The sequence below is a fragment of the Leisingera sp. ANG-M6 genome, from assembly GCF_000813905.1.
GTDB lineage: Bacteria > Pseudomonadota > Alphaproteobacteria > Rhodobacterales > Rhodobacteraceae > Leisingera.
Genome location: NZ_JWLG01000011.1, coordinates 112,849 through 166,927 on the forward strand (window position 1 = coordinate 112,849; position 54,079 = coordinate 166,927).

Here is a 54,079-nt window from a genome sequence, read left to right on the forward strand (position 1 = left end):
CCGAGATGTGCGGGCCGATCCTGCCGGGCGGGGCGCTGCATTCAATCGGCATCACCACCACCTCGGCACTGGGCGCGGCAGCGATTTCGCTGATCGGGGCGGCCAATGTGGGCGGCACGCTGCTGGCGGGGTATCTGGGCAAGCGCTATTCCAAGAAATACCTGCTGGCGGCGATTTACACCGGGCGGACGATTGCGGCGGCGGCGTTTATCATGTTCCCGATCACGCCGCTGAGCGTCATCATCTTCTCGGTCGCGATGGGGTCGTTGTGGCTGGCGACGGTGCCGCTGACCTCGGGTCTGGTCGCGCATATCTATGGTTTGCGCTACATGGGCACGCTTTACGGCATCGTGTTCTTCAGCCACCAGCTGGGCAGCTTCCTGGGCGTGTGGCTGGGCGGTCGGATGTATGACGCCTATGGCGATTACACCTTTGTCTGGTGGATCGGCGTGGCGGTCGGTGCGTTCAGCGCGATTGTGCATTTGCCGGTCAAGGAACGCCCGCTGAATGCGGTAGTCCCCGCGGCGGCGTAACAAAAGCGGCCCGCCTAAGGCGGGCCGTTTCTATGGGTATTTGTGACCAGAAAGAAGCGGGGCCGGGGATGTTTTGTCAGGCCCTGGCCTTCCACTTTTGCAGGATGTGATGGCTGGTCATCAGGTCCAGATGGGCGCCGCCGCCGTTCTTGAACAGGGTGATCCGGGCGGGGTCATAGGCCGGGAACTGGCCGAGGCTGTAGTAATCCGCCAGCACATCGCTGCGCTGGATGGTGCCGGCGGCCAGCGGGATCTTGAACTCGCCGATGTGGTCCAGGGTGGTGTCAAAACTGTCGCAATAGATCTGCGCGCGCTTGAGCGCCTCGTCATCGGCCTCGCGCATGTCGGGGCGGTAGGCGCCGATCAGGTTGAGGTGCTGGCCGGGGCTGAGCCAGTCGCCTTTGATCACTGGGTTTGACGACATGGTGCAGGTGACGATGATATCGGCAGCGCGCACCGCCGGTTCCAGATCGGGGGCAGGGAGGGTGCCGGGGTATTGGGCGCAGAGTTCTTCGGCCTTGGAACCGGTGCGGTTCCAGACGTGGATCTGCGCCTGCGGGAAGCCTGCGCCGAAGGCCTCGATCAAAGAGCCGCCAACTGTGCCAGCGCCGACGATCAGCACCTCCCGTGCGTCCGGGTTGGCCAGCCGCAGGGCACCCAGCAGGCTGTCGCCTGCGGTCTTCCATTTGGTGACCAGGTGGAAGTCGACAAGGGCTTCAAGGGTGCCGTCGGCATCGGAGTAGAGGCAGACAGAGCCGTTGATCATCGGTTTTCCGGCGTCGGGGTTGCGGGGGAAGATGTTGGCGGTTTTCACCGCCAGCCCCAGCCCGTCGATCCAGGCGGAGCGGCTCAGGAGCGTGTCGGACCCGCGGTAGAGGAAAGTGTCGCCGATCTCTGCCTTAGGCAGCTCGTGGCTGGCGGCCAGCGCCTCGGCAAAACTGACCCAGTCGAGCAGGGCTTCGCCCTCTTCAAAGCTGATGAACGGGATGGTCATGGGCCTGTTGTCCTTCTTTTTGCGGGCCGTTTCAGGCGGCGTCCTGGTCTGTCAGCAGCCCTGCCTGCACCAGCCGCGCCGCGAATGGGGCGGGGGCGGTGAACAGATGGGTCTGCCAGCCGCGTGCTTTGGCGGCTTCGATGTTTTCCGGGCGGTCGTCGGTGAACAGCAGCCGGTCCGGCGCCACCCCGGTTTCGCGTTCCAGGATGGCATAGATTTCCGGTTCCGGCTTGATCGTTTTCAGATGCGCAGAGACAAATGTGCGGTCAAAGCCGCGCAGGAACGGGTAGGCGGCGCAGGCGGTCTCAAACGTCTCGGCGCCGAAGTTGCTGAGGGCGAAAACCGGCGTGCCTTTGGCCTGCAGCATCTGCATCAGGCGGACGGAATGGGGGATCTCTCGGGGCACCATCTGCAACCAGTAATCGTGCCACCAGCGGATTTCCTCAGACCAGTCCGGGTGCTGCTCTGCCAGCGCATAGACGCTGCCGCGGAAGGGGTGGCCGCGGTCGACGTTCAGGTTCATTTCGTGCAGCGGCACCTGATCGAACAGCTGCTGGCGGCGGGCCGCGCCGATGCGGCCGTCGTAGAAGCGTTCCGGCTCCCACTCGATCAGCACGCGGCCAATGTCAAAGACGACGGCGTCAATGGGCATCGCGGTCATCCTTCTGCGCGCGGGCGGGGCCGCGGGGCGGGGCGGTTGCGGCGGGTCTCGCGCCAGACGGAGACAAGGCCGGAGGCGATGATCAGCGCGCTGCCAAGCCAGACCTGCAAGTCGGGCCATTCGTTGAAGATCAGCACGCCCCAGAGGACCGACATCGGCATCGCGATGTACTCAAACGGGGCGGCCAGTGCGGCTTCGTTCATGCGGTAGGCCTGGCTGACCAGATAGCCGCCGGCGGAGCCTGCGATGCCGACGCCGATCAGATAGGGCCAGTCTTCCGGCGCGGGCCAGATCCAGGCGCGCAGGATGAAATCGAAGGCGGGGCTGTCGCCGGTGGCAAAACGCCCGTCGCCAAAGATAAGCCCGGCCAGGGCGCTGAGCACCAGAAATCCCAGCATCGGGTAGAAGGCGAGCGTCGCCCCGGCCTCGGACCCGCCGGCGCGGCGGGTCAGCACGTGCAGGGTGGCATAGCCGCAGGCGCCCAGCAGCGGCAGGATGGCGGCGGGCTGGAAGGTGTCCGCACCGGGGCGCATGATGATCAGCACGCCGAGAAAACCCGCAAACACCGCGCCCCAGCGCCAGGGGCCGGGGCGTTCACCGAGGAACAGGGCTGATAGGGCGGTGACGATGAGGGGCGTGGCAAAGGCGATGGCGACGGCTTCGGCCAGCGGCAGCAGGGTGAGGCCGGTGAAGAAGCAGATGTTGGCGAAGAACACCACCAGGCAGCGCAGCAGGTGCAGTTTTGGCTGATGGGTGCGCAGCAGGTGATAGCCGCCCTCCAGCGGCATGATGAGGGCGAGCATGACGGCCACCGCGATGACGGAGCGGAACAGCACCATTTCATAGAGCGGGTAGTCGCCCGACAGGAACTTGAAGATCATGTCGATGACGGAGAAGGCAATCCCTGCCCCGGCCGCGGCAAACAGGCCGGGGACGCTGACCTTCATCTCTGCGCTCATGCCGTTGCTCTCCCGTCTCCTGCCCTTGATCAGTGGCGGATTTGATCTGGCCGGGCAATGGGCGGGGGCGGAAAAATGCAATTTTTCCGGGCAAAATTCCGGGGCGAAATTTTTGCGGCAGAACGCTGGGGTTTGGAGATTGGGGAGGGGGTGGATTTCTTGCTGAGAAGCGGTTCAGGGTCAGGTCTGCCCCTGAACGCGCCTGATCCAGTGTGTCGGCTTGATCCCGCGTCAAGGCCAAGCCGTGCTAAAGCACGGTTCGCTGGCGCGGAGCCTTGACCCGGGAGCTGGCCTGCGGGCGCGTGTATTTGCGTTTGCGAACAGAGGGATCACGCAATGTCATTGGGCACGGCGGGCAGCGGCGCCTAGGTTTGGCTGCAAACCAGCACATGAGGCGGCCATGATCACCTGCTACATCACTTATGAAATTCATCCCGATAGGATTGAGGCCTTTGAGGTCTACGCCAAGGCCTGGATCCCGCTGGTGGAACGCTTTGGCGGCACCCATCACGGCTATTTCCTGCCGCACGAAAGCGCCAATGATCTGGCGGTGGCGCTGTTTTCCTTCCCGTCGCTGGCGGCCTATGAGGACTATCGCGCCAGGAGCTTTGAGGATGAGGATTGCCTGGCGGCGTTCCGGTTCGCCCGGGAGAACGGCATTGTCCGGCGCTATGACCGGACCTTTCTGCGCCCTGTTCTGGAAGGGGATCTGGCGCCGCTGAAGGCCGCGATGGCTTAGCGGTCTGCTTTGGCGGCGCGCAGTTCGCGCTCCAGTGCATCCAGAAACCGCGAGCGGTCGGCCTTGGTGAAGCCCTTGCCGCTGCCGCCGGCGCCCAGCGGGTTGGCGGCGCGCAGGTCGGCCATCAGGTCGCGCATCGCCAGCTGTTGGCCGATGTTGGCTTCCGTGAACCGCTCTCCGTTGTGGCGCAGCACGCGGGCGCCAGCCTCGATGCATTTGGCGGCAAGGGGGATGTCACCCGTCACCACCACATCACCCGGCCCGCAGCGGTCTGCGATCCACATGTCGGCCACATCAGCGCCTTCTGCCACGATCACGGTTTCCACCAGCGGGTTCTGCGAAGGCCGCAGCCCGCCGTTGGAGACCACAAACATGCGCAACCCGTGGCGGGTGGCGACCCGCTCGGCCTCCTGCTTCACGGGGCAGGCGTCAGCGTCGATGTAAAGCGCGGTCACTCCGCGGCCTTCTTCTCGGCCGCGGGGGCCTTCTCCGCCTTGGGCTCAGGCTTGGCCTTTGCCTTGCGGGCAGGTTTCTTCACCTTGAACTCCTCCGGGATCGGCATCCGGTTGAAGGCGTCGAGACCCGCGATCTTATACGCCTCGGCCAGGGTCGGGTAGTTGAAGGTGTTCTGCACGAAGTAGTCCACCGTGCCCTTGAGGTTCAGCACCGCCTGGGCAATGTGGATTAGTTCCGTCGCGCCTTCGCCGACGATCTGCACGCCCAGCACCCGGCGGGTTTTCAGGGAAAACAGCATCTTGAGCATGCCGTGCTCCAGCCCCATGATGTGGCCGCGGGAGGTTTCGCGGAAGCGGGCGACGCCGACCTCGTAAGGGATGCCGCGCTCTTTCAGCTCTTCCTCGGACATGCCGCAGGTGGACATTTCCGGCACCGAGTAGATGCCATAGGGGTACCAGGGGCTTTCTGGCAGCGTCGGGGTTTCCAGCGCGTGGCAGGCGGCGACGCGGCCCTGCTGCAGCGAAGTGGAGGCGAGCGACGGGTGGCCGATCACATCGCCCGCGGCATAGATATGCGGCACCTCGGTCTGGTAGGTCTTGCGGTCCACGCTGAGGCGGCCGCGGTGGTCGGTCTTGAGGCCAACAGCCTCGAGGTTCAGGGCGGAGGTGGCGCCCATCCGTCCGGCCGCAAAGAGCAGCATTTCAGAACGCACATGGCGGCCGTTTTCGAGGATCACCTCAACATGCTCGCCACGGTCCTCGATGCTTTCGACCGCGGAGCCAAGCCGCAGGTCGACGCCGTTTTCGCGGATCTGGTGGGTGAAGTCCTGGATCAGAGTCTTGTCGATGAAGTCGAGGAAGGTCTCGCGCGGTTCAATCAGGGTGACGCGCACGTCCAGAGCCGAGAACATGGTGGCATATTCCACCCCGATCACGCCGGCGCCGATCACGGTGAGGGAGCGCGGGATCTCGGCCATCTCCAGGAATTCGTCGCCGTCGACCACGGTCTTGCCGTTGAAGGGCACATACTCCGGGCGGTAGGTCTTGGTGCCGGTGGAGATCAGGAATTTCTCTGCCGTCAGCCGGGTGGTCTCGCCCGCCTCGGTGGCGACCTCGACCTCGTTCGGGCCGATGAATTTCGCCAGTCCCAGCAGCGTGTCCACGTGGTTGCGGTTGAACTGGTGCTCCAGCACGTCGACCTCGTAATCGAGGGTCATGTGCAGGCGCGCCTTCAGGTCGTTTGCTTCGATCTGGTCCTTGACCCGGTAGGAGCGGCCGTAGAATGAGCGTTCGCGCCAGCCGGAGAGGTTCAGCACGGTTTCGCGCAGGGTCTTTGACGGGATGGTGCCGGTGTGCACCGACACGCCGCCCAGCCGGTCCTTGCGGTCGATCACCAGCACCCGGCGGTGCAGTTTGCCCGCCTGGATGGCGGCGGCGCGGCCCGAGGGGCCGGAGCCGATGATGATCAGGTCATAATCAAAGTCTTCACTCATGGCCGCGTCCTTTGTGTCTTAGTTCTGGTACAGCGCGTCGGCGTGGAAGGAGACATGCTCCTCCATGAAGGTCGACACGAAGAAATAGCTGTGGTCATAGCCCGGCTGCATCCGCAGGGTGGCCTGCTGGCGGCGTTCGGCAACGGCGTGGGCCAGCGCCTCGGGCTTCAGGAGGTCGATGAACTGGTCGGAGGTGCCGGTGTCGATCAGGACCGGGCCGTCAAAGCCCTTTTCCCGCATCAAGAGGGTGGCGTCATGCTTGGCCCAGGCGGCTTCATCGTCGCCCAGGTAGGCGCTCAGCTGCTTGCGGCCCCAGTCCGATGCGGTCGGGTTGGAAATCGGCGCAAAGGCGGAGACCGACTTGTAGCGGCCAGGCAGGTTCATCGCCAGCGTCAGCGCGCCGTGGCCGCCCATGGAGTGGCCGGTGATCGCCTGGCGGTCCAGGTCGATGGCGAATTTTTCACCCAAGAGTGCTGGCAGCTCCTCGGCCACATAGTCCCACATGCGGAAATGCGGCGCCCAGGGGTTCTGGGTGGCGTTCACATAGAAGCCCGCGCCCTGGCCCAGGTCATAGGCGTCATCATCGGCCACGCCTTCGCCGCGGGGGCTGGTGTCGGGGAAGACAATGGCGATGCCCTGCTCGGCACACCAGGCCTGGGCGCCTGCCTTGGTCATGGCGTTTTCATGGGTGCAGGTGAGGCCCGAGAGGTACCACAGCACCGGCACCGGGCCGTCCTTGGCCTCCTCCGGCAGGAACAGGCCGAATGTCATGTCGCCGCCGGTGGCGCTGCTGGCGTGTTTGTAGACGCCCTGGGTGCCGCCAAAGGCGCGGTTCTCGGAAACGGTTTCCATGGGTGAGGCTCCTCAAAATCTGTTAGCCCTACCGCTACCTGCTGATGGCCTCAGGGTCCAGCGGATGGGCGGCAGCAATGCCGGTTTTTGCGGCACAAGGATTGCGAATTCGCAAACAATCGGGGCTTTGGCCGCCGGGAGGATGCCGCAGTTGCGCAAGGGGGTGCTGGACAGCCGGTGCGAAAACCGGGACAGTCCGCCGCCAAGGCAAGAGGGAGGCACAGCGCCATGAGCGATTTTCTGAGACTGACACCGGAGGCCGCGGAGGCGGAGGTGGAGCGTCCGGCGCCAGAGAAGGTGCTGGCGGGTGATCCGGTGTTCACCACCTGGAACGCGGAGGAGCGCGACGGTTTGTACTGCGGCATCTGGCAGTCGACACCGGGCAAGTGGCGGATCACTTACGACGAGTGGGAATACTGCCGGATCCTGGAGGGCCGGTCGGTGATCACCAGCGATGACGGCACCGCGTATCCGCTGGCGGCAGGCGACAGCTTCATCCTGCGCCCCGGTTTCTGCGGCACCTGGGAGGTGATCGAGACCACCCGCAAGGATTACGTGATCCGGCTCTGAGGCCGGGCTCTGGCCCTCAAGAGCCGGAGACCCAGGCGATCACCGCCGGCACGGTGACGATTGACACCACGGTGGAGATGAAAATGGCGGCGGAGGCCCGGTGCGGGGCCACGCCGTAGTGCTGCGCCAGCATGTAGACATTGCCCGCCACCGGCAGGGAGGCGGCAGCGATGGCGACCGCGGCGGAGAACGGCGCCGCCGGGATCAGCCACAGCACGGCGATTGCGACACAGGCCGGGTGCAGCACCAGCTTGGCAAAGCTGAGCCAGCCGGAGATGTGCACTCGCTCCGCCGATTTCGAGGCCAGCGAGGCACCGATGGCAAAGAGGGCTCCGGGGGTGGCGGCGCCGCCGAGGATGGTGAGGAAATTGTTTGCGGGTTCCGGGATCGGCAGCGCCGATGCCGACCAGGCAAGGCCCGCAACGATGGACAGGATCATCGGGTTTTTCATGAGGCCCAGCCCGACCAGCCGGAGCGTGGCAAGACCAAGCCCCTGGCCGCGGCCCGCGTTGATCAGGATCACGATCAGCGAGGAGAACACCACCAGATCGACGCTGAGCACCACCATCATCGGCGCCGCGGAGGCCGGGCCGAACAGGATCGCCATCATCGGCAGGCCGAGGAAGCCCACATTGCCGATCGCCGCGCATTGCGCCTCCACCGCGGCGGTGGGCACGTCCAGGCCGCGGGCCATGGCGACAGCTGTCACCAGCAGGTAGACCGCCAGCGTGCCCGCCAAATAGCCGAGGATCAGTGTGGGATCGAAGACCTCGGCAAAGGAGAGGTTGGCGGCAAAGCCGAAGATCATCGCCGACAGCGGGAAGTAGAACACGAAGCGGGTGAGATAGGCGGTGGCTTCCTCGGTGAAAAACCGGCTGCGCCCGGCCCAGTAGCCGAGGCCGATGATTGCAAAGAAGGGCAGGGTGCGGAAGAAGATCTCGGCCATGGTTGGATTGGTAACAAGAGCTGACCAATTGGCAAAGGCTGTTTTTTGGGCAGGCTTGGGACGAGCAGATCTTGATAGGGCAGGGGCGTGCTCCCGCCTGTTCAGCGGCAATCTGAAGAATGCCCTTCACAGTTGGGCGTGGCCCTGTGCTGCGCTCAGGGCAGGGGTTGTGCTGAGATGCGCTCTAAGGGCAGGTGTGCCCTGAGAGAGCCTGGTCAATTGTGATATCGTCCAAGACAGCCTCAAGGGTAAACCGCGCTGGCGCGCGGCGGCTGTGCCGCCCTTGACCCTGTCTTGGCCAAGCGGAGCAGCTCGCAGCGCTTCTAACCGCTGCCGATCAGCGCGCCGGCGCCCAGCACCAGCGCACCGCCCAGCACCACCTGCATAGTGGCGCGCCAGAACGGGGTTTCCATGAACTTGTTCTGGATCCAGGCGATGGCCCAGAGCTCCACAAAGACGATCAGCAGCGCCAGGGTGGTGGCGGTCCAGAATTCCGGGATCAGATAGGGCAGGGCGTGGCCGAGGCCGCCGACGGTGGTCATGATGCCGGAGGCCAGCCCGCGTTTGACAGGGGAGCCGCGGCCAGAGAGCTCGCCGTCGTCGGAGGCCGCTTCGGTGAAGCCCATTGAGATGCCCGCCCCGACCGAGGCCGCCATGCCAACCAGGAAGGTGGTCCAGGTGTCCTGGGTGGCAAAGGCGGTGGCGAAGATCGGCGCCAGGGTGGAGACCGAGCCGTCCATCAGCCCGGCCAGTCCCGGCTGCACCCAGGTCAGCACGAACTGGCGGTGGGCGGCGCGGTCCTCGTCCGCGCGGGTGTCTTCGTCCAGATGCGCCTCCTGCAACTCGCCCGCACGGGCCTGGTGCCCTGCCTCCGCCGCGGCGAGGTCGCCCAGAAGCCTGCGGGTGGCGGCATCCTGCGTGCGGGCGGTGGCGGCGGTGTAGAAGCGTTCGGCGTCGCGCTCCATCGCGCGGGCCTCGTCGCGGATGCGGTCGAGGCTCAGGTTCTCCATCAGCCAGATGGGGCGGCGGGCGTAGTATCCCGCCACATGCTCGCGCCGGATCAGCGGGATTGCGGGGCCGAACCGGCTTTCGTGCAGGGCAATCAGTTGGGCGCGGTGCTCGTCTTCCTCCGCCGCCATCCCGTCAAACAGTGCCGCAGAGGCGGGGTATTCGCTGCGCAGCCGCTCGGCATAGCCGCGGTAGATGCGCGCATCGTCCTCCTCGGAGGAAATTGCCAGGGCCAGGATCTCTTGCCCGGTCAGGTCCGTAAACCGTTTGCGCTGAGTGAAAAAACGCATCTGCCGCCCTTCAATTTAGAATAATTCTAAACATAACGGTTCCGCGAGGGAGCGCAAGATGATGCGGGTTCTGCTGTTGCAATGGGGCGGCGCAGGCTACATTAGGCCCAGAGCCCTACGCAGCCATTGGAGCCCGCATGAACCAGCAAGCCAGCGTCCTGCGCACCGGCCGCAAATTCGATCAGGTCCTGGACGGCGCGCGCGAGGTGTTCCTGGCGGACGGGTTCGAAGGCGCCAGCGTCGACAAGATTGCCAAGGCGGCGGGGGTCTCCAAGGCGACGCTCTACAGCTATTTCCCCGACAAGCGGGTCTTGTTCATGGAAGTGGTGCGGTCAGCCTGCGTGCAGCAGGCGGACGCATCGCTGGATCTGGCGCCGGGCAGCTGCGGGCCGCGGGACGTGCTGCGGGCGGCGGCTGAGCGGGTGCACGGGGTGCTGCTGGGCGGCTTCAGCCTGCAGCTGTTCCGCATCTTCGTGGCTGAGGCCGACCGGTTCCCGGAGCTGGGGCCGATGTTCTACGAAAGCGGTCCGATGGTGCTGCATGGCGAGATCCAGGCCTATATGGAGGCTGCGGCGGTGCGGGGCGAGCTAAAGATCGAAGACGCCGATCTTGCCGCGGCGCAGTTCATCGAGCTGTGTAAGGCGGATGTGTTCCTGCGGTTCCTGTTCAAGATCGACACCGAATTCTCTGAGGCCGAGCGCGAGCGGGTGATCAGCGGCGCGATTGACACCTTCATGGCGCGTTTCGGGGCCTGACTTGCCGCCCCGTGGCAGGGGCTGCTGTCCTGTTAGTGTGTGGTGAAGCTGTTGGGGGTGCTGCGGTAGGTCTCGTGGCAGCTGAGACAGCTTTGCATCAGGCCGGGCAGGGTGCGGCGCAGGGCGGGCAGCGAGCGGGTGCTGAGGTTGCGGGCCGCGGCCTCTGCGGTTCCGGCGCGGGTCTTGAAATCCTTCCAGCTGTGCCAGATCAGCGGCCGCGCGTTGGAGCGCGCATCCAGCCGCGGTTTCTTGAAATGCTTGCGAATGCTGCCGGTGGATTTGATCAGCTGGCGCCGGGCGCTGCGCGCCTTGTCCCGGTCGAAGACGATGCGTCCGGCCATCATCCCGGTGAGCACATCCATCGCCGCTTTCTGCCCTGTCATCAGGGCCATCCGCCGGGTCACATGTTTGCTGAGACCGCTGTCTGCCGTGACCGGGGCGGTCACGCCTGCGGCCAGAGCGGCGAGGATCACGAGGAAGGCGAGCCCCTTGAGACGGCGCAGGGTCATTGCGCAGCGCCCCTGCGGATTGACCGAATCGCATTTTGAGAACAAAATAAGAACATCTGCCAAAAAACTCCTGTAACCTGCCGCCTGCCGGCCCTTGCTGCCCGATTTGCCCATGCCCCATCGCCGCATTCTGTCGCTGTGGTTTCCGCGCCTTGGCGCCGAACGCATTTTGCGGGCGGAGCGCGGCGGTATTGCCGGGCCGCTGGCCGTCGTTGAGGAAGTCTCCAACACTCAGGTTATTTCCGCGTTAAACCTGGCCGCCTCGGCAGAGGGGCTGCAGGCCGGCCAGCCCTTGCGCGATGCCCATGCGATGTGCGCGGGCCTGGTGGTGCGGCCGCGCAACCGGGCGGCGGAGATGGCGTTCCTGGCCGCACTCCGGCGCTGGGCGGGCAAGTTCAGCCCCTGGGTGGCGGAGGCGGGGGAGGACGGGCTTACCATCGACCTCACCGGCTGCGCGCATCTGTTCGGCAGCGAGGCGGCGCTGATGGAGACGGCGGGGCAGGATTGCGCGGAGATGGGGCTAAGCGTGCGGATGGGGCTGGCGGACACCCTGGGCGCGGCCTGGGCGCTGGCGCGCTATGCGGGGGAGGAGGCGGCGCCGGAGCGGTCGGGCGACGCCATCGACCAGGAGGCGCGGGCAACCCGTGCCCGGGCGCAGAAACGCCAGAGCGTCAAGCGGCGCCACTGGACCCGCGGCGGCGCGGCGCCGCAGCTGCAGGCGGCGGTGCCGCAGCTGGGGCGGATTGCCGAAGCCGGCCAGGCCTATGGCGCGCTGGCGCCCTTGCCGGTGGCGGCGTTGCGGCTGGACAGCGCCACCGTGGCGCAGCTGAACCGGCTGGGGCTGCGGCGGATCGGCGATCTCTTGGGCCAGCCGCGGGCCAGCCTGGCGCGCCGGTTCGGCCAGGGGCTGGTGCTGCGGCTGGACCAGGCAATGGGCAGCGCGCCGGAGCCGGTCTCGCCCGCGCGCAGCCCGGACCGTTTTGCGGTGCGGCTGACCCTGCCGGAGCCGATCGGGCTGATGGAGGATCTGCTGGCAGGCATCGACCGGATGCTGCCGCGGCTGTGTGCCCGGCTGGAGGCGCGCGGCAAGGGCGCCCGCGTGCTGCGGCTGGAGGCGCACCGCTGCGATCAGGAAATGGAGGCCGTGACCCTGGGCCTGGCCCGTGCCAGCCGCCAGCCTGCCCGCATCCGGCCGCTCTTGGAGATGAAGCTGGAGCAGATCGACGCGGGTTATGGCATCGACATGCTGCGGCTGGAGGTCTTGCAGGCCGAAGCCATTCACGCCGGCACCCCGGCGGGCCATCTGCAGGCAAGTGCCGCGGCGCGGGCGCGGCAGGAGGATGGCGCCGCGCTGGAGGATCTGATCGGCCGGCTGGGCGCGCGGCTGGGGATGGAGGCAATCACCCGCTGCCATCCGGCGGAGAGCCACATTCCGGAAAAAACCTTCACCGTGCAGGCGGCGGCCTGGTCGGAGCCTGCCTCCGGCGATTGGCCCTTGCCGCCGCGCCCGCGGCCGCTGCTGTTGTGGCGGCCTGAGCTGGTCCATGCGCCGGATGTGCCGCAGGTGCCGGAGCAGTTCAGGTGGCGCGGCCGGGACTGGGCGCTGGCAGCGGCGGAAGGCCCGGAGCGGATTGCGCCCGAGTGGTGGCTGGAAGACTCCGAGTGGCGCAGTGGGGTGCGCGATTACTGGGTGGTGGCGACGGGGTGCGGGACGCGGCTGTGGCTGTTCTTTGCCCATGGCGGGGCGCTGTCGCCGGGCTGGTTCTGCCACGGGTCGTTTGCGTGACCGGGCACGCGGAAACGGAGGGATACTTCGGCGCGGGGCGAAGGGTTTTGCTTGGGTGTCCCTGCGCAAACCGCGTAGGGTAGGAGCATGATCACACCGCGTTTCGATATTCTGGGCCAGGCCATCAGCGACGCCAGCCGCACGCAAATGCTGTGCGAGCTGATGGAGGGGCGCGCCTATACCAACAAGGAGCTGGCGGCGGCTGCGGGGGTGACGCCGCAGACCGCCTCGGCGCATTTGCGGCTGCTGCAGGACGCTGGCCTGGTGGTGGCGGAAAAGCGCGGCCGCTGCGTCTATCACCGGCTGGCAGGCGCCGAGGTGGCGCACGCGCTGGAGCAGCTGGCGGCAATTGCGCCTGCCGACAGCCTGCACCGCGCCCAGCAGCGCAAGGCCGGCGGCCTGGCACAGCTGCGCAGCTGTTACGACCACCTGGCAGGCCCGCTGGCGGTGGCGATGACCCGCGCCTTTCTGGACCGCGGCATGCTGGTGGAGGAGCAAGGTGCCTTTCGCGCAGAACCCGCCGGAGAATGGCTGAAACTAGGGGTGGTGCTGCCGGAAAATACCGGCCGCCAGCCCTTCGTTCGACCCTGCCTGGACTGGACCGAGCGCAAGCTGCATGTGGCGGGACCAATGGGGCGGCAGATCCTGGAACACGCCTTGGACAGCGGCTGGGTCAAACGGCACCGGCACAAGCGCGGGCTGATGCTGACGGCGCCCGGACGGGTGGCGCTGGAGCAGATTCTGGGTGTGCAGTGCGGGGCACTGGCGGCGGCCTGAGAGGGTCTGAAAAAGGCTCTGATACAGCCGGAAACGCGCTACTTTCGCCTGTGCGCATCCTGCACCACACGAAAAATCGAACGTTAAAACCCTTGATTTGCCGGGGAAACGGCGCAACCTGTTATCTATGAGCTTTGATCAGGTGCAGCCTTTTCCCGGATCTCCCATACCTCAGCAAGTCGCCTTTGACCGCCGGGAACTGTCGGTCATTATGACTCTCTATGGCCGTATGGTGGCCGCCGGGGAGTGGCGCGATTACGGGATTTCTTCCTTGCGTGATCTGGCAGTTTTCTCCGTCTTCCGGCGCACGGCAGAGCATCCGCTCTACCGGATCGAAAAGCGCCCCAAGCTGCGGCTGCGGCAGGGGCAGTATTCGGTGGTCGGCATGGACGGGCATATCCTGAAGCGCGGGGCGGATCTGAAGACCGTGCTGAGGGTGCTGGAGCGCAAGCTGATCCGCTCCGTGGAGTAGCCGCAAGCTTTGCGGCAGGGCGGGGACCGGAAAATTCGAATTTTCCGGCTAAAAATCTTCGCAAGATTTTTGCCGCCGCTGGCGGGCGCAGGGGCCTACGCCAGCCGTTTATGCGAGGTAAGCGGGCCGTCGCCTTGGGCCTGGATACGCTTTATTGCAGCACCGATGGGTTCGATGGCCACCGCCATGTCATGGGCATTGGCATGGATCAGCGTCTCTGCGTCCCGCACCAGGGCGACATGACCCTTCCAGAACAGGAGATCGCCGCGGCGGTAGTCTGCGTCCGGAACGGGCTCGCCCAGTTCCTCCTCCTGCATGTCGCTGTCACCAGGGCAGGGGGTGCCGCATGCCAGCAGCGCGGCCTGCACAAGGCCGGAACAGTCGATGCCAAACCGGCTGTTGCCGCCCCAAAGGTAGGGGGTGCCGAGGAACAGCTCTGCCACCATCACCGGATCATCGGCATGGGCACCCAAGGGCGACAGGTGGCGGGCGGGGATGAAGCCAAGGCTGGTTTCCACGAACCGCCCAGTGAACTGCCCGGTGCCGCCCATCACCTCCACCCGGCTGCCGTGGCTGAGGGCGCTGGTTTCCGGCGATTTGAAATCATCCGCGGAATAGGCGTGGGTGGCCGGGGCGCTGACCCAGTGGGTGGCCTCGAACGGTGTGGTCAAGGCGGAACTGGGAACATAGCCCACGTAGGAATCCTTGGCGGCCTGCAGGAAGGCCCAGCCGCCACAGTCCTCGTAGACCGTGACCGGTTCGCCGTAGACCAGCTGGCGGTCGCGGGCGCCGTCCGGTGTGCGCAGCAGGTCTGCGACGGGCACGCCGATGCGGGCGGCAATGCCGTCAACTCGTTCCAACCCTTCGGGCGCGTGTGTCAGATGGGCGGCGGCGATGCGATCATTCGCTGGGGTACGGCGGCGGTCAGCCATGGGATCAGAGCTCCAGCATGTCCGGCAGCGCTGTAAACAGCGCGCGGGCGCCCTGCAGGGCGCCGCCCTTGGGGCGGCCGGGTGCTGCGCTGGGGGTCCAGCCGTAGATGTCGAAATGCATGTAGCGGGTGTCCCCGGCAAAGCGGCGCAGGAACAGGGCCGCGGTAATGGAGCCTGCGAACCCGCCTGAGGGTGCGTTGTCGAGATCGGCAATACCGGGTTCGATCATCGTCTCGTAAGGATCGTGGAAGGGCATCCGCCAGACCGGGTCGGCGGTGCGCGCCGCACTGGCCGCAAGCGCCGCGGCATCATTTTCGTGATCCGTATAGTAGGGCGACAGGTCCGGGCCGACCGCAACGCGGGCCGCGCCGGTGAGTGTGGCCATGGAGACCAAGAGGTCCGGCGAGCCCTCTGCCGCCAGCGCCAAGGCGTCGGCCAGAACCAAACGGCCCTCTGCGTCGGTGTTGTTGTTTTCAACCGTCAGCCCCTTGCGCGACATCAGCACATCGCCGGGACGGAAGGCTGAGCCGGAGACGGCGTTTTCCACTGCCGGGATCAGCACCCTGAGCTGCAGGTTCAGCCCGGCGGCCATGATCATGCGGGCCAGCCCCAGCACGTTGGCCGCGCCGCCCATGTCCTTTTTCATCAGCGCCATGCTGTTTCCGGGCTTGAGGTTCAGCCCGCCGGTGTCGAAACAGACGCCCTTGCCCACCAGGGTGAGCTTGGGGCCGGTGCCGCCCCAGCGCACATCGATCAGCCGCGGCGCGCGGGTCGAGGCGCGGCCGACGGTGTGGATCAGCGGGAAGTTCCGAGCCAAGAGGTCCTCGCCCAGGGTGACGGAGATTTCTGCGCCGAATTCCTGCGCGAGGGATTCGGCTGCGGCTTGAAGCTCTGCCGGGCCCATGTCGGAGGCGGGTGTGTTGATCAGGTCGCGGGTCAGGCATTCCGCCGCGGCCAGCGACTCCACGGCGGCGGAATCCACGGCCTCCGGTGTCTGCAGGGCCGCAGTTTCGCCCTTGGCCTCCTTGTAGCGGTCGAAGCGATAGGCCGTGAGCAGCCAGCCCAGCGACTCGCTGGCGGCATCTTCCGCGGGCAGGCCTGAGGCGATGCGGTAGGTTCCGGCGGGCAGTTTCTGCACGGCTTCGGCCAGCACGAAGCGGCGGCGCGCGCGCTGGGCGGCGCTGCCGTAGCCCGCAAGGGCCATTTCGATCCCGCCATCGGCATCCGGCACTGTCAGCGCCTGGCCGCAGGCGCCGGTGAAGCCCTGCGCCGATGCCCAGGCCTGAACGCGCTGCGGCTGGCCTGAGAGCCAGCTGTCCAATTCATCGCTTGCAATAACATGCACAGGGCAGGCGTCAGGGCCGGGCGCGGCAAAGACTGGCGGCATCGAAAAAACTCCGGTTGCAATCACTTCTGATGCGCCAGAGTAGCCGCCGCCGCGCGGCCTGCAAGCCCTGCGGGCTGCACAATTGTCAGATCGTCATGTCCTGCTGGTCCCAGACCGCGGTCAGCGAACGCTCGCCCACCCGCATCAGCCGGAACAGGATGGCGGCGACCGCCGGCCCGTCCTCGGCATCAATCGCCTCGGTCACGTCCTTGGCAATTGTTGCCAGCGCGGTCATGCCGATCTGTTCGGCCATTGCAATCAGCGACCGGGCGCTCTTGCGCAGGTTCATCAAATCGTTCTGCCGCCACAGACGCTCGCAATGCGTCAGGCGGACCGCCATTTCCTCAATCGCCCGGCACACGACGTCCTCAGCACCGGCCTCGCCGAGCTGTTCATAGAGCGCGGAAAGTTTGTCTGGATCTAATCGCACTGTCTCGGAGTGCATCACTGTCAGTATATTGGCCACCACATTCACCCAATTCTTCATGCCCCCACGGCACGCTGCCCAATGTGGAAGCCAGAAGTTTTCAAAAGGTTTCCGCGAGCGGATCAAATCCCTCGAATTTTGAGACAATGCAGGGTAATAGGGCCGTCAACGCGCAACGAACGGAGGATTCGACAATGGAATTTGCCAAACCTCTCCCCAGTTATCTGGTGACCCGCTATCATGGCTGGAAGGCCACATCTTATGAGGAAAACCAGGGCTGGTACCGCCGCCTGGCGACCGAGGGCCAGCGGCCGCGGGCGATGGTGATCTCCTGCTGCGACAGCCGGGTGCATGTGACCTCGATCTTTGGCGCTGACCAGGGCGAGTTTTTCATTCACCGCAATATCGCCAATCTGGTGCCTCCGTTTGCGCCCGATGGCGACCACCACGGCACCTCGGCGGCGGTGGAATATGCGGTCACCGCGCTGAAGGTCTCGCATCTGATCGTGCTGGGCCATTCGCAGTGCGGCGGCGTGCAGGGCTGCATCGACATGTGCAAGGGCCATGCGCCGCAGCTGGAGGAAAAGACCAGCTTTGTCGGGCGCTGGATGGACATTCTGAAGCCGAAATTCGGCGGGGTTGCGGATATTGACGACCCGGTAGAGCAGGCGCGCCAGTTCGAACGGCAGGCGGTTGTCGCCTCGCTGGAGAACCTGATGACCTTCCCGTTCATCGAATCGGCCGTGAAGGCCGGAGAGCTGAGCCTGCACGGTCTGTGGACCGACATCGGCGAGGGCGGGCTGGAATGCTATGACCCCAAGGCGGGTACCTTCGCCCCGGTCTGAGGTCAGGCCGTTTCCTTGCTGATCCCGAATGCAGCCGCCAGATTGGCGGCTGCTTGCGTATAGCCCCCTGCCGCGCCGTCGATAAAGTGGATGTGATCGTCCTCCACCGGAGAGGGCACGATGCAGGTGACCATGGCAGCGTCCTGTTCGTGCAGTCCGAACTGTACCAGACCGGCCGAGGCGGCCTGTTGCAGTTTCTGGCGAATGCGGCGGCTGATCCCGGGCGTGCAGTCCAGTGTCATCTTGAGCCCGTCGTCGAATTTGCGGAAGTCGGAATGCGCCCGCAGCATCGACAGGTAATGCAGCGTGTCAAATGCGCCCACGCGCCGTTTTCCGGTGAAAACCCAGGCGGCAAAGGCGCAATGGCCTAGCAGATAGAGCTTGCGGAGGAACAATGGCAGCCGGCCGCGGGAGGCCTTGGCCTCAAGCGTCAGACCGGCAGGCGGAAACTGCAGCCGGGGGCCTGCCTCGGGAACGGGGTGGCCGCTGTCCTCGAGCTCTGCCGCCAGATCCAGCACATCAGCGGCGAGCCGGGCAAAGTCCTGCGGGCTGGCGCCGGGGGCGGGCTGGGCCACCACAGACAGGATGATGCCGTGTCGGGCGGGGGTGTTGCTCCAGCGGCAGGAGAGGCCTGCGAGGTCGGGCGGGTCCGCCTGCGGGGCAGGGGCAACCGCAAAGGCGCCGGCCTTCATCTGCGCTTCCGCCCAGGCCAGGCCACCGCCGCTGAACATGGCGAAATCGGCGTGGTCCGACACCGCGTAGCGGGCCACCTGCACATCCAGCCCCTCGTCGCGGATCGCAGAGGCCGGAAGGACCGCGGCGCGCAGGGAGATGCCGTATTCATCTTCGGTCCAGCTGCGCAAGGATCCCAGAACGCGCTGTGTTGTGGCCTGATGGCGGGGCGGCACCGCGAAAGAAGCGCCGTCGCCACCGAAGACATAGGGAAACGCCTCGCCCTTAAGCGCGTTACGCATGGCGGCAATCACTGCGGCGCCGACCATGTTCACGGTCTTGTAGCGGCCTGCCTTCACCAGTCCGGTGGAATTCACGATATCGGTGCAGCAAAGCAGCCAATCGCCGGGCAGCGGCGCAAAGACCGAGGGGTCGGAGAGATCGCTGAAATCGCGGACCTTGGGGAGGCTGGCATAGAAAGTGTCCGTCGTCATATGCGTCTTCCCTCTGTGGCACGGTCCCGCGGCCTGCCGTTTCTGTGTAAACAAATTGTGCGCCCGCGCCAAACATGCAAGCTGTACGGCAGTCACGAAAAACTGTGCAGGACTTGGGGGAGAGAAAATGCAGGCAGGATTGATCTTATTGTGCCTGGCCTATGTGCTGAGTCAGTTTTTTCGCGCCTTCCTGGCCGTTTTGTCCGGGGTGCTGGGGCTGGATATCGGTGCTGCGCCGGATGATTTGGCCTTTGCCTCCGGGCTTTGGTTTCTGTCCTTTGCGGCAATGCAGCTGCCGGTAGGCTGGGCGCTGGACCACGTAGGACCCCGCAAAACGGCGTCGCTGCTGCTGCTGCTGGGCGGCGGCGGCGGTGCGGCGCTGTTTGCCGCTGCTACAGCCCCCTGGCATGTCGGTGCCGCCATGTTCCTGATCGGCATCGGCTGTTCGCCGGTGCTGATGGCGTCCTACTATATCTTCGCCCGCCAGTACCCGCCCGCGCGTTTCGCCACATTGGCGGCGCTGATGCTGGGGGTGGGGTCGGCCGGCAACCTGGTGGCGTCTTACCCGACTGCACTGGCGGTTGATCTGTTCGGCTGGCGCGGCACGCTGGCGGGGCTGGCGGTTGTTTCGGGTATCGTCGCGGCGGGGATTTTCATGACCGTCAGTGATCCGGACAAGCCTGAAGGGGAGCACACGGGATCGGTGCTGGACCTGCTGAAGATGCCGGCGATGTGGGCGATCTTCCCGCTGATGCTGGTGGCCTATGCGCCGTCGGGAGCGCTGCGGGGGCTTTGGATCGGGCCTTACTTAAGCGATGTCTACGGACTCAGCACCCAGGCTGTGGGGCTGGCGACGCTGGTGATGGGGGCAGCGATGATTGCCGGCACCTTTGCCTATGGGCCGCTGGACCGGGTGCTGGGCACCCGCAAGTGGCTGATCCTGGGCGGCAACCTGTTGGGCTGCGCGGCCCTGGGCGGGCTGATCCTGGCCACCGGCGCGCCGGTCTGGATGCCGGTGGTCATGATGGCGGCCGTTGGCTTCTTTGGCGCGTCCTTCCCTGTGATCATGGCGCACGGGCGTGCCTTTGTGCCGCCGCATCTGGCCGGGCGGGGGGTGACGCTGCTGAACCTGTTTGGCATCGGCGGGGTGGGAATCATGCAGTTTGCAACGGGCCGTCTCCACGCAAATCTGGCCGGAGCGGACCCATCCTTGCCCTACACGGGTATTTTCACCTTCTTTTTGGTGCTTCTGGGGCTCGGCTGCGCAATTTATCTGCTCAGCCGCGACAGCATGGACTGATCGGCCCCTTTAAACTTGTCCCCATAGGCAGTATCACTCCCGCGCCGGCCATGGGGCCGGGCAATACTGGAGAAACAGACAAATGGGTTACCGCATCGTCGTCGTTGGCGCCACTGGCAACGTGGGCCGCGAAATGCTGAACATCCTGGCCGAGCGCCAGTTTCCTGTGGATGAGATCGCTGCGCTGGCAAGCCGCAAATCTCTCGGCACTGAAGTCAGCTTTGGCGATAAGACACTCACTACCCAGGATCTGGACACCTTCGATTTCACCGGCTGGGACATGGCGCTGTTTGCCGTCGGCTCCGCCGCGACCAAGGATTACGCGCCCAAGGCCGCTGCGGCGGGCTGCACCGTGATCGACAACTCGTCGCTCTACCGTTACGACCCGGACATCCCGCTGATCGTGCCGGAAGTGAACCCGCAGGCGATCCACGGCTATGCCAAGAAAAACATCATCGCCAACCCCAACTGCTCCACCGCGCAGATGGTGGTGGCGCTGAAGCCGCTGCATGACCGCGCCAAGATCAAGCGCGTTGTGGTCTCGACCTACCAGTCGGTGTCCGGCTCCGGCAAGGACGCGATTGATGAGCTGTGGAACCAGACCAAGGGCGTTTACGTCCCTGGGCAGGAAGTGCAGCCCAAGGTCTACCCCAAGCAGATCGCCTTCAACGTCATTCCGCATATCGACGTCTTCATGGAAGACGGCTCGACCAAGGAAGAATGGAAGATGGTTGCCGAGACCAAGAAGATCGTCGATCCGTCGATCAAGGTCACCGCGACCTGCGTCCGGGTGCCGGTGTTTGTCGGCCACTCCGAATCCGTGAACATCGAGTTCGAGGACTTTCTGGACGAGGACGAGGCCCGCGACATCCTGCGCGAGGCGCCCGGCATCATGGTGATCGACAAGCGTGAGGCCGGCGGCTACGTGACCCCGGTGGAATGCGTTGGCGATTTTGCCACCTTCATCAGCCGCATCCGCCAGGATTCGACCATCGAGAACGGCCTGAACCTGTGGTGTGTCAGCGACAACTTGCGTAAGGGCGCGGCGCTGAACGCGGTGCAGATTGCCGAACTGCTGGGCCGCGAGGTCCTGAAGAAGGGCTGAGGCATATATCCTTTTGGTGAGGGGGGTGCTTCGAAAGAGGCGCCCCCTTTGCTTTTGCGCCCCTGCCGGAGGGCGGCGGCCGGGCCTAACCTGATCCTGAACAAAGAAGTGAAGGAGGACAGGCCATGCTGGCGCATAAGGAAATTCCCCCAGTTTTCGTGAACCGGAACGCTGCCCCGGCCCAGACCGCCTGGGCCAGCGCGCGCATCCACAAGCGGCTGGATTCGGAGATGGCGGCGCAGCTGCGGATGCTGCTGGCGGGGATCTTTCATTCCGCCCAAAGCTGGTTGGAGCTGCGCAAGGGGCTGAAGCTGCACGGGTTTTACCTGCGCCGGAAAGGGCTGCGCCTGCTGCTCTGCGATATTCACAGCCATGTGGAGATCTGCTCTTGCCGGTTTCTGGGGTTTCCTGCGGCAGTGCTGGAACAGCGTTTGGGCAGACTTCTGCCGCGGGCCTGAGGCAGGCAACGGCCGGGCTGGCCGGACCTTCTTGGCGGGGGTAGCATGGCATCAGGCGGGACCACCGCCGTGATTTTTGATTGAGAGATGCCAATGCGATTTTCCTTGATGGCTTTTGCCTTTTCTTCAATTGCCGCGGCGGCGGCTGCGGACACTATCCCCGTCAGCAGCACGGTGTCGGAGGTGACGCTGTACCCTGGTCTGGCGGAAATTACCCGCAGCGCAGCGCTGACCCTGCCGGAGGGGCGCCACCGGCTGATCCTGCAGAACGTGCCCAGAACGGCTGCGCTGGAGACACTGCAGGTGGAGATCGCCGGCGCCCGCCGCGTCGCCACCCTGCTGCGTGAGAATTACGTGCCGCCGCGCGATGCGGATGACCCTGAGGTCGAGGCCGCCGAGGCGCGGGTGAGCGAAGTCGAGGCGCGGATTGCCGCGGTGCGGGACGAGGCCGCGCAGGCACGCGCCGGGGTGCGGGCGGCGGAGGCCTCAATCGGGTTCCTGCAGCAGCTGGGCGCAAACGAAGGGCTGGCGGAGGCGGATGCCGCTGCGCTGAGTGAAATTGCCCGGATGATCTCTGCGGAGGCGGCGGGGGCCAGCCAGGCGGCGGTGGAGGCAGAAGCCGAGGCGCGCCGGATAGAACTGCAGCTGGAGGACTTGAAGGAGGAGCTGGCACAGGCGCAGGCGGCACTGGCGGCGATCACGCTCGAGGATGACGACCGGCTGTACATCGCGGTGGATATCGAGGCAGAGCAGGCGGGTGAGGGCGCCGTCAAGGTGAGCTACTATACCGCGGGCGCGGGAAATATCGGCTGGCAGCCGTCTTATGAGATGCACTTGAATACCGTGACGGAGCAGCAGGTGATCCTGAAGCGGGCGGTGATGCTTGTGCAGGACACCGGCGAGAACTGGCAGGATGTGGCACTGACCCTGTCGACCGCGGTGCCCGGTGAGCAGGGCAGCCCGTCTGCGTTGCGCCCCTGGCTGCGCCGGATTGAGGAGCCGCAGCCGCCGCGGGCGCTGAAATCCATGGGGCAGGATGTGGCGGAACTGTCTGCGCTGGCAGAGCCGGTGCTGGAAGCGCCCATTGTTGAGGAATACAGAAGTCCCGGCTGGGGTGCGGATCTGAGCGGTGCGGCGGCGACCTACCGCTTCGGGTTGCCGGTCTCGATTGCCTCCGGCGCCGATTTGCTGCGGCTGGAAATGGACAGCCTGACGGCGGAGGCAAAAGTGCAGGCGGTGGCGGTGCCGTCACGGGATGACACGGCTTATCGGGTCGCGACCTTCACCAACACATTTGCCGAGCAGCTGCTGGCCTCGGATGAGGTGCCGCGGTTTGTCGATGGCAAGCTGGTCACAGTGGAGGACTTCGCCGGGCTGGCGCCGGGGGCGGAGATGGACGCAGGGTTCGGCCCCATCGAAGGGCTTCAGTTGCGCCGCGACGTGCTGGGGCAGAGCGAGGGTGAGCAGGGGCTGATCTCACGCAGCAACGCGCAGGTGCAGAAGGTGGAGATCACGGTGGAGAACCTGACAGCGCAGGACTGGAACGTGCGGGTTCTGGACCAGGTGCCTTATTCGCAGCAGGACGATCTGGAGATCACTTGGAGCGCCACGCCGCGGCCCACGAAGGAAAACGTCGAGAAGCAGCGCGGCATTCTGGCCTGGGATCTGGAGCTGGCGGCTGGTGTGAGCGAGACCATCCAATTGGACACCACGCTCAGCTGGCCCGAGGGTATGCTGCTGCGCTGATGCTGGTTTGGTGTCAGGCAACGGACAGGTGGCTCCCGCCCGTCGTCAGGCATTGAAAATACCTTCCTCCCGTTGGGCGTGGCACCGCGCTTGGCGCGGTGCCACGCCCAAGACAGCTGCCGCTGCGCTGGCAAAGCCGGAGCAGCGGGCAGGCGCGGGAGTGCTTCCTTTGCGATGTACGGCAGGCGGTTAGTCTGCCTTCCACTTGGCCGCTAAATCACGGGCGTTGCGGGCAAGCACCATGACGTCGATGCCGACCGCCAGGAACTGCGCGCCCATGTCCGCATAGGCCTGAGTAGCCTCATCCGTGGTGCCGAGGATGCCGGGGGCGATACCAGCCGCCTTGATGCGGGTGATGGCATCAGCAATTGCGGCGCGCACCTCCGGGTGGGCGGAGTTGCCTTGGTGGCCCATGTCGGTGGACAAATCCGCCGGGCCGATGAAGACGCCGTCGATGCCCTCGACCTGCAGAATTTCGTCCAACGCAGCCATCCCGGCGCGGTTTTCCACTTGCACCAGCAGGCAGACCTCCTGATCGGCGGTCTGGATATACTCGGAGACCGTGCCGAACATGGTGGCGCGGGCCGCCGTGGCACCGACGCCGCGCAGGCCCTTGGGCGGGTAGTGGCAGGCGCGGACCAGCTCGCGGGCCTGTTCGGCGCTTTCGACGATCGGCACCAGCACCGTCTGGGCGCCTGCATCCAGCACTTGCTTGATCATCCAAGTCTCCCCCACCGGCACCCGCACCACCGGGTGGCTGGGCGAGGCCGCCAGCGCCATCAGTTGGTCGCGGATCGAGCGGATGTCGTTGGGGGCATGCTCGCCGTCGATCACCAGCCAGTCGAAGCCGCAGGTGCCCATGATCTCGGCGAGCTGACCGTCGGCAAAGCTCATCCAGCAGCCGATCTGGCGTTTGCCCTGTGTTAGAGCCTGTTTAAAGGGGTTCTTGGGCGCGGGCATGGGGGCCTCCTGTCAGGCGAAATTGATGGATACGGAACCGAAGGGGCCGAAATCTGCGGCGGTCTCCGTGCCCGGCGGGCATTCGATGGGGCGGATGAAAGAGCCCGAGAGCACGATATCCCCGGCCTCGATCTGTTGTCCATATTCCGCCATCCGCCGCGCCAGCCACAGGACCGAAGTCACGGGATCGTTCAAAACACCCGCGCCGAGGCCGGTTTCCTCGACTGTGCCGTTGCGGGAGGCGATGGCGCCGACCCAGCGCAGGTCATGCGCGTCCACCGCGTGGCGCTCCGCCCCCAGAACCACGCCGGCATTGGCGGCGTTGTCGCTGATGGTGTCGGTGATGATGCGGGCCTGGCCGGTGGCGGGGTCGGCGCGCAGGATGCGGGTGTCGAGGATCTCCAGCGACGGGGCCAAAGAACCCGTTGCGGACAGCACGTCCTCGCGGGTGCACTCGGCACCTGCGAGAGGGGATTTCATAATGAACGCAATCTCCGCCTCCACCCGCGGCTGGATGAAGCGGCCAGCAGGAACGGTGGCGCCGTTTTCAAATGCCATGTCGTCCAAGAGCACGCCGCTGTCGGGAGTGGTGATGTTCAGCGCCTGCTGCATGGCGCGGCTGGTGAGGCCGATTTTCCAGCCGATTTTCTTGGCGCCAGAAGCCAGTTTTTGCCTTATCAGAGCCTGTTGTACCGCGTAAGCATCGTCCAGCGTCATGCCGGGATAGGCCAGGGAAAGCAGGCCGCATTGCTGGCCGGTTTGCTCGGCTTTGAACAGACGGTCAGCGGCTTCCTGATGCTGTTTCGGGGTCATGCCTCTCCCCCGCTGAACTCATCTTCAACCGTGTTGCGTAAGGTTCCGATGCCTTCGACCTCAACCTCGACCACGTCACCGGGTTTCAGGTACTTCGGCGGATCAAACCGCGCGCCTGCGCCTGTCGGGGTGCCGGTGATGATCACGTCGCCGGGCTGCAGGGTCGTGAAGGTGGAGATATAGGCGATTTCTTCGCGGATCGGGAACATCATGCGGGCCAGGTTGTCATCCTGGCGGATCTCTCCGTTCACACGGGTGACAATGCGGGCCTCATCCAGCTGCGCGGCGTCGGTGAAAGGCACAAGCCAGGGGCCGATGGCGCCGGAATTGTCCCAGTTCTTGCCTTGTGTCACGTTGAATTTGGCGTGGCGCACCCAGTCTCGGATGGTGCCCTCGTTTGCCAGCGTCAGGGCCGCGATGTGACCATAGGCGTCTTCGGGCTTGATCCGGCGGCCCGGCTTGCCGATCACCACGGCGACCTCGCCCTCGTAGTCCAGGGTGTGGTTTTCCGGCGGGCGGATCAGCGGGCGCCCAGCACCGGTGAAGGAGCGCGGGAAGCGGGGAAACAGGGACATGTGCTTGGGCTGGGCTGAGCCGTCCTTGTACTCCGCATTGCGGTCCGGGAAGTTGACGCCGACGCAGAGGATCTTTTCCGGGTTGGGGATGGGGATCTCATAAGTGAAATCCGTGTGGGTCACGGGTTGGCCTTCGGCGGCCTGAGCCAGCGCGGCCAGGCCGTCCGCGGCAATCACCTCGCGCAGGGTGGGCCAGTCCGGGAACTGTGGTGACAGGGCTATCATGCCCGCATCTGTGACTGCGCCATAGAAGGTTTCGCCGTCGGCGGTGTAGGTGGCAAAGCGCGTCATTACAGGTTCCTTGCGATTTCGGTGATGACGTCGAAGGCCGTCATCACGTCTGCTTCCGTGGTCTCGAATTGACCCGCCTGGAAGCGGATCACCAGCTGGCCGTCGAGGCGGGTCTGGGTCAGGTAGATGCGGCCGTCATCGTTGATTGAGTTGACCAGCCGCAGGTTCAAATCGTCCAGATCCGCGGCGCCCTCGGGCGCGTAGCGGAATGACCAGAGCGACCACATCGGCGCGGAGGTGATCTCGAAATCAGGCTCTGACTGGAGCTTTTCGTGCAGCTGGTTTGACCAGTTGATGTGATTGCGCAACCGCTGGCGCAGCCCTTCGAGGCCGTAGGTGCGGATCAGGAACCAGATCTTGAGCGCGCGGAAGCGGCGGCCCAGCGGCACCGACCATTCGGAATAGTTGATGATGCCGTCATGGCCGTGGGTTTTGAGGTATTCCGGGCTGATGGCGAGGGTTTGCACCAGATCATCCGGGTTCTTCAGGAAGTGGGCGGAGCAGTCGAACTGCACGCCGAGCCATTTGTGCGGGTTGAAGACGATGCTGTCGGCGCGTTCCACCCCCGGCCAGTAGTGGCGGTATTCCGGGCAGATCATCGCAGAACCGGCCCAGGCGGCGTCCACATGGGTGTAGAGGCCGTATTTTTCCGCGATGTCCAGCACCTGGTCCACCGGGTCGGTGGCGCCAACGCCGGTGCCGCCGACGCAGAGAATGACGCCCGCGGGCTGGTGGCCTGCGGCGAGGTCGGCCTGAATTGCTGCCTCCAGCGCATCGGGGTCCATGCCGCGCCAGTCGCCCTTGATGGGGATGCGGATCAGGTTCTGCTGGCCGATGCCCGCGACCCAGATGGCGCGGTCGATGGAGGTGTGGACTTCGGAGGAGCAATAGATGCGCAGCGCCTTCTTGCCGAACAGCCCTTGTTGGTTGCCCTGCCAGTTCAGCGCCTTTTCCCGCATCGTCAGGACGGCGGCGAGGGTGGCGGAGGACGCCGAATCCTGGATGACGCCCTGGAACTGGTCCGGCAGGTCCAGCGCCTGGCGCAGCCAGTCCATCATCCGCGTTTCCATCTCGGTCGCCGCCGGCGAGGTCTGCCACAGCATGCATTGCGGCGCGATGGCGGAGACGAGGAATTCCGCCAGCACCGAGGGCGCGGCGGCGTTGGAGGTGAAATAGGCAAAGAAGCGCGGGTGCTGCCAATGGGTGATGCCGGGCATCACGATGTCCTCGAAATCGCGGAAAATCGCCTCCATCCCCTCGCCATCCTCAGGCGGGGTTTGGGGCAGGGCGTTCAGCACTTCACCGGGCTTGGTTCTGGCGCGCACGGGGCGGTCACCAACGGTCAGGTGGTAGTCCTGGGTCCAATCCGCGACCCGGCGGCCCCATTCGGAGAATTCATCCCATTTCATTTTTCTTACCTTACTTCTACCGGGGCGCGATTGCGCACACCCTCGGGACGGTCGCGATCCTGATGTTTAGGGTGCAATAATCGGCTGCGCGTTCAAGGCGCTGGGTTTCGGAGTGGTGCCTTCAAACACCGAGCCTTCCTCAAACCAGCTGCGCGGCGCCGGGGCGCCCCAAAGGGTCTGGCGCTGCGGGTCGGTGAGCGACCATTTGATCGGCTCCAGATCCGGATCGACGGTCTGGTAGTCAGAGCAGTAGATTTCGATCCGGTGGCCGTCTGGGTCGCGCACATAGAGGAAGAAGGCGTTGGAGATGCCGTGGCGGCCGGGGCCGCGCTCGATGTTATCGACATAACCAGTGGTCGACATCAGGTCCAACAGGTCGATGATATTCAAGGGGTTCGGCACCCAGAAGGCGGTGTGGTGCAGGCGCGGGCCGAGACCATTGGTGAAGGCCACGTCATGAACGCCGCCCTTCCGGTGCATCCAGGCGGCCCAGACCTTGCCGCTCTCGTCATCTTCGGTGAACTCGGTGGTCCGGAAACCCATCTCGTTATAGAAGGCAACTGCGCCGTCCACATCTGCGCTGAACATGTTGAAATGGTCGATGCGCAGCGGTTTTACCCCATTATAGAGCCTGTATTTCTGGTGGATCGGCTCCAGCCGGTCCATTTTGACGTAGAACTCCAGCGGGATGCCCCAGGGGTCGCGGGTGCGCAGGGTTTTGCCCATGTGCGGGCGCTCGACCCATTCCACCGGCAGGTCCTTGGAGATGAAGAACTCCGCCGCCTTGTCTAGGTCCGGCGCGTCATAAAGCTTGAAGCCCAGCACCCCGACCGAGGCCGTGTCCGCCTGTACCAGCACGATGCAGTGGTGGCCGCGTTCCTCCATCGCACGCAGATAGATGCGCTCGCTGTCCTCATGCGTCACCTGCAGGCCGAGCGTATCCACATAGAAGGCGCGGGAGGCGGCGAGGTCGGTCACGGCGTATTCAACGTGGCTGAGCCGCACGATGTTGAAGGGCGGATAGAGGTTCGGGGCGGGGACGGGCATTTGGGGGTCTCCTATTACTGAACCGGAAAGATCACGTTGGTCTGGCCGGTGCCGGAACTGGGGAAATACTCGGTGATCACTTCGCAGGGGGCAGTGTAGCTGTCCCAGCCAAGCGCGCCATACAGCATGGCGGTGTCGTGCATGGAACCTTCGCCGCAGCAGAAGTCGGCGTATTCGCCCAGCATTTTGAGGAAGGTGGCGTGGTCGCCCTTCTGCCACAGTTCCAGCACCCGCAGGTCCATCTGGCGGTTGAACTCGGAACTGATGGTGAAGGTGCCATTGTTGGCGGCATAATCCTTGTTTGCCCAGATCTTGTGGCTGAGCGAGCCGGAGGCGACCAGCAGCACCTTGCTGTCCGAGGCTTCGACCGCCTCGCGGATGGCCTCGCCGATCACCCGGCTTTCGCCGTGATCGTGGACGGTGCACCAGGCGGCGATGGAGACCACCTTGAAATCGCCCTCGCGGCTCATGAAGCGCATCGGCACCAGGGTGCCGTATTCCAGTTCCAGCGAGTCGAGCTGATGCGACAGGGTATAGACGCCCTTGTCCGAGGCCGCCGCCGCGATGGCATCGCCGAGGGTCGGGTTGCCTTCGTACTCATAAGGCAGGTTCTGGATGAACTGGGGGAATTCGTTGGAGGTGAACAGCCCCTTGAACCGGCTATTGGCGTTGATGTGGAAACCTGCGTTGATCACCCAATGGGTGTCGCAGATCACGATGGTATCGGCGCCGAGCTCCTTGGCGCGACGGGCGATTTCCCGGTGGCCGTCGATGGCGGGCTTTCGGGTGCCCTCCAGCCGGCCGGGCTGTTCCGACATCAGCATGGTGGGCACGTGGGTGCATTTGGCGGCGAGAACGATTTCTCCCATGGTCTTCTCCTCAAAGACGGGTTGCGCGTTTCCTTGAGGTCAAGCGCCGAGGCGCGGGATCTTGTGGTGGCCCAGGGCAAAGCCGATGTGTTTCTGTTCCATGTAGAACTCGAAGCTCCAGTCGCCGCCATCGCGGCCGATGCCGCTGGCCTTGACCCCGCCAAAGGGGGTGGGCAGGTGGCGGACGTTTTCTGAGTTCACCCAGATCATCCCGGCCTCCAGCGCGTTTGTGAAGCGCAGGGCGCGGGTGAGGTCGTTGGTCCAGACATAGCCGGTGAGGCCGTACTGGGTGTCATTGGCCAATGACAGAGCCTCATCCTCGTCCTTGAAGCGGATCGCGGTGAGGACGGGCCCAAAGATTTCCTCCTGCGCGATGGTCATATCATTGGTGGCATTTGTGAACAGGGTCGGGCGGACAAACCAGCCCTGATCACCTGCGCGGGTGCCGCCGGCGGCGATGGTGGCGCCGTCCTGTTTGGCGGTCTCGAAGTAGGAGGTGACCTTGTCGAAATGCACCTTGTGGATCAGCGGGCCGACCTCTGTGGCGGGGTCCAGCGGGTGGCCGACGCGGATGTTGTTCACGCGTTCGATCAGCTTGGCCTCGAACTCCTCCGCGATGCTCTCCTGCACCAAGAGGCGCGAGGAGGAGGTGCAGCGCTCGCCGTTCAGCGAGTAGATCATGAAGATCGCGGCATCGAGCGCGCGGTCGAGGTCAGCGTCATCGAAGACCACCACTGGGTTCTTGCCGCCGAGCTCGAAATGCACCCGTTTCAGGGTATCGGCGCCCTGTTTCATGATCATCGATCCGGTTTTGGACTCGCCGACAAAGGCAATGGCCTTGATGTCTGGATGTTCGGTGAGGGCCTTGCCGGCATCCTCGCCAAAGCCGTTCACCAGGTTCCAGACACCGGCGGGCAGACCTGCCTCGTGGGCGATTTCGGCCAGGATGCGGGCGGTGAGCGGCGAGAATTCAGCCGGTTTGTGGACCACGGTGCAGCCGGCGGCCAGCGCGGGTGCGATCTTCCAGGTTGACAGCATGAAAGGCGTGTTCCACGGGGTGATGACGCCGACCGGGCCGATTGGCACCCGGGTGGTCACGTTCATCAGTGTCGGGGATTGCAGCTGCTGGCCGTCGCGGGCGGAGGTGGCCTTGTCGGCAAAGAAGCGGAAGTTCTCAGCACCGCGCAGGGCCGCCTTGGACATGAAGCGCAGGGCTTGGCCAGTGTCCCAGCATTCGCACAGCGCGATTTCCTCGGCGCGTTCGACGATTAGGTCGGCGATGCGGTGCAGGATTTTCTTACGCTCCAGCGCCGGCATGTCGCGCCAGGCGGGGAAGGCCGCCTTGGCGGCCGCTGCCGCGGCGTCGATGTCCTCAGCGCCGCCTTTGGCAACAGAGCAGATCACGCTTTCATCGACGGGTGACGATGTTTTGAAGGTGTTGCTGGAGGCGGCGGGGCGGCTCTCGCCGCCGATCAGGTTCAGGATGCCGGTCTCGCGGAAGCGGGCCAGGTGGCTTTTCAGAGTTTCGATGTTGGTGGTCAGATCGCTCATCACTGGTCCGCCTTTTGCATGTGGTCGCGGATGGTGCCGCATTTCGGGGAAAGCTCCGGGTCGATGTTGCGCATCTCCAGCGACAGCGCGATGGAGTGCTGTCGCATGGCCGGCTCAAGGAAGGATTGCGCTGCCTCGAACACCGCCTGGGCTGCGCGTTTGCGGGTGTCCAGGTCACGGCCCGCGCGCAGCCGGATGGAGATGTCGAGATAGCCGTGCCGGTCATCGCCGTCGGCAATGGAGGTGTGATTGGCCGCAAAGGCACGCACCCGGATGCCCGCAAGGGGGAACACGCCGGTGGCTGCCGCTGCCTGCCGCAGATGGCAGCACAGGGCGGCGATGTCGGTGCGCGCCTCCATATTGGCTGAGTAGTCCAGCGTGATGTGCGGCATCTGCGTTACCTCTCCTGAATTACTTAACATGTTTAGCAATTGTGCGGCGATGAGTCAAGCGGAAGAAACCCAAGCGGCAATTGCGTTTAGCCGGAAGCGGGGTGATAATCGCGTATGATCAGGATGATGCCCTCCACCGACCGTTCGCTGCCCATTGCCCTTTTGAGGGCGCGGGAGCGTGTGATGGGTCCGATCCGTGCCCTGCTGAGCGGCGCGGGGCTTACCGAGCAGCAGTGGCGCGTTTTGCGGGTGGTGCAGGAGAGCGGGCCGATTGATCCAACCCAGATCGCCGACAAGGCCTGCCTGCTGCTGCCCAGCCTGACGCGGATCCTGCAGAAGCTGGAGGAAAAGCAGCTGATCAGCCGGGAGCGCGACAAAGAAGACCGCCGCCGTCAGGTGGTGCGGATTGCGCCTGCAGGGGAGAAGATCATCACCGACAACCTGGAGGCCAGCCTGGAGCTGATGGAGCAGACCCGCCGGAAGATGGGGGTGGAGCGCTATGAGGCTCTGCTGGATCTGCTAAACGAGCTGGACCAGATCGACCTGCCGGAGTGAGTCGGATTTGCCGCATTTGGCGCGGATGCCGGGGTGCGTGACGCAAATGGACCAGATTATTCAGTTTTGTGGCGGGTCAATGATTTTCATACTATTGTCAAATAAAATCAATTGTCTAACTATGGCTTGAGACTGCATTGCTGCAACCTGTGATGCTGCATCTGCACAGGTGATTTCCCGCCTGTGACGCAAATGGCGCTGCCGATGTCCGAAATCCCTCTGTGATGTGACGCATTTCTCGCTCATTCTGCCGGGGACAGTTGATGAGGACATCATGCGGTACTCCGGCCTGAAAGTGATCAAGGAGGCCCTGACGGGCCACAAGGGATGGCGCCCGACCTGGCGTGATCCGGAACCCAAGAAAAGCTACGATGTGGTGATCATCGGCGGCGGCGGGCACGGGCTGGCGACGGCCTATTACCTGGCCAAGAACCACAACATCACCAACGTCGCGGTGATCGAGAAGGGCTGGATCGGCGGCGGCAACGTGGGCCGCAACACCACCATCATCCGCTCCAACTACCTGCTGGACGGCAACGAGCCGTTTTACGAGCTGTCGCTGAAGCTGTGGGAAGGGCTGGAGCAGGACTTCAACTATAACGCCATGGTCAGCCAGCGCGGCATTCTGAACCTGGTGCATACCGATGCGCAGCGTGATGCGGCGCGGCGGCGGGGCAATGCGATGATCCTGAACGGGTCCGACGCGGAGCTGCTGGATACCGATGGCGTGCGGGCGATGTACCCGTTCCTGAATTTCAATGATGCGCGTTTCCCGATCAAGGGCGGCCTCCTGCACCGCCGCGGCGGCACCGTGCGCCACGATGCGGTGGCCTGGGGCTATGCCCGCGGGGCAGACCTGCGCGGCGTGGACATCATCCAGAACTGCGAAGTCACAGGTTTCAAGATCGAAAACGGCAAGTGTCTGGGCGTGGAGACCACCAAGGGTTTCATCGGCGCCAACAAGGTCGCGAGCTGTGTGGCTGGATCTTCCAGCCGGGTGATGGAGAAGGCGGGCATGCGCCTGCCGATCGAGAGCCACGTGCTGCAGGCGTTTGTCTCTGAGGGGCTGAAGCCGGTGCTGGACGGGGTCATCACCTTTGGCGCTGGTCACTTCTATTGCAGCCAGTCGGACAAGGGCGGCCTGGTCTTTGGCGGCGATCTGGACATGTACAACTCCTATGCGCAGCGCGGCAACCTGCCGGTGGTCGAGGACGTGATGGAAGGTGGCATGGCGCTGATCCCGGCGCTGGGCCGGGTGCGGATGCTGCGCAGCTGGGGCGGTATCATGGACATGTCGATGGACGGCTCCCCCTTCATCGACAAGACGCATATCGACGGTCTCTATTTCAACGGCGGCTGGTGCTACGGCGGATTCAAGGCAACCCCGGCCTCGGGCTGGTGCTATGCGCATCTGCTGGCGACCGATACCCCGCACAAGGTGGCAACGGCCTACCGGCTCGACCGGTTCCGCCGCGGCTGCATGATCGACGAAAAGGGCCAGGGCGCCCAGCCGAACCTGCACTGAGGAAAGGAAGACAGCGATGATTATCAACCATCCGATCCTCGGGCCGCGGGATTTCCAGGAGTTCACTTACCTGGGTGATGCGTCCCTGATCGACCGGCCGGACTGGCAGGCTGACAATGCGGCGGATCAGTTCCACGACTACCTGTATCTGCGCGACAACCCGGCGGGCGAACACCGTGAACTGTGGTTCCATGAGCAGGGCGACCGGTCCTGGCTGGTGGTGACCCGCAACACCGTGACCCACGAAATCCTGAATGTCGAACTGGCCCGTGATGTGGCCCGGGCAAGGGGGCGCAGCAAATGACTGACGCAGTGATGAATGCCGGCCGCGTGGCCTTTCAGGCCGACGGCAGCACCGGTGCCCGCAAGGGGGTGCAGGTGAACCGCTTGGACGGGGGGCTGATCAAGGGCGGCAAGCCGCTGAGCTTCACCTTCGATGGCAAGCGTTTCAAGGGATTTGAGGGCGACACATTGGCCTCGGCCCTCTTGGCGAATGGCGTGCGGCTGATGGGCCGGTCGTTCAAATACCACCGTCCGCGGGGCGTGCTGACCTCCGGCTCCGAAGAGCCGAACGCGCTTGTCGAGCTGCGCAGCGGCGGGCGGCAGGAGCCGAACACCCGCGCCACCGTGGCGGAGCTGTATGACGGGCTGGAAGCGAACTCGCAGAACCGCTGGCCGTCGCTGCAGCATGACTTCATGGCGATCAATGACCGGTTCTCGAATTTCCTGACCGCGGGTTTCTACTACAAGACGTTCATGTGGCCTGCAGCGTTCTGGGAAAAACTGTACGAGCCGATCATCCGCAAGGCGGCGGGTCTGGGCAGTATCAGCTTTGAGGCCGATCCGGATGCTTATGACAAGGGTTTCCTGCATTGCGACCTCTTGGTGATCGGGGCCGGCCCCACCGGCCTGATGGCGGCGTTGACCGCGGGCCGGGCGGGCGCGCAGGTGATTATTGCCGACGAGGACTTTCTGCTAGGCGGGCGTCTGAATGCGGAAACCTTCGGTGTTGGCGACCTGACCGGTGCTGCCTGGGTCGAGCAGGCGCAAGCGGAGCTGGCGGCTATGCCGAACGTGCGGGTGATGCCGCGCACCACCATTATCGGCGCCTTTGATCACGGTATCTATGGCGCGGTGGAGCGGACTGCCGACCACGTGCTGGCGCCGGAGGCGGGCAAGCCGCGGCAGATCCTGTGGCGGATCTATTCCAAGCGGGCGATGCTGGCGGCGGGCGCAACTGAACGCCCCATTGCGTTTGAGAACAACGACCGTCCCGGCGTGATGCTGGCCGGTGCCGTGCGCGCCTATGCCAACCGCTGGGCGGTGACGCCGGACCAAACCGTTGCGGTTTTCACCAACAACGACGACGGCCACCGCACTGCCGCCGACCTGATCGCCAAGGGCGTGAAGGTGACGGCGGTGATCGATACCCGCACCGACGCGCCCAAGGTCGAAGGTGCCGAGCTGTTTGCCGGTGCCCAGGTGATCGACACCAAGGGCCGGCTGGGCCTGGAATCCGTCCGCCTTCGTCTGGCTAGCGGTATCACCCGCGACGTGCCTTGCGGCGCGCTGGCGGTCTCCGGCGGCTGGAACCCGAACGTGCATCTGACCTGCCACCAACGCGGCCGCCCGGCCTGGCGCGAGGATATTGCGGCCTTTGTGCCGGCAGGCGAGCTGCCGCAGAACATGGTCGTCGCCGGTGCCGCCAATGGCGATTTCTCCACCGCCGCCGCGCTGCGCGCCGGTGCCGAGGGCGCCGTGGCCGCGCTGTCGAAGCTGGGTATCGAGGCAAAAGCCGGTGAGCTGCCTGAGGCCGAGGATGCGCCTGTCAACGTGACCCCCTTCTGGTACGTGAAGGAAGGCAAGGGCCGCGCCTGGCTGGACCAGCAGAACGACGTCACTGTCAAGGACGTGAAACTGGCGCATCAGGAGAACTTCCGCTCTGTCGAGCATCTGAAGCGCTACACCACCCTTGGCATGGCGACCGATCAGGGCAAGACCTCCAACATGGGCGGCCTGGCGATCATGGCTGAGCTGGCGGGCAAGCAGATCCCCGAGGTCGGCACCACCATGTTCCGCCCGCCGTATACGCCGGTCTCCTTTGGTGTGATGGCAGGCCGGTCCGTCGGTGAGGAATTCCGCCCGACCCGCAAGACCCCCAGTCACAAATGGGCCGAGGAGCAGGGTGCGGTGTTTGTCGAGGTCGGCCAGTGGCTGCGCGCGCAGTGGTTCCCCAAGGCGGGCGAAACCCATTGGCGCCAGTCGGTGGACCGCGAGGTGCTGCAGACCCGCAATTCGGTCGGCATCTGCGACGTGACTACGCTGGGCAAGATCGATGTGCAGGGCAAGGATGCTGCCGAGTTCCTGAACAAGATGTATGCCAATGCCTTTGCCAAACTGCCGGTGGGCAAGGTCCGCTATGGGCTGATGCTGCGCGAGGACGGCATTGCCTATGACGACGGCACCGCGGCGCGGTTTGCCGAGGATCATTTCGTGGTGACCACCACCACCGCCAACGCAGTTCTGGTCTACCGCAACATGGAATTTGCGCGCCAGTGCCTGTTCCCTGACATGGATGTGCAGCTGATCTCGACAACCGAGGCCTGGGCGCAGTTCGCGGTGGCGGGTCCGAATGCCCGCAAGCTGCTGCAAAAAGTCGTGGACCCCGAGTTCGATATCTCGAACGAGGCGTTCCCCTTCATGGGCTGCGGTGAGATCACCGTGGCGGGCGGCTGCCGGGCGCGGCTGTTCCGGATCTCCTTCTCGGGCGAGCTGGCCTATGAGATCGCGGTACCGACCCGCTATGGCGATGCGATGATCCGCAAGCTGATGGAAGCAGGCGAAGAGTTCGGCGCTGTGCCTTACGGCACCGAGGCGCTGGGCGTCATGCGGATCGAGAAGGGCCATGCCGCCGGCAATGAGCTGAACGGCACCACCTCGGCGCTGAACCTCGGCATGGGCAAGATGGTCAGCAAGAAGAAGGACTGCATCGGCAATACCCTGAGCGAACGCGAGGGGATGAACCAGGAGGATGCGCTGAAGCTGGTTGGTTTCAAGCCGGTGAATGCCGCCGATCCGGTGCAGGCCGGGGCGCATCTGATGAATGCCGATGGCGAGGTCAGTGCTGCCACCGATCAGGGCTATATCACCTCGGCGGCCTATTCGCCGGTGCTGGGCTGTTCGATCGGGATCGGTTTCCTGAAGCGCGGCGACAGCCGCAAAGGCGAGGTGATCCGAGCGGTCAACCCGCTGGAGGGCAAGGAAATCCAGGTCGAAGTTGTCAGCGCGCATTTTGTGGATCCGGAAGGGGAGCGTCTCCGTGGGTAAGTTTGATAATCATGGGCTCAAAGCCATCTCTCCGCTGGGCGGGTATGAGCCGCGGGTGGATGTCTTCACGGGTCTCCAGATCCGGGAAGTCACTGACCGGGCGCTGGCCTCCTTGGCGGCGCGTCAAGGCAGCGAAAATGCGGTGAAATCTGCGGCCGCGTCTTATCTGGGCGGTGCCCTTCCTGAACCTGCCGGCTGGGGTGAGCACGGTGTGTTTTCTGCCTGGTGGATGGGGCCGGACCTGTGGATGGTCTCTGCGCCGCATGACAGCCACGAACTGATGGCGGCGGATCTGAAGCGGGCCGTGGGCGAGGCTGGCTCCGTGGTGGAACAGACCGACGGCTGGTGCCGCTTCGATATGGAAGGCCCGCGCTGCTTTGACGTGCTGGAGCGGCTGTGCAATGCCAATGTCCGCGCGGGCAAGGCGGGCGATGCCACCCGCACCTCGATGGAGCATCTGGGCGTGTTCCTGCTGTGCCAGACGCCGGGGCAGGGATATTCGATCATCGGCCCGCGGTCCTCGGCAGCATCGCTGCATCACGCGCTGGTGGCGGCTGCTAAGTCTATGATCTGAAAAAAGAAAAAGGCCGGTGGTTTCCAAAGAAAGCCACCGGCCTTTTTGTGTCTGGTCTTTGCTGCCTGGGAGGGTCAGGCCGAAGGGATGGGCCTGTTGTCCTGGACCCTGAACAGGTTCACCTTGCGGCGTTCCTCCTGTGGGGTGACGCCGAAGCTTTCGCGGTAGTGCTGCGACAGGGTGGAGGAGGTGGCATAGCCCACCGCATTGGCGATCGAGGTGATCGAGTCGCGGGAATACATCACCAGCTGCCGTGCCGCGTTCATCCGCAGGGTGCGGTAATAGATGGCCGGGCTCTGGCCGGTGGCGGCCTTGAAGCTGCGCTCCAGCTGGCGCGGCGAAACGCCGATTTCGCTGGCGGCATCACGGATTGAGACCGGGTGCTCCAGATTGTCGGCAAACAGCTCAACCGCCTTGGCAACCGGCGGCGGCAGGCTGTCGGCGGTGCTGTCGGTCTTGAAGGCGGGGATTTTCTGACGCACGCCCTCGGCCCGGACCATCGGGTGCTGGAACCAGCAGGCGACCTCTGTCATCACGGCGTCGCCCATGGCGCGCTCGATCAGTTTCAGCGACAGGTCGAACATCGCCGCGGCGCCGCTGGCGGTGAACCGGCGGCGGTCCAGCACGATCACGTCATCGACGGTGGCGAGAGACGGGAATTCGGCAGTGAAGGCTGCCTTGTAGCACCAGTGGACCGAACAGCTGTGGCCGTCGAGCAGGCCGGAGCGGGCCAGCGGGAACACGCCGCCGGAGACTGCACCCATGGTGGTGCCGTGCCGGGCCAAGTGGCGCAGCTTGCCGTTGGAGGCCTTGGGGTCCTCAAATTTGCCTTGCGGGCTGGACAAGAGGAACAGGGTGTCGACGCCGTCGGCCTCATCCAGGGCGCAGTCGGGCTGGAAGGCCACATTGGCGGAGGCGTTCACGCTGCTGCCGGTTTCGGACACCAGTTTCCATCGGAAGGTTTCAGAGCCGGCAATTTCATTTGCCGCGCGCAGGGGTTCGATGGCCGAGGTCAGGCAGGCCATTGGAAAGCCGGGAAAAATCAGAAAGCCGAGTGTCATGGTGTTATCGCGCTGCATGAGGTGAATAATAGCTTGCGAAGAGAGATTCGCACAGCGGCGAAGGGATGCCTGCGCCGTACAGGAAGGGGAAAACGGCGCAGGCGTATCTGCCGGGGACGAGTCCCTAGTTCTGCAGATATGCTTCCAGCGAGTCGTCCAGGGCGTCCTTCCACGGGGTGTGGTGCACGGGTGCCATGGTGCCGGTGATCACTGATTTGTAGGAGTTGTTGCGGAAGGCCATGATGTCCTGGGCCTTGTGGCCTTTCCACTCATAGAAGGCCTGGCAGGCGCCCGCCACGTCGAAGGTCGGGTAGTCGGTCTCCTCGATCAGTTCCAGCACGTAGTCGCCCTGGTACTTGATCGCGTATTTGACGTCGTCTGAGGCTTCCTCACGCTCTTCGCGCTCCTTGACGTCGGCCAGAAGGGTTTCCTTGTCCGCCGGAATCTGGATCTTGCCCATGATCGCGTCGCGGACCCACCAGGCCTGGGCGTCGAACATGTTGAAGGTGAACCACTGATCCTGCATGCCCAGATAGAACATCTTGGGGTTATGGGCAAAGACCACGCCTTTGTAGAGGTCGGCGGTGGCCAGGCGATTGGCGGTTTTCAGGCGCAGGTCGTCCGGCAGGAAGTTGAAGAAGTGCTTGTAGCCGGTGCAGAGGATGATCGCATCGACTTCCTTCTCGGTGCCGTCAACGAAGGTGGCAGTGTTGCCGGACACCGATTCCAGCGCCGGAACCTCGTCCCAGTTGTCCGGCCATTTGAAGCCCATCGGTGCTGAGCGGTAGGAGGTGGTGATCGACTTGGCGCCGTATTTCCAGCACTGGGAGCCGATGTCTTCGGCAGAATAGGAAGAGCCCAAAAGCAGGATGTCCTTGCCTGCAAATTCGCGGGCATCACGGAAGTCGTGGGCGTGCAGGACGCGGCCGTTGAAGGTGTCGAAACCAGGGTAGAACGGCACATTCGGGGTTGAGAAGTGGCCCGAGGCGCAGATCACGTGATCGAAGTCTTCCTTGTAGGTGCTGTCCTTGGCGTGGTCATGCACGGTGACGGTGAAATTGCCCTTGTCCTCGTTGTATTCGACCCAGCGGATCGGGGAGTTGAAGCGGATCCACTTGCGCACATCCGCCTTTTTCACCCGGCCTTCGATGTAGTCGAACAGCACGGCGCGCGGCGGGTAGGAGGCGATCTGTTTGCCGAAATGCTCTTCGAATGAATAGTCGGCAAACTCCAGGCCTTCCTTGGGCCCGTTGGACCACAGGTAGCGGTACATAGAGCAGTGCACCGGCTCGCCGTTTTCGTCCAGGCCGGTACGCCAAGTGTAGTTCCACAGGCCGCCCCAGTCGTCCTGCTTTTCAAAACAGACGATTTCCGGGATCTCCTCGCCCTTGTTGGCCGCGGACTGGAAGGCGCGCAGCTGGGCCAGGCCTGAAGGGCCGGCGCCAATGATGGCAATACGTTTCTTGGTCATCTGGTTCTCCCGTTGGTTCGGACCAATATCTTAATTTGGCTCATTTGGTCTGGTCCAATTAGGTCCAAACTTGCACCAATAAGTCAACATTTTTTCACATGCGGAATGTTTTTGGGCGCAATTGGACTGGAAACGCGTTGTTTTCTTGGTAGGATTTCAAATATGAAGACGACCAGTTTTGTGCACCAGTTGACCGCCCGCGCGGCGTTGCCGCGGCTGTCCGTGGGGATGGCAGAATCAGTGAATATCGGGTTCCTTGGCCCGCTTTCGGGTCCTGTGGAGAGCTGGGGGCTGCCCGGATTGAACGGCTGCCGGATCTGGGAGGACGGGCTGAACAAGGCCGGCGGGGTGCTGATCGGCGGCCGCCGCTATCCGATCCGGATCCACTCATACGATTGCGGCTACGACCCTGAACGCGCGCTGGAAGGTGCGGTTGAACTGGTTCAGCAGCACAACGTGAAGCTGATGCTGATGCTGGGCGGTGATACCTTTGCGCCGGTGCGCGACTTCCTGATGCGCAACAAGGTGCTGACGTCCACGCTGCTGCCCAGCGACCTGTCGCCGGACACGCCCTATTTGATTGCGCCAAGCGAGGCGCACCCGATTCAGAATGTGACCGGGGTGTCCTGGCTGGCGGAAAACCGGCCGGAGCTGAAAACGGTGGCCCTGTGCAGCCAGTTCGATCTTCTGGGGCTGCCTTCGCAAGCTGTATACCGGGCGGCGTTCAAGGCGGCGGACAAGGAGATCCTGCACGAGGTGCAGTATGATCCCGGTTCCAGTGATCCGGCGCCGGTGGTGGATCCGATGCTGGAAAGCGGCGCCGATATCCTGTGCTGGTGCTCGTCTTATGCGCCGATGGTGCACGCAATGACCGAATATGCCCATTCCAAAGGCTTCAAAGGGCAGATCATCAGTTGCACCATGGACGGTTATGACCGGCTGGTGGAGCGGACCTCGCCGGACTTCATGGAGGGGGTGGTGTTCCAGTTTCCGGATTTTGATGATCCGATGCTTCGGGAAAAGGCGTTTTTCTTCAACCGGCCGCATGTGTTCTATGAGGAGTACAACCGGCGTTTCCCGGGCAGCTGGTCTGCGGTGAGCTGGGAATATGTGGCGATCCTGGATATCTGGCACAGCGCGGTGGAGAAGGCGGGATCGGTCGCGCCGCCCTCGGTGCTGGCAGCAATGAAACAGCTGGGCCATGTCACCCACGCCTTTGGCCACGCGGAATGGTGGGGTGAAGAAATATTCGGTATTTCCAATGCCTTGGTGGGCGATTGGCCGGTGGTGACGATCCAGGACGGCAAGGCGCGGATTGCGGATTTCAAGTCGATCCCCGCCTGGCTGGCGCAGCATTCAGGTCTGCTGAAATCAGAGATGGAAGCGCTGGGGCAGCTATGGCACCAGCGGCTGGAAAGCGATGCGCCGGGCAGCGAGGTCAGCTCGCGTGCGGTGGAGGGCTGAGCGGGATCAGACCTCCTGCAGCAGCAGCTTCTGCTCGTCGATAAGGTGCAGCTTGATGAATTCCACCGCCGATTCCACATCGCGCGAGGCGATGGCGTTGAACAGCGTGTTGTAGCGCTTTTGGTAGTCCTGAATCCGCTGCGGCGTCAGGTGGCGGCGGCGCAGCGCAGTGCGGTAGGACAGGCGGCAGGCCTCGATCGTCAGCTCGTAGCAGGAGTGCAGCAGCGGGTTGCCGGTGCCTTCGGCGATTTTGCGGTAGAGATCCTCCTCCGCATCGATGAATTCACCTGGGTCAGTGCGCACGGCTTCGACACGGGACAGGATCTGATCCAGCTCCTCGATCTGGCGCGGGGTCATGTTGATCACTGCCAGCCGCACCAGTTCCGGCTCCAGAATGCCGCGCACCACAAGATGGTCGAGCGGTGAAACCTCGTTGGCCAGCGAGCTATAGGAGGTGGCTTCCGGCTTGGGGTCGGAGCGGTATTTCACAAAGCTGCCGGAGCCGGCCCGGCGGTGGATCACGTTCTGGGTGGCCAGAACATCCAGCGCCTCCCGCACGGTGTTGCGGGCGACGCCCAGTTCGGACGCCAGTGTGCGTTCCGAGGGCAGCCGGGTGTCCACCGGGTAGGTGCCGGATTTGATCCGGGCAAACAGCGTGTCGATCACCACCTGCACCGTGGCGCCGACGGAATGGGTGGTCAGAATTTGCGAAGTGGTTTCTTCCGCTGAGCTCATGGTCTGTCTTTTCCGGGCCGTGTGAGCGGGAAACCCTGCTCCTGAGTGCTGTGCGCTCGCTGCTTATGCCAGTGTGGGTGGCGGTGTTGCAGGTGTTTTCACAGCGGTGATTGGGTCTCAGATTAGCGGTTCCGCTGCTAGTCAGCAAGGACAGCTCTGCGAATTGGTTCTGTGTTGTGGTGTTTTCACAGGTTTAGACGGGCGGCGCTATCTATCTGTTTTTCTGCCATTTTTAGGTCGCAGAGCGAAGTCACTGTCTGGAGGGCCGCAAAATTGGTGCCTTTTTGGTCTGGAGGCCGCAAGCGCGAACCGGGCCTGTCTTCTGGCGGCGGTGGCCCTGTGTCCCTGCCGGCTTGATTTTCAGGTCACGCCGGATGCCGCCCTTCGGTAGGCGGGCGCAGCGCCGCGGCAACAAATTTCTTTCCTGTGGCGGTAAGGGGTTGGGAAAAATGAGTAATGGCAGTAAAATAATTTTCGCAGCATTCCTTGCGTTTGGGAAAGTTTTTACATATCGGCTGCTGCGCGCTTGTCAGAGGCCATCCATAAGGAAGATAACACAGTGGCTAAACTCAAAGATGATAGTGACGCAGTGGCAAATAACCTTTCCCAAGACCCGCACCGGGTCCGTGATGGTGCAGAAAAAGTTCTGGAAGTGGCGATTGGCCGCGAGGTGCGGTCGTTCCGGCGGCAGCAAGGGATCACAGTGGCGGATCTGGCCAATCTGACCGGGCTGTCAATCGGGATGCTGTCGAAGATCGAGAACGGCAACACCTCGCCTTCGCTTACCACTTTGCAGCTTCTGGCCAATGCGCTGAGCGTGCCGATCACGTCGTTTTTCCGGCGGTTTGAGGAAAGCCGCGAGGCGGTGCATACCAAGTCCGGTGAAGGCGCGGAGACCGAGCGCGCGGGCACACGGGCCGGGCATCAGTACCAGCTGCTGGGGCATCTGGGTGCCAATGCATCCGGTGTGATGGTGGAGCCTTACATGATCACTCTGACCGAGGAGTCGGATGTGTTTCCGACCTTCCAGCATGACGGTGTGGAGATGCTTTATATGCTGGAAGGCGAGGTGGACTACCGGCATGGCGACAAGGTGTTCCCGCTGAAGCCGGGCGATACGCTGTTCTTTGATGCGGATGCGCCGCACGGGCCGGAGCAGTTGGTCAAGCTGCCGGCCCGTTACCTGTCGATCATTTCCTACCCGCAATCGAGCTGACGCGCACCGGCGGCACTCCCGCTGGTTCCGCGGCATCAGAAGATGCCCCTCACCGTTGGGTCTGGCGCCGCGTAATGCGCGGCGCCTATGCGTTCTGCAGTGGCCTTGCTGGACGCCGCCCGCAGCGCGTGCTGCCCGGCCCAACGCCGTGCGGGGCGCAGGTGCAGCCTGCAGCTGGATGCGGGGGCGGGAGCGCGTCGGCCGAAAAAAAGAAACTGCCGGAGCCAGAGGCAACGGCAGTCAGTGAAGCGGGCCTAAGTGACAGGGGTAGGGACGGCCCGCAAGTCCGCTCGGGATCAGTCGTCGTCGGGCCAGATGCCGTCCGAGGTCGGGGTGCCGTCATCAAACTGCGAGAGCCATTCCACCATCAGCGGGCGGTTGTCGATGAAGCCCTTGTAGGTTGCCAGCTCGTCCGGCAGGTCGCGGATCACCCTGTGCAGGCGGCGCGCCCATTTCGGCACTGTTACCAGATCGTTGAAGCTGATCAGGTAGCAGCGGATCGGGAACACCAGCGCGTTGGAGCGCGGCAGGCGGAAGAAGGTCTGCAGCTCGACCCGCAAGTGCTGTTTCTCGCCGATGTTCTCCATCGTCAGCCCCTGCTTCATCACGCCCCATTTGTGGTAGTTCTCGGGGCTGGTGTCGAGCAACGGGTTGACGGTCATGGTCCAGTTCAGGCGGCGGGCGGGCTGGCCCTGCTGGATGTTCAGCAGGAACTTCAGCGCCCGCACGAAGATGCCCATCTCATGCGCCTTCGGCACCGGCGCGTGCCATTCAAAGAAGTTCATGCCGATATCGAAATCCAGCGACCAGTCGGCCTGGGTGGTGACCATGCCGGCATCCATCCACAGGTTGTCGTCGCGCTGGTCGAGGACCGCAAAGTCACCCTGGGTCTGGCGGGTAATGTATTCCATTGGGCCGTAGGGCAATGTGCTTTCATCGAGGAAGGTGAAGGTGTCGTCGATGCCCAGCGGCTTGTTGATCCAGCGCCAGCGGTTGCCGTCCTTGTGCAGCTCAAACAGGTCCGGGTATTCGGCTGCCTTGGCTTCCATGATCAGCTCGACCAGATCCCAGCCCGCAAGAGTCATATGCGGCAGCGACTGGCAGCGCAGCGGGTCGTTTGCCAGCACCCGGGCGCGGTCCTTCATTTCGGAGACATAATGCTCGTCCACGTCGAAGGTGCGTTCAAACACCGAGCCGGGCCGATAGGATTTATGCGGCTCCATGTTCACGGAGTACATGTAGCTGTCTTCGTGGAACGGGAAGGGGAAGCGCTTGATCGCCCAGTCCGAGTTCTTAAAGGTGAAGTCGCCGTGGAAGGTTTCGTCGTTGAATTGGATAGTCATCTTTCTCTCCCTCAGCGGTCCAGAACCAGTGTCTTGCCTTCAAAGCGCGACACGCAGGGCATGATGTGTTTGCCGCCGGCTTTTTGCTCGTCGGTCAGCCAGTGGTCGTAGTGCAGAAACTTGCCGTCGTAGCCGATGACATTGGTTTCGCACTGCCCGCAGGCGCCGCCGCGGCAGAGGTAAGGCGCATCGATGCCGGCCGCTTCCAGCGCCTCCAGCAAGGACTGATGTTCGCCGACCTGAACGATCTTGTTCGACACCGCGCATTTCACCTCAAAAGGTTTGCCCGATGCAGGCGCCAGGAATTCCTCGGAATGCACCGCCTCACGCGGCCAGCCCATGTCCTCTGCGGTGGAATGCACCCAGTTGATCATGCCCTTGGGGCCGCAGACGTAGACATGGGTGCCGAGCGGCTGGTTGGCGAGCAGGGTCTTGAGGTCGATCGCCTCTTTCTGGTCGTCATGGTAGATGTGCACCTTGCCCGGGTAGCGCTCGGACAGTTCGTTGGCATAGGTGCCGAGCGAGGCTGTGCGGACCGAATAGTGCAGTTCGAAATTGCCGCCCATCATCGACAGCTGATGCATCTGCGCCATGAAGGGGGTGATGCCGATGCCGCCGGCCAGCATCAGGTGCTTCTTGGCCCGCAGGTCCAGCGAGAACAGGTTGACGGGGTTGGAGATCACCATCTCCATGCCCTCTTTCACCTGGGAATGCATGAATTTGGAGCCGCCGCGGCCCTGGTCGTCGCGGCGCACAGAAATTGTATAGGCGCCGCGGTCGGCCGGGTTGGACATCAGCGAGTAGGCGTTCAGGCGGGTGATATCGCCGTCCTGCATCTCGACCACGGTATGCGCGCCGCCCGAGAAGGTGGGCAGGTCGCCGCCGCCGGTGCGGACGAATTTGAAACGGGTGACCAGGTCGTTGATCGGTTTGACCTCGGCCACGGTGACATTCAGTTTTGCGGTGCCAGCACTCATTTGAACAGCTCCACTTTCTCGGGGATGTTGCCCGGATCCTCGGCATCCACCCGCACACCCTGAAAGGCGGCGAGGCGGCGCGAATAGTGATCGCGCACGAACAGGCTGAGGCCGCAGTGACTGCATTCGAACGGGTCGGTGGTGACGTCCTCGGTGATGCCCTTGCAGTGCACGCATTGCATGCGCCGCGCGGTGGAGCCGCGGTGTTCAGTCTGGATGGCGGTGTGCGGAATGCCAGCGGCTGTGGCCTCGGCCATGGCCTGGCCCATCAGGCTTTCGGTGCCTGAGAGGTAGACCTGCGTGCCCATGTGGCAGTCCTGCAAGGCGCGGCGGATGCGGCTCTGTGCGGCTTCGTAAGACGGGCCTGCGTAATATTTGCCGGCCCCCAGTGCCTCCAGCTGGCTGCTGTATTTGGTGCCGGTCTTCTTGGGGATGTAGATGATATGGGCCTTGGCCCAGAAGTCCGCGTCTGCGGAATTGGCCAGATCCAGGATCGCCTCGGCGCCTTCGGCGTCGGCGATCATCAGGTGGCCGCTGCCGGAGCGGGCCTCAAGCTCGCCGTAAACCGGGCGGCTGGTGATGGAAGGGGGGAATTCGGTCTTAGACATGTGGGTCGCTTTTCCTGCAGTCCGGGTGAACGAAAGCGGGCGCCCCCGAACGGGGACGCCCGGGATCCGGATCAGCCCTTTGCGGTGCGGATCGATTTGTCCTTGTCGTAGAAGGGCATCTCTTCGGCGGTGGCGGCAATCTCTGTGCCGTCGCCGTTGCGGACGGTCAGCTTGGTGCCCGGCTTGGCGCAGGCGACCGGCATCCGGGCGATGCCCACGTTGTGGTTGTTCACCTCGGAGTACATGCCGTAGGTGACCACGCCGACCTTCTCGCCGTTCTGCAAGAGATCCGCGCCTTCGTCCGCGGGAGTCTTGCCCTCCAGCATGACGCCGTAGATCTTGAAGCGTTCCTTGCCTTCGGCGGCATAGTGGTTTTCGGCACCGATAAAGCCGGTCTTGCCCGGGGAAACGGTGAACTCGAGGCCCAGTTCCCACAGCGTATCGCCGCAGGGCTCATCGTCGAACGGGTAGGTCTCAGAGTTGTCGCCTGGGTAGAACAGAAGGTAGCTTTCGGTGCGCAGCAGGTCGAGGGTGGAGAATTGCACCGGAACGATGCCTAGCCCCGCGCCCTTGTCCAGGATGCTGTCCCAGAGGTGCACCGCGTCTTTGGCCTGGCAGAAGATCTCATAGCCGCGCTCGCCGGTATAGCCGGTGCGCGAGATCATCACCGGGCAGCCGAAGAGCTTGGTCTGGATGATGCCGAAATAAGCCAGATCGCGGATGCCGGGCACATATTCGGCCAGAAAGTCCACGGCGACAGGGCCTTGCAGAGACATGTCGTGCAGGTTGTCGTCGAACACAACCGAGCAATTCTTGCCGGCGGCAACGCTGCTGAGCTGTTCCATTCCGGTGCCGGTGCCGTGGACCACCATCCAGCTGTTCACCGACAGGCGGTAGATGATGCAGTCATCCACGAACTTGCCCTGTTCATTCAGGATCGAGGCATAGGTGGAGCGGCCCGGCATGATCTTTTCGACGTTGCGGGTGGTGACCCGGTCGATGACCTGGGCAGCGTGCTCGCCCACGACGTGGACTTTCTTGAGGCCGGACACGTCCATGAGGCCCGCCTTGGTGCGGACCGCCTCATAGTCGGCCTTGGCGCGCTCGGGGGTGTGGTCATAGAACCAGGCGGTTCCCATGCCATTCCAATCTTCCAGCTCGCCGCCGATTTCCTTGTGGCGCTGGGCCAGTGCTGAAGTCCGCCAGATGATGGCCATTTTTTGCGTCTCCCTATTGGTGCGGACCAAAACTCTTGATTTGGTTCCTTTGGTCCGGTCCAGTTAGCCAAGGGAGGAGGGTTCATGTCAACGATTATTCCTAACAGGAAAAAGATTTCTCTTAAAAGGCGGTTTTTGAACGTGTTTGCGGCATGAATTGGCCTGAAACGGTCTTTTTGGTCTTCGGCTTGGGGTTGCGGCGGGCCTTTGGCGGCCCGCTGAGAGTGAGAATCGCTGTGCGGCTGTGCCGGAGATTCGCGTGATTCCGTCGCAAATTGACGATGCGCCCTTGGATTGGATGGCCCTTCCTTCCGCGGTCTCCTGCCTGAAACTGTTGCGCTGCGGCAGATGTTTAGCCCTTGAAAGTCCAAGGCTTAGGGGTCGCATCGGGAGTGGTAAGTGCCGTTTCTTGGTTGCAATGATTTCCCCAAAGGTAACAATTTTTCACATGATTATTGACAGCTCGCCCCCCTGAGACCCAATAATATAGGAAAATAATTTTCCCAAGAGGCAAAAAGCCCGGGATACTGCCAACAGGAGGGCAAAACATTGGATGGAAATCTGAACGCGTTAACGACGGTGTTCACCGAGTTCTATTACTGGGTGACCGTTGTCTTCATGTTCCTCATTCACGTGGGGTTCTGCATGTATGAGGTCGGCGCCAGCCGTCACCGCAACCACATGCATACACTGATGAAGAACATCATGATCATTCCGCTGGTCACGGTGACCTTCTTTTTCTTCGGCTGGTGGATCTACTGGTCCTTCCCGAACTTCCCGTTCTTCGGCGGGCTGAATCATGATGCGGGGGCTGCGAACCTGCCGTGGTCGGAAAACATGGGCACCAACCTGTCGGACCGGATCACCGGTGTGTTCTGGGCAGCGTTCCTGCTGTTCTCCTGGACCGCGGCCTCGATCGTGTCCGGTGCGGTCATTGAGCGGATCCGCTCTTCCGCTCTGTGGGTGCATGCCGTCATGATCGGTTCGGTGTTCTGGATCATCGACGCGGCCTGGGGCTGGCACGCCGAGGGCTGGATGGTGAAGTACCTGGGCTACCATGATGCCTATGCCTCCGGCGTGATCCACGCGATTGCCGGCGGTTATGCGCTGGGTGTCATTATGGTGCTTGGCCCGCGTCTGGGCAAGTTTGCCGCCGATGGCACTCCGCGGGACATCCCGCCGCATAACCCCTGGATGCTGACCATCGGGATCTTCCTGATCTATTCGGGTTTCTGGGGTTTTTACGCAGCCTGCAACATCCCGGCGATCTCGCCTGAGGGCATTGGCGGCCTGCTGACTGGCGAGACCTGGACAGCCACCAATATCTACCTGGCGCCGACCTCGCTGTCCGCAATCACCTTCAACTTCCTGATGTCGCTGTCCGGCGGCCTGATGGCAGCCTATGTGGTGTCCAAGGGCGATGCATTCTGGACCTTCTCTGGCGGTCTGGCGGGCATCATCACCGCCTCTGCGGGCAACGACCTGTACCACCCGATCCAGGCGATGCTGGTCGGCGCGGTTGGTGTCGTCATTGTTTACAAGCTGCACTACTGGGTCGAGCGTACTTTCAAAATCGACGATGCGGTCGGTGCGGTTGCGGTGCACGGTTATTCCGGCATCGTGGGCCTGATCATCGCAGGCTTCCTGCTGTGGGGCGCGCCGAGCTCGCCGTATGAAGGCTATGCCACCGTCAACCCGGTTGGTCAGACCATCGGCGCGGTGATCATGTTCTTCGTGCTCGGTTTCCTGCCTGCCTTTGTGATCTCCAAGATGCAGGCCGCGGCCGGCGTGCTGCGGATCCCGCTGGAGGTCGAACTGCAAGGTCTCGATTACGCTGAACACCATGCCTACGAAGATGCCAAAGCCGAAATCATCGCTGCTGACAAGGCTGCGCTGAATGGCGGCACTGTCCCAGCTGAATAAGGAGAACTGGAATGTCTACGATCGGTTATGACAGCTGGGCGGTGGACCTGGCAGAGGTTGGAGCGGTCTATCCGTTCCAGGGATCAGAAGGCCTGATGGTTGTTCTGGGGGTAATCTTCTGGATCGGCTGGCACAGGATCCAGTTTGTCCGCGAAGGCGCCCATCTCGATAAGGCTAAAGAGATGGGAGACAAGGAGAAAATAAGCGCTCTGCTCGAAAAATACTGATGTGGAGACCTGCAAAGGCGCGCCAGGACGGCGCGCCTTTCTTCCTTCTAAGGAAAATAAGTTTCATAAGAGTTGAATGAGTGAACGCAAACTGCTAGCGTTGATTCGAGATGAAAAGCAGGAGGCGCACCCATGTGCGGGATTGTCGGTCTTTTTCTGAAAGACAAATCACTAGAGCCAAAACTGGGCGATATGCTCACCGATATGCTCATCACCATGACGGACCGCGGTCCCGACAGTGCGGGCATTGCAATCTACGGATCCGAGGCGGGCGGGCGTACCAAGCTGACCGTTCAGTCGGACGCACCTGACGAGGCCTTTGACGGGCTGGACGGGGCGCTGGCCGAGGCGCTGAGCACCGATGTGTCGATCCGGGTCATCGATACCCACGCGGTGCTGGATGTGCCCGCGGGCAAGAGCGAGGAGGCCCGCGCTGCGCTGGCTGAGCTGCGCCCCGGCATGCGTGTCATGAGCGCGGGCGACACCATCGAGATCTACAAGGAAGTGGGTCTGCCCGAGAAGGTTGCCGAGCGTTTCAACGTGCGCGGCATGAGCGGTACCCACGGTATCGGCCACACTCGTATGGCCACCGAATCCGCCGTGACCACTGAGGGCGCACACCCGTTCTCCACCGGCTCGGACCAGTGCCTGGTGCACAACGGCTCACTGTCGAACCACAACTCCCTGCGCCGCAAGCTGCAGCGCGACGGTGTGCGGATCGAAAGCCAGAACGACACCGAAGTGGGTGCGGCTTACCTGACCTGGAAGATGCAGCACGGCGCCACCCTTGGCGAAGCGCTGGAGGGCACGCTGGAGGACCTGGACGGTTTCTTCAACTTTGTCGTCGGCACCAAGGACGGTTTTGGCGTGGTCCGCGACCCGATCGCCTGCAAGCCGGCCGTGATGGCAGAGACCGACCAGTATGTGGCCTTCGGTTCCGAATACCGCGCGCTGGTGAACCTGCCGGGCATCGAAGACGCCCGCGTCTGGGAGCCTGAACCCGCAACCGTTTACTTCTGGAACCACTAAGATGCAGACATATGATCTTGAAGCAAATGGCCTGCGCGGTCTGAACTCGGCCCTGCAGGAACTGAACGGCAGCTCCAACAAGACTGCCTGGGAAATCGTCAACCCCAAGGGCAGCCATGCGATTGCCGTTGGTCTGAACTCGCCTGTCGAGGTGACCGTCAAGGGCTCCACCGGGTACTACTGCGCCGGCATGAACCAGCAGGCGACGGTCCGGGTCGAGGGTTCGGTCGGGCCCGGTGTGGCGGAAAACATGATGTCCGGCACCGTGATCGTCGAGGGTGACGCCAGCCAGTATGCCGGGGCCACCGGCCACGGCGGCCTCCTGGTGATCAAGGGTAATGCCTCGTCACGCTGCGGTATCTCAATGAAGGGCATCGACATCGTTGTGCACGGCAACATCGGTCATATGTGCGCCTTCATGGGGCAGGCCGGCAACTTGGTGGTGCTGGGCGATGCCGGCGATGCGCTGGGCGACAGCTGCTACGAGGCGCGTTTCTTTGTGCGCGGCTCGGTCAAGAGCCTGGGTGCGGACTGCATCGAAAAGGAAATGCGCCCCGAGCACATCGAGATCCTGAAGGATCTGCTGGCCCGTGCAGGCGCCGACGCCAAGCCGGAAGAGTTCAAGCGCTACGGCTCCGCCCGCAAGCTCTACAACTTCGACGTCGACAACGCGCAAGCGTACTAAGGACAGGGATCAAAAGACATGGATAGCAATAACATCCCCCGTACGGTCCCGATCCAGTCGGCGACCTTCTCCAACCCCATCAACGCGGAAATACGCCGCGCCTCGGCCACCGGGATCTATGACATCCGCGGCGGCGGCGCCAAGCGGAAGGTGCCGCATTTCGACGACCTGCTGTTCCTTGGCGCCTCGATCTCGCGCTACCCGCTGGAGGGCTACCGCGAGAAATGCGAGACCAAGGTGACGCTGGGCACCCGCTTCGCCAAGAAGCCGATTGAGCTGGATATCCCGATCACCATCGCCGGCATGAGCTTTGGCGCGCTGTCGGGTCCGGCGAAGGAGGCCCTGGGCCGCGGCGCATCGGCTGCGGGCACCTCGACCACCACAGGCGACGGCGGCATGACCCCGGAAGAGCGCGGTCATTCGACCAAGCTGGTCTACCAGTATCTGCCGTCCCGCTACGGCATGAACCCGGACGACCTGCGCAAGGCCGACGCGATTGAAGTTGTGGTCGGCCAAGGCGCCAAGCCGGGCGGCGGCGGTATGCTGCTGGGGCAGAAGATCTCTGACCGGGTTGCGGAAATGCGCACTCTGCCGAAAGGCATCGACCAGCGTTCCGCCTGCCGCCACCCGGACTGGACCGGCCCGGACGATCTGGAGATCAAGATCCTGGAGCTGCGCGAGATCACCGACTGGCAGGTGCCGATCTACATCAAGGTCGGTGGCACACGCCCCTATTACGACACTGCGCTGGCGGTGAAGGCCGGTGCTGACGTTGTGGTGCTGGACGGCATGCAGGGCGGCACCGCTGCCACCCAGGACGTGTTCATCGAACATGTCGGCCTGCCGACGCTCGCCTGTATCCGCCCTGCCGTGCAGGCGCTGCAGGACCTGGGCGTGCACCGCGAGGTTCAGCTGGTGGTCTCCGGCGGCATTCGCACCGGCGCTGATGTGGCCAAGGCGATGGCGTTGGGCGCCGACGCGGTCGCCATCGGCACCGCCGCACTGATCGCGCTGGGTGACAACGATCCGAAATGGGAAAGCGAGTACCAGAAGCTGGGCACCACCACTGGCGCCTATGACGACTGGCACGAGGGCAAGGACCCGGCCGGCATCACCACCCAGGACGCGGAACTGATGAAGCGCCTGGACCCGGTTGATGCGGGCCGCCGCCTGCGCAACTACCTCAAGGTGATGACGCTGGAGGCCCAGACCATTGCCCGCGCCTGCGGCCACAACCACCTGCATAACCTCGAGCCCGAGGATCTGTGCGCCCTGACCATGGAGGCCGCCGCGATGGCGCGGGTGCCGCTGGCCGGCACCGACTGGTACCCGGGCAAAGCAGGGTTCTGACGATTGGCGGGGCGCGGCCGGCAACGGTTCGCGCCCCATTTCCGAAATACGTTCAACAGGGAAAGGAAGTAGGACCATGACCACAGATCTGGCTGCTTTCGCAAAAGAAAAAGGCGTCAAATACTTCATGATCTCCTTCACCGACTTGTTCGGTGGCCAGCGCGCCAAACTGGTGCCGGCGCAGGCGATTGCGGATATGCAGGAAGACGGGGCCGGCTTTGCCGGTTTTGCCACCTGGCTTGACCTCACTCCGGCGCACCCGGACATGCTGGCGGTGCCGGATCCGTCCTCGGTGATCCAGCTGCCGTGGAAGCCGGAGGTCGCCTGGGTGGCGGCTGACTGCGTCATGGAGGGCGAAGACGTGGCCCAGGCGCCGCGCAACGTGCTGCGCCGCCTGATCAAGGAAGCTGCGGACGAAGGGCTGCATGTGAAGACCGGCATCGAGGCCGAGTTCTTCCTGCTTACTCCGGACGGCGAGCAGATTTCCGATCCTCACGATACTGCAGAAAAACCCTGTTACGACCAGCAGGCGATGATGCGCCGCTATGACGTGATCCGCGAGATCTGCGACTACATGCTGGAACTTGGCTGGGGGGCGTATCAGAACGACCACGAGGATGCCAATGGCCAATGGGAGATGAACTGGGACTTCGACGACGCTCTGGCGACCGCTGACAAGCACAGCTTCTTCAAGTTCATGGCAAAATCTGTGGCAGAGAAACACGGCTTCCGTGCCACCTTCATGCCGAAACCCGTCGAAGGTCTCACCGGCAACGGCTGCCACGCCCATATCTCGGTCTGGGATGCGCCGGGCAAAGATTCCCGGGTCAACGTCTTTGCGGGTGAAAAGGGCACAGGCCAGATTGCCGAATTGGGCCTGTCGGAGCAGGGCGGCTGGTTCCTGGGCGGTATTATGAAACACGCCTCCGCCCTGGCGGCGATCACCAACCCGACGGTGAACTCCTACAAGCGCATCAACGCGCCGCGCACGATGTCCGGGGCCACCTGGGCGCCGAACACCGTGACCTGGACCGGCAACAACCGCACCCACATGGTGCGCGTCCCCGGCCCCGGCCGGTTTGAGCTGCGCCTGCCGGACGGGGCGGTGAACCCCTACCTGCTGCAGGCGGTGATCATTGCGGCGGGCCTTTCCGGCGTCCGCTCCAAGGCCGATCCCGGCCCGCGCCACGACATCGACATGTATGCCGAGGGCCACAAGATCACCGATGCGCCGAAACTGCCGCTGAACATGCTGGATGCTCTGCGCTTCTACGACAAGGACGACGGTTTGAAGGCGATGATGGGTGAGGAGTTCTCTGCTGCCTACCTGAAGATGAAGCAGCAGGAGTGGAACTCCTTCGTCAATCACTTCTCCCGCTGGGAGAAGGACAACACGCTGGACATCTAGGCACTGATTCCCCTGTCCGGCTTTCGGGCCGGACTTTGCACGGCCCGGGTTCTGCCCGGGCCCTTTTTGTTTGCGGCAGCGCCTGCCGCATATGCGCCGTTTTCACCCCGGGTGAAAAACCGCCTGTTTCCTATCGGCGGCGGAAATGCGGAAAATGCCCGCTTTTGCACTGAAAACCTGGCAGGAGGGTGTTGACGGTCAGGAAAATAAATTGAGTAATAGGAATATATCTTGCCTCGCACTCAACAAGTGCCGCGGGGAGTGAACCGGAACGGATGGCAGCAGGGAGATGGCCATGAGCTACAAGAGTGA

At 63.6% G+C, this 54,079-nt stretch carries 54 protein-coding genes (1 of these 54 cut by a window edge); 25 read left to right on the forward strand and 29 right to left on the reverse strand.

The window, feature by feature from the left end; translation table 11 throughout:
* Positions 1-533 carry the end of an MFS transporter gene (locus RA24_RS08875; protein WP_039191076.1) on the forward strand. It extends 715 nt beyond the left edge of the window, so 533 of the gene's 1,248 nt are visible here — the last part of the coding sequence; its start codon lies off the left edge, out of view; it ends in the stop codon at positions 531-533.
* A 76-nt stretch (positions 534-609) separates the two neighbouring features.
* Here the strand turns inward: RA24_RS08875 and RA24_RS08880 are convergent, their stop codons facing one another.
* Genes RA24_RS08880 through RA24_RS08890 form a run of 3 tightly spaced genes read right to left on the reverse strand, consistent with a single transcriptional unit; the run spans position 610 to position 3,147 of the window.
* Positions 610-1,527, reverse strand: coding sequence for an ornithine cyclodeaminase family protein (locus RA24_RS08880; RefSeq protein WP_039191078.1), 918 nt, complete (start codon positions 1,525-1,527; stop codon positions 610-612).
* Positions 1,528-1,558: 31 nt separating this feature from the next.
* The gene (locus tag RA24_RS08885; protein ID WP_039191131.1) at positions 1,559-2,179 is read right to left on the reverse strand and encodes an HAD family hydrolase; all 621 of its coding nucleotides are present in this window, start codon (positions 2,177-2,179) and stop codon (positions 1,559-1,561) included.
* Between the two features lie 5 nt (positions 2,180-2,184).
* The gene (locus RA24_RS08890) at positions 2,185-3,147 is read right to left on the reverse strand and encodes a DMT family transporter (RefSeq protein WP_039191080.1); all 963 of its coding nucleotides are present in this window, start codon (positions 3,145-3,147) and stop codon (positions 2,185-2,187) included.
* A 400-nt stretch (positions 3,148-3,547) separates the two neighbouring features.
* On the opposite strand from RA24_RS08890, the gene RA24_RS08895 reads away from it, so the two are divergent.
* The gene (locus RA24_RS08895) at positions 3,548-3,886 is read left to right on the forward strand and encodes an NIPSNAP family protein (RefSeq protein ID WP_019294569.1); all 339 of its coding nucleotides are present in this window, start codon (positions 3,548-3,550) and stop codon (positions 3,884-3,886) included.
* Here RA24_RS08895 and RA24_RS08900 read toward each other — a convergent pair.
* From RA24_RS08900 to fghA, 3 genes are read right to left on the reverse strand one after another with little or no spacing between them, the layout of a single operon-like run.
* On the reverse strand, positions 3,883-4,341 hold the full coding sequence (locus tag RA24_RS08900) for a YaiI/YqxD family protein (protein WP_019294568.1): 459 nt from the start codon (positions 4,339-4,341) through the stop codon (positions 3,883-3,885). The two genes, RA24_RS08895 and RA24_RS08900, sit on opposite strands and share 4 nt — an antisense overlap.
* Positions 4,338-5,834, reverse strand: a complete 1,497-nt coding sequence (gene sthA, locus RA24_RS08905; protein WP_039146969.1) for a Si-specific NAD(P)(+) transhydrogenase — start codon at positions 5,832-5,834, stop codon at positions 4,338-4,340. The genes RA24_RS08900 and sthA overlap by 4 nt, the downstream gene beginning before the upstream one ends.
* A gap of 18 nt (positions 5,835-5,852) precedes the next feature.
* Positions 5,853-6,686, reverse strand: a complete 834-nt coding sequence (fghA, locus tag RA24_RS08910) for an S-formylglutathione hydrolase (RefSeq protein WP_019294566.1) — start codon at positions 6,684-6,686, stop codon at positions 5,853-5,855.
* A gap of 228 nt (positions 6,687-6,914) precedes the next feature.
* Between fghA and RA24_RS08915 the strand changes: the two genes are divergently transcribed.
* Complete coding sequence (locus RA24_RS08915; protein WP_039191082.1) at positions 6,915-7,256, forward strand: cupin domain-containing protein; 342 nt, start codon at positions 6,915-6,917, stop codon at positions 7,254-7,256.
* A 16-nt stretch (positions 7,257-7,272) separates the two neighbouring features.
* Here RA24_RS08915 and RA24_RS08920 read toward each other — a convergent pair whose 3' ends face one another.
* Both RA24_RS08920 and mbfA read right to left on the reverse strand, forming a co-directional pair.
* Positions 7,273-8,202 carry an AEC family transporter gene (locus RA24_RS08920; protein WP_039191083.1) on the reverse strand — a complete coding sequence of 310 codons (930 nt, stop codon included), beginning with the start codon at positions 8,200-8,202 and terminating at the stop codon, positions 7,273-7,275.
* A 323-nt stretch (positions 8,203-8,525) separates the two neighbouring features.
* Positions 8,526-9,500, reverse strand: a complete 975-nt coding sequence (gene mbfA / locus RA24_RS08925) for an iron exporter MbfA (RefSeq protein WP_039191085.1) — start codon at positions 9,498-9,500, stop codon at positions 8,526-8,528.
* A gap of 137 nt (positions 9,501-9,637) precedes the next feature.
* Between mbfA and RA24_RS08930 the strand changes: the two genes are divergently transcribed.
* Positions 9,638-10,255, forward strand: a complete 618-nt coding sequence (locus tag RA24_RS08930) for a TetR/AcrR family transcriptional regulator (protein ID WP_039191087.1) — start codon at positions 9,638-9,640, stop codon at positions 10,253-10,255.
* Positions 10,256-10,287: 32 nt separating this feature from the next.
* On the opposite strand, the gene RA24_RS08935 is transcribed toward RA24_RS08930, so the two are convergent.
* Positions 10,288-10,764: a c-type cytochrome gene (locus RA24_RS08935; RefSeq protein WP_039147064.1), complete on the reverse strand. Its 477-nt coding sequence runs from the start codon at positions 10,762-10,764 to the stop codon at positions 10,288-10,290.
* Positions 10,765-10,876: 112 nt separating this feature from the next.
* Here RA24_RS08935 and RA24_RS08940 point away from each other — a divergent pair, with 112 nt between their 5' ends.
* From RA24_RS08940 to RA24_RS08950, 3 genes are all read left to right on the forward strand, one after another.
* Positions 10,877-12,550, forward strand: a complete 1,674-nt coding sequence (locus tag RA24_RS08940) for a Y-family DNA polymerase (RefSeq protein WP_039191089.1) — start codon at positions 10,877-10,879, stop codon at positions 12,548-12,550.
* A gap of 87 nt (positions 12,551-12,637) precedes the next feature.
* The gene (locus tag RA24_RS08945) at positions 12,638-13,327 is read left to right on the forward strand and encodes an ArsR/SmtB family transcription factor (RefSeq protein WP_039191091.1); all 690 of its coding nucleotides are present in this window, start codon (positions 12,638-12,640) and stop codon (positions 13,325-13,327) included.
* A 127-nt stretch (positions 13,328-13,454) separates the two neighbouring features.
* Complete coding sequence (locus RA24_RS08950) at positions 13,455-13,799, forward strand: DUF2794 domain-containing protein (protein WP_029204641.1); 345 nt, start codon at positions 13,455-13,457, stop codon at positions 13,797-13,799.
* A gap of 95 nt (positions 13,800-13,894) precedes the next feature.
* Here the strand turns inward: RA24_RS08950 and RA24_RS08955 are convergent, their stop codons facing one another.
* The 3 genes from RA24_RS08955 to RA24_RS08965 all read right to left on the reverse strand — a co-directional run bounded on the left by RA24_RS08955 (position 13,895) and on the right by RA24_RS08965 (position 16,563).
* Positions 13,895-14,731 (reverse strand): C40 family peptidase, encoded by an 837-nt coding sequence (locus RA24_RS08955; RefSeq protein WP_039191093.1) that lies wholly within the window; start codon positions 14,729-14,731, stop codon positions 13,895-13,897.
* Between the two features lie 4 nt (positions 14,732-14,735).
* Positions 14,736-16,118, reverse strand: coding sequence for a leucyl aminopeptidase family protein (locus tag RA24_RS08960; protein WP_039191094.1), 1,383 nt, complete (start codon positions 16,116-16,118; stop codon positions 14,736-14,738).
* Between the two features lie 85 nt (positions 16,119-16,203).
* Positions 16,204-16,563 carry a hypothetical protein gene (locus RA24_RS08965; protein WP_052269566.1) on the reverse strand — a complete coding sequence of 120 codons (360 nt, stop codon included), beginning with the start codon at positions 16,561-16,563 and terminating at the stop codon, positions 16,204-16,206.
* Positions 16,564-16,739: 176 nt separating this feature from the next.
* Between RA24_RS08965 and RA24_RS08970 the strand changes: the two genes are divergently transcribed.
* Positions 16,740-17,390 (forward strand): carbonic anhydrase, encoded by a 651-nt coding sequence (locus RA24_RS08970; RefSeq protein WP_019294554.1) that lies wholly within the window; start codon positions 16,740-16,742, stop codon positions 17,388-17,390.
* Between the two features lie 2 nt (positions 17,391-17,392).
* Here RA24_RS08970 and RA24_RS08975 read toward each other — a convergent pair whose 3' ends face one another.
* The gene (locus RA24_RS08975; protein ID WP_039191096.1) at positions 17,393-18,556 is read right to left on the reverse strand and encodes a DUF3095 domain-containing protein; all 1,164 of its coding nucleotides are present in this window, start codon (positions 18,554-18,556) and stop codon (positions 17,393-17,395) included.
* Between the two features lie 127 nt (positions 18,557-18,683).
* Here RA24_RS08975 and RA24_RS08980 point away from each other — a divergent pair, with 127 nt between their 5' ends.
* From RA24_RS08980 to RA24_RS08995, 4 genes are all read left to right on the forward strand, one after another.
* Positions 18,684-19,856 carry an MFS transporter gene (locus RA24_RS08980; RefSeq protein ID WP_019294552.1) on the forward strand — a complete coding sequence of 391 codons (1,173 nt, stop codon included), beginning with the start codon at positions 18,684-18,686 and terminating at the stop codon, positions 19,854-19,856.
* Between the two features lie 82 nt (positions 19,857-19,938).
* Positions 19,939-20,961, forward strand: a complete 1,023-nt coding sequence (locus tag RA24_RS08985) for an aspartate-semialdehyde dehydrogenase (protein ID WP_019294551.1) — start codon at positions 19,939-19,941, stop codon at positions 20,959-20,961.
* Positions 20,962-21,086: 125 nt separating this feature from the next.
* Positions 21,087-21,419: a hypothetical protein gene (locus RA24_RS08990; protein WP_052269565.1), complete on the forward strand. Its 333-nt coding sequence runs from the start codon at positions 21,087-21,089 to the stop codon at positions 21,417-21,419.
* Between the two features lie 108 nt (positions 21,420-21,527).
* Positions 21,528-23,165: a DUF4139 domain-containing protein gene (locus RA24_RS08995; protein WP_082020340.1), complete on the forward strand. Its 1,638-nt coding sequence runs from the start codon at positions 21,528-21,530 to the stop codon at positions 23,163-23,165.
* 189 nt (positions 23,166-23,354) lie between these two features.
* Here RA24_RS08995 and RA24_RS09000 read toward each other — a convergent pair whose 3' ends face one another.
* The 8 genes from RA24_RS09000 to RA24_RS09035 all read right to left on the reverse strand — a co-directional run bounded on the left by RA24_RS09000 (position 23,355) and on the right by RA24_RS09035 (position 31,072).
* Positions 23,355-24,125, reverse strand: a complete 771-nt coding sequence (locus tag RA24_RS09000; RefSeq protein ID WP_019294548.1) for an aldolase/citrate lyase family protein — start codon at positions 24,123-24,125, stop codon at positions 23,355-23,357.
* Between the two features lie 12 nt (positions 24,126-24,137).
* The gene (gene hpaH, locus RA24_RS09005; protein ID WP_039191099.1) at positions 24,138-24,938 is read right to left on the reverse strand and encodes a 2-oxo-hept-4-ene-1,7-dioate hydratase; all 801 of its coding nucleotides are present in this window, start codon (positions 24,936-24,938) and stop codon (positions 24,138-24,140) included.
* Positions 24,935-25,804, reverse strand: a complete 870-nt coding sequence (locus RA24_RS09010) for a fumarylacetoacetate hydrolase family protein (protein ID WP_039191101.1) — start codon at positions 25,802-25,804, stop codon at positions 24,935-24,937. The genes hpaH and RA24_RS09010 overlap by 4 nt, the downstream gene beginning before the upstream one ends.
* The gene (locus RA24_RS09015) at positions 25,804-27,213 is read right to left on the reverse strand and encodes a pyridoxal phosphate-dependent decarboxylase family protein (RefSeq protein ID WP_039191102.1); all 1,410 of its coding nucleotides are present in this window, start codon (positions 27,211-27,213) and stop codon (positions 25,804-25,806) included. Before RA24_RS09015 ends, RA24_RS09010 begins: the two co-directional genes overlap by 1 nt.
* A 66-nt stretch (positions 27,214-27,279) precedes the next feature.
* Entirely contained in the window at positions 27,280-28,260 is a 981-nt protein-coding gene (gene hpaD, locus RA24_RS09020) for a 3,4-dihydroxyphenylacetate 2,3-dioxygenase (RefSeq protein ID WP_039191104.1), read from the reverse strand.
* A gap of 14 nt (positions 28,261-28,274) precedes the next feature.
* Positions 28,275-29,129: a 3,4-dihydroxyphenylacetate 2,3-dioxygenase gene (gene hpaD / locus RA24_RS09025; RefSeq protein WP_039191106.1), complete on the reverse strand. Its 855-nt coding sequence runs from the start codon at positions 29,127-29,129 to the stop codon at positions 28,275-28,277.
* Between the two features lie 39 nt (positions 29,130-29,168).
* Positions 29,169-30,680 (reverse strand): 5-carboxymethyl-2-hydroxymuconate semialdehyde dehydrogenase, encoded by a 1,512-nt coding sequence (gene hpaE, locus RA24_RS09030; protein WP_039191108.1) that lies wholly within the window; start codon positions 30,678-30,680, stop codon positions 29,169-29,171.
* The gene (locus tag RA24_RS09035) at positions 30,680-31,072 is read right to left on the reverse strand and encodes a 5-carboxymethyl-2-hydroxymuconate Delta-isomerase (RefSeq protein WP_039147016.1); all 393 of its coding nucleotides are present in this window, start codon (positions 31,070-31,072) and stop codon (positions 30,680-30,682) included. The genes hpaE and RA24_RS09035 overlap by 1 nt, the downstream gene beginning before the upstream one ends.
* 114 nt (positions 31,073-31,186) lie before the next feature.
* On the opposite strand from RA24_RS09035, the gene hpaR reads away from it, so the two are divergent.
* The 5 genes from hpaR (at position 31,187) to RA24_RS09060 (ending at position 37,053) form a co-directional block, all read left to right on the forward strand.
* A complete protein-coding gene (gene hpaR / locus RA24_RS09040) occupies positions 31,187-31,627 on the forward strand; it encodes a homoprotocatechuate degradation operon regulator HpaR (RefSeq protein ID WP_039191110.1) in 441 nt (146 codons plus the stop codon).
* A 274-nt stretch (positions 31,628-31,901) separates the two neighbouring features.
* Positions 31,902-33,152, forward strand: a complete 1,251-nt coding sequence (locus RA24_RS09045; protein ID WP_019294539.1) for a sarcosine oxidase subunit beta family protein — start codon at positions 31,902-31,904, stop codon at positions 33,150-33,152.
* Between the two features lie 16 nt (positions 33,153-33,168).
* The gene (locus RA24_RS09050; RefSeq protein ID WP_019294538.1) at positions 33,169-33,456 is read left to right on the forward strand and encodes a sarcosine oxidase subunit delta; all 288 of its coding nucleotides are present in this window, start codon (positions 33,169-33,171) and stop codon (positions 33,454-33,456) included.
* Positions 33,457-33,467: 11 nt separating this feature from the next.
* Entirely contained in the window at positions 33,468-36,479 is a 3,012-nt protein-coding gene (locus tag RA24_RS09055; RefSeq protein WP_052269567.1) for a sarcosine oxidase subunit alpha family protein, read from the forward strand.
* On the forward strand, positions 36,472-37,053 hold the full coding sequence (locus RA24_RS09060) for a sarcosine oxidase subunit gamma (protein WP_039147022.1): 582 nt from the start codon (positions 36,472-36,474) through the stop codon (positions 37,051-37,053). Before RA24_RS09055 ends, RA24_RS09060 begins: the two co-directional genes overlap by 8 nt.
* Before the next feature lie 74 nt (positions 37,054-37,127).
* On the opposite strand, the gene RA24_RS09065 is transcribed toward RA24_RS09060, so the two are convergent.
* Both RA24_RS09065 and RA24_RS09070 read right to left on the reverse strand, forming a co-directional pair.
* On the reverse strand, positions 37,128-38,132 hold the full coding sequence (locus RA24_RS09065; RefSeq protein WP_019294534.1) for a GlxA family transcriptional regulator: 1,005 nt from the start codon (positions 38,130-38,132) through the stop codon (positions 37,128-37,130).
* A gap of 106 nt (positions 38,133-38,238) precedes the next feature.
* A complete protein-coding gene (locus RA24_RS09070) occupies positions 38,239-39,585 on the reverse strand; it encodes an NAD(P)-binding domain-containing protein (protein ID WP_039191111.1) in 1,347 nt (448 codons plus the stop codon).
* A gap of 162 nt (positions 39,586-39,747) precedes the next feature.
* Between RA24_RS09070 and RA24_RS09075 the strand changes: the two genes are divergently transcribed.
* The gene (locus RA24_RS09075) at positions 39,748-41,049 is read left to right on the forward strand and encodes an ABC transporter substrate-binding protein (protein WP_039172923.1); all 1,302 of its coding nucleotides are present in this window, start codon (positions 39,748-39,750) and stop codon (positions 41,047-41,049) included.
* A 6-nt stretch (positions 41,050-41,055) separates the two neighbouring features.
* On the opposite strand, the gene RA24_RS09080 is transcribed toward RA24_RS09075, so the two are convergent.
* Positions 41,056-41,784, reverse strand: coding sequence for a FadR/GntR family transcriptional regulator (locus tag RA24_RS09080; protein WP_019294531.1), 729 nt, complete (start codon positions 41,782-41,784; stop codon positions 41,056-41,058).
* A 559-nt stretch (positions 41,785-42,343) separates the two neighbouring features.
* Between RA24_RS09080 and RA24_RS09085 the strand changes: the two genes are divergently transcribed.
* A complete protein-coding gene (locus RA24_RS09085; protein WP_052254252.1) occupies positions 42,344-43,000 on the forward strand; it encodes a helix-turn-helix domain-containing protein in 657 nt (218 codons plus the stop codon).
* A gap of 296 nt (positions 43,001-43,296) precedes the next feature.
* Here the strand turns inward: RA24_RS09085 and RA24_RS09090 are convergent, their stop codons facing one another.
* The 4 genes from RA24_RS09090 to RA24_RS09105 form a co-directional block, all read right to left on the reverse strand.
* Positions 43,297-44,343 (reverse strand): heme-dependent oxidative N-demethylase family protein, encoded by a 1,047-nt coding sequence (locus RA24_RS09090; protein ID WP_039191113.1) that lies wholly within the window; start codon positions 44,341-44,343, stop codon positions 43,297-43,299.
* A gap of 11 nt (positions 44,344-44,354) precedes the next feature.
* On the reverse strand, positions 44,355-45,320 hold the full coding sequence (locus RA24_RS09095) for a PDR/VanB family oxidoreductase (protein WP_039191115.1): 966 nt from the start codon (positions 45,318-45,320) through the stop codon (positions 44,355-44,357).
* Positions 45,317-45,928, reverse strand: coding sequence for a dimethylamine monooxygenase subunit DmmA family protein (locus RA24_RS09100; protein ID WP_019294527.1), 612 nt, complete (start codon positions 45,926-45,928; stop codon positions 45,317-45,319). The genes RA24_RS09095 and RA24_RS09100 overlap by 4 nt, the downstream gene beginning before the upstream one ends.
* 71 nt (positions 45,929-45,999) lie before the next feature.
* Positions 46,000-47,145, reverse strand: coding sequence for an aminomethyltransferase family protein (locus RA24_RS09105; protein WP_039191117.1), 1,146 nt, complete (start codon positions 47,143-47,145; stop codon positions 46,000-46,002).
* Positions 47,146-47,694: 549 nt separating this feature from the next.
* Between RA24_RS09105 and RA24_RS09110 the strand changes: the two genes are divergently transcribed.
* From RA24_RS09110 to glnT, 6 genes are all read left to right on the forward strand, one after another.
* Complete coding sequence (locus RA24_RS09110; RefSeq protein WP_029204636.1) at positions 47,695-49,068, forward strand: ammonium transporter; 1,374 nt, start codon at positions 47,695-47,697, stop codon at positions 49,066-49,068.
* An 11-nt stretch (positions 49,069-49,079) separates the two neighbouring features.
* Positions 49,080-49,295 carry a hypothetical protein gene (locus tag RA24_RS09115; protein WP_019294524.1) on the forward strand — a complete coding sequence of 72 codons (216 nt, stop codon included), beginning with the start codon at positions 49,080-49,082 and terminating at the stop codon, positions 49,293-49,295.
* Positions 49,296-49,427: 132 nt separating this feature from the next.
* Entirely contained in the window at positions 49,428-50,324 is an 897-nt protein-coding gene (locus RA24_RS09120) for a class II glutamine amidotransferase (RefSeq protein ID WP_019294523.1), read from the forward strand.
* A gap of 1 nt (position 50,325) precedes the next feature.
* Positions 50,326-51,009, forward strand: coding sequence for a GltB/FmdC/FwdC-like GXGXG domain-containing protein (locus RA24_RS09125; protein ID WP_019294522.1), 684 nt, complete (start codon positions 50,326-50,328; stop codon positions 51,007-51,009).
* 18 nt (positions 51,010-51,027) lie between these two features.
* On the forward strand, positions 51,028-52,359 hold the full coding sequence (locus tag RA24_RS09130) for an FMN-binding glutamate synthase family protein (RefSeq protein ID WP_019294521.1): 1,332 nt from the start codon (positions 51,028-51,030) through the stop codon (positions 52,357-52,359).
* A 76-nt stretch (positions 52,360-52,435) separates the two neighbouring features.
* Positions 52,436-53,767 carry a type III glutamate--ammonia ligase gene (gene glnT, locus RA24_RS09135; protein ID WP_039191119.1) on the forward strand — a complete coding sequence of 444 codons (1,332 nt, stop codon included), beginning with the start codon at positions 52,436-52,438 and terminating at the stop codon, positions 53,765-53,767.
* A gap of 130 nt (positions 53,768-53,897) precedes the next feature.
* Here glnT and RA24_RS22645 read toward each other — a convergent pair.
* Positions 53,898-54,079, reverse strand: a 182-nt coding sequence (locus RA24_RS22645) for a hypothetical protein (protein WP_206540043.1), incomplete at its 5' end; no start/stop codon positions are given.

What these genes read in the sequence shown, in the direction of transcription:
- RA24_RS08880 (WP_039191078.1), bottom strand. Translation starts at nt 1,527, where the DNA reads ATGACCATCCCGTTCATCAGCTTTGAAGAGGGCGAAGCCCTGCTCGAC.
- RA24_RS08885 (WP_039191131.1), bottom strand. Translation starts at nt 2,179, where the DNA reads ATGCCCATTGACGCCGTCGTCTTTGACATTGGCCGCGTGCTGATCGAG.
- RA24_RS08890 (WP_039191080.1), bottom strand. Translation starts at nt 3,147, where the DNA reads ATGAGCGCAGAGATGAAGGTCAGCGTCCCCGGCCTGTTTGCCGCGGCC.
- RA24_RS08895 (WP_019294569.1), top strand. Translation starts at nt 3,548, where the DNA reads ATGATCACCTGCTACATCACTTATGAAATTCATCCCGATAGGATTGAG.
- sthA (WP_039146969.1), bottom strand. Translation starts at nt 5,834, where the DNA reads ATGAGTGAAGACTTTGATTATGACCTGATCATCATCGGCTCCGGCCCC.
- fghA (WP_019294566.1), bottom strand. Translation starts at nt 6,686, where the DNA reads ATGGAAACCGTTTCCGAGAACCGCGCCTTTGGCGGCACCCAGGGCGTC.
- RA24_RS08915 (WP_039191082.1), top strand. Translation starts at nt 6,915, where the DNA reads ATGAGCGATTTTCTGAGACTGACACCGGAGGCCGCGGAGGCGGAGGTG.
- RA24_RS08920 (WP_039191083.1), bottom strand. Translation starts at nt 8,202, where the DNA reads ATGGCCGAGATCTTCTTCCGCACCCTGCCCTTCTTTGCAATCATCGGC.
- mbfA (WP_039191085.1), bottom strand. Translation starts at nt 9,500, where the DNA reads ATGCGTTTTTTCACTCAGCGCAAACGGTTTACGGACCTGACCGGGCAA.
- RA24_RS08930 (WP_039191087.1), top strand. Translation starts at nt 9,638, where the DNA reads ATGAACCAGCAAGCCAGCGTCCTGCGCACCGGCCGCAAATTCGATCAG.
- RA24_RS08935 (WP_039147064.1), bottom strand. Translation starts at nt 10,764, where the DNA reads ATGACCCTGCGCCGTCTCAAGGGGCTCGCCTTCCTCGTGATCCTCGCC.
- RA24_RS08940 (WP_039191089.1), top strand. Translation starts at nt 10,877, where the DNA reads ATGCCCCATCGCCGCATTCTGTCGCTGTGGTTTCCGCGCCTTGGCGCC.
- RA24_RS08945 (WP_039191091.1), top strand. Translation starts at nt 12,638, where the DNA reads ATGATCACACCGCGTTTCGATATTCTGGGCCAGGCCATCAGCGACGCC.
- RA24_RS08950 (WP_029204641.1), top strand. Translation starts at nt 13,455, where the DNA reads ATGAGCTTTGATCAGGTGCAGCCTTTTCCCGGATCTCCCATACCTCAG.
- RA24_RS08955 (WP_039191093.1), bottom strand. Translation starts at nt 14,731, where the DNA reads ATGGCTGACCGCCGCCGTACCCCAGCGAATGATCGCATCGCCGCCGCC.
- RA24_RS08960 (WP_039191094.1), bottom strand. Translation starts at nt 16,118, where the DNA reads ATGCCGCCAGTCTTTGCCGCGCCCGGCCCTGACGCCTGCCCTGTGCAT.
- RA24_RS08965 (WP_052269566.1), bottom strand. Translation starts at nt 16,563, where the DNA reads ATGCACTCCGAGACAGTGCGATTAGATCCAGACAAACTTTCCGCGCTC.
- RA24_RS08970 (WP_019294554.1), top strand. Translation starts at nt 16,740, where the DNA reads ATGGAATTTGCCAAACCTCTCCCCAGTTATCTGGTGACCCGCTATCAT.
- RA24_RS08975 (WP_039191096.1), bottom strand. Translation starts at nt 18,556, where the DNA reads ATGACGACGGACACTTTCTATGCCAGCCTCCCCAAGGTCCGCGATTTC.
- RA24_RS08980 (WP_019294552.1), top strand. Translation starts at nt 18,684, where the DNA reads ATGCAGGCAGGATTGATCTTATTGTGCCTGGCCTATGTGCTGAGTCAG.
- RA24_RS08985 (WP_019294551.1), top strand. Translation starts at nt 19,939, where the DNA reads ATGGGTTACCGCATCGTCGTCGTTGGCGCCACTGGCAACGTGGGCCGC.
- RA24_RS08990 (WP_052269565.1), top strand. Translation starts at nt 21,087, where the DNA reads ATGCTGGCGCATAAGGAAATTCCCCCAGTTTTCGTGAACCGGAACGCT.
- RA24_RS08995 (WP_082020340.1), top strand. Translation starts at nt 21,528, where the DNA reads ATGGCTTTTGCCTTTTCTTCAATTGCCGCGGCGGCGGCTGCGGACACT.
- RA24_RS09000 (WP_019294548.1), bottom strand. Translation starts at nt 24,125, where the DNA reads ATGCCCGCGCCCAAGAACCCCTTTAAACAGGCTCTAACACAGGGCAAA.
- hpaH (WP_039191099.1), bottom strand. Translation starts at nt 24,938, where the DNA reads ATGACCCCGAAACAGCATCAGGAAGCCGCTGACCGTCTGTTCAAAGCC.
- RA24_RS09010 (WP_039191101.1), bottom strand. Translation starts at nt 25,804, where the DNA reads ATGACGCGCTTTGCCACCTACACCGCCGACGGCGAAACCTTCTATGGC.
- RA24_RS09015 (WP_039191102.1), bottom strand. Translation starts at nt 27,213, where the DNA reads ATGAAATGGGATGAATTCTCCGAATGGGGCCGCCGGGTCGCGGATTGG.
- hpaD (WP_039191104.1), bottom strand. Translation starts at nt 28,260, where the DNA reads ATGCCCGTCCCCGCCCCGAACCTCTATCCGCCCTTCAACATCGTGCGG.
- hpaD (WP_039191106.1), bottom strand. Translation starts at nt 29,129, where the DNA reads ATGGGAGAAATCGTTCTCGCCGCCAAATGCACCCACGTGCCCACCATG.
- hpaE (WP_039191108.1), bottom strand. Translation starts at nt 30,680, where the DNA reads ATGAGCGATCTGACCACCAACATCGAAACTCTGAAAAGCCACCTGGCC.
- RA24_RS09035 (WP_039147016.1), bottom strand. Translation starts at nt 31,072, where the DNA reads ATGCCGCACATCACGCTGGACTACTCAGCCAATATGGAGGCGCGCACC.
- hpaR (WP_039191110.1), top strand. Translation starts at nt 31,187, where the DNA reads ATGATCAGGATGATGCCCTCCACCGACCGTTCGCTGCCCATTGCCCTT.
- RA24_RS09045 (WP_019294539.1), top strand. Translation starts at nt 31,902, where the DNA reads ATGCGGTACTCCGGCCTGAAAGTGATCAAGGAGGCCCTGACGGGCCAC.
- RA24_RS09050 (WP_019294538.1), top strand. Translation starts at nt 33,169, where the DNA reads ATGATTATCAACCATCCGATCCTCGGGCCGCGGGATTTCCAGGAGTTC.
- RA24_RS09055 (WP_052269567.1), top strand. Translation starts at nt 33,468, where the DNA reads ATGAATGCCGGCCGCGTGGCCTTTCAGGCCGACGGCAGCACCGGTGCC.
- RA24_RS09065 (WP_019294534.1), bottom strand. Translation starts at nt 38,132, where the DNA reads ATGCAGCGCGATAACACCATGACACTCGGCTTTCTGATTTTTCCCGGC.
- RA24_RS09070 (WP_039191111.1), bottom strand. Translation starts at nt 39,585, where the DNA reads ATGACCAAGAAACGTATTGCCATCATTGGCGCCGGCCCTTCAGGCCTG.
- RA24_RS09075 (WP_039172923.1), top strand. Translation starts at nt 39,748, where the DNA reads ATGAAGACGACCAGTTTTGTGCACCAGTTGACCGCCCGCGCGGCGTTG.
- RA24_RS09080 (WP_019294531.1), bottom strand. Translation starts at nt 41,784, where the DNA reads ATGAGCTCAGCGGAAGAAACCACTTCGCAAATTCTGACCACCCATTCC.
- RA24_RS09090 (WP_039191113.1), bottom strand. Translation starts at nt 44,343, where the DNA reads ATGACTATCCAATTCAACGACGAAACCTTCCACGGCGACTTCACCTTT.
- RA24_RS09095 (WP_039191115.1), bottom strand. Translation starts at nt 45,320, where the DNA reads ATGAGTGCTGGCACCGCAAAACTGAATGTCACCGTGGCCGAGGTCAAA.
- RA24_RS09100 (WP_019294527.1), bottom strand. Translation starts at nt 45,928, where the DNA reads ATGTCTAAGACCGAATTCCCCCCTTCCATCACCAGCCGCCCGGTTTAC.
- RA24_RS09105 (WP_039191117.1), bottom strand. Translation starts at nt 47,145, where the DNA reads ATGGCCATCATCTGGCGGACTTCAGCACTGGCCCAGCGCCACAAGGAA.
- RA24_RS09115 (WP_019294524.1), top strand. Translation starts at nt 49,080, where the DNA reads ATGTCTACGATCGGTTATGACAGCTGGGCGGTGGACCTGGCAGAGGTT.
- RA24_RS09120 (WP_019294523.1), top strand. Translation starts at nt 49,428, where the DNA reads ATGTGCGGGATTGTCGGTCTTTTTCTGAAAGACAAATCACTAGAGCCA.
- RA24_RS09125 (WP_019294522.1), top strand. Translation starts at nt 50,326, where the DNA reads ATGCAGACATATGATCTTGAAGCAAATGGCCTGCGCGGTCTGAACTCG.
- RA24_RS09130 (WP_019294521.1), top strand. Translation starts at nt 51,028, where the DNA reads ATGGATAGCAATAACATCCCCCGTACGGTCCCGATCCAGTCGGCGACC.
- glnT (WP_039191119.1), top strand. Translation starts at nt 52,436, where the DNA reads ATGACCACAGATCTGGCTGCTTTCGCAAAAGAAAAAGGCGTCAAATAC.